This is a genomic window from Gemmatimonadota bacterium, from assembly GCA_041390105.1.
In the GTDB taxonomy this organism is placed as follows: Bacteria; Gemmatimonadota; Gemmatimonadetes; order Longimicrobiales; family Gaopeijiaceae; genus JAGQIF01.
This window is the reverse complement of sequence record JAWKQO010000001.1, coordinates 461,371-519,041: the sequence shown is the minus strand read 5'-3', so window position 1 is coordinate 519,041 and position 57,671 is coordinate 461,371. Positions and strand designations below refer to the sequence as shown.

Sequence of the window (57,671 nt, the reverse complement as noted above, 5' to 3'; positions counted from 1 at the left end):
ATCTCCAGCGTGATCGCCACGGCGCTGTCCTGGATCTCGAACGCGTGCACCCGGCCGATGTTCACGCCCTTCATCTGGACCGGGTCGCCCTTGCGGATCCCGCCGGCGTTGTCCACGAGCGTCATCACCATGTAGCGCCCCCGGAACGACGCGGGATCGGTCATCAGGAAAAGCACCAACATGAAGGAGATGAGTCCGATCAACACGAACACGCCGACGCGCAGCTCATGCGCACCTGCGGCCGGCGGGACGGCCGCCTTGATCTCCGCATCGGAGGGACCGCGTCGACTCTCTTCGGTTGCCACGCTTGAGCTCACTCCGCTGTCGTCAACTGACTTCCAGTGCATCGAGCGCGCGCTCGGCAGCACTGCGATCGATGAACGCCTGCACCACTGGGTCCGGAGACGCGCGGAACTCCGTGGGCGTCCCAATGAACCGTACGCGCCGCCCCTCCAACATGGCCACGCGGTCACACATATCCAGGCCACCTTCGATGTCGTGCGTGACGATGACGGACGTCACGTTGAGATGACCGGACAGCTGCGTGATCAGTCGCTCCACGGCGGCGGTGTTGATTGGATCGAGCCCGGTGGTCGGCTCATCCCACAACAGGATCTCCGGCCGGCCCACGATGGCTCGCGCGATCCCCACGCGCTTGCGCATGCCGCCGGACAGCTCGGAGGGCAGCTTCCCCAGCACTTCCGCTGGTTCCAGGTTGACCTGGTCGATGGCCTCCCAGCAACGACGCTGCGCCTCCGCGCGGGACAGCTCCCGCAGGCGGGCTTCGGGAATTCCCATGAGGACGTTCTCGAAGACATTGACGGAGTCGAAGAGCGCCGCATTCTGGAACACGTATCCGACCTTCTGCCGCACCCAATCCAAGGTGTCGGTGCCGCCGAAGTAGATCGAGCGGCCGTCGATGCGCACGTCGCCCCGGTCCGGGACGATCAGACCGATGGTGGTCTTCAGGAGTACGCTCTTCCCGGTCCCGGACGGACCGAAGATCCCGAACATCTCGCCCGTCTCGACGGTGAGGCTCACACCGTCCAGCACGGGAATATCAAAGGACTTCGAGACGGACCGGTACTCGATCATGGGCGCAGACGCTCTCCCCTACCCGTCACTGGAGGAACAACGGCGGGAAGAGGGCGTCCAGGATCAGGACCGTGAGGGTCATGAACATCACCGAGGCAGTGGTGGTGCGACCTACCCCGGAAGCGCCCCCGCCGGTGCGCAGCCCCATGTGCACGGCGATCAGCGGGATGGCGAAACCGAACGTGATGGCCTTCATGAAGGAGTAGAACAGATCCCACGAGTGCCAGAACAGTCGTGCGCCATACAGGAAGCCATCCCACCCCAGGCCCACGGTCAGGTCGGCGGCCACCATGCCGGCGAAGATGCCGATTGCATCCGCGATGCCCACCAGGGCCGGGACCACGATGATCCCCGCCACCAGGCGCGGAGCGGCCAGGATCGCCACGGGGTCCCGCCCCAGGGAGTGCAGCGCGTCGATCTGCTCGGTGACGACCATGGTGCCCAGCTCGGCCGTGATGCGGGCGCCCACGCGGCCCACCAGAACGATCGCGGTGAGGACCGGCCCCAGCTCCAGCACGATGCTGGCGGCCACCACCGAGCCCAGCACATAGAGCGGAATCGAGCCGGTGAACTGGTAGCCACCCTGCTGGCTGGTCACGATCCCCGACAGGACCGAGGTGACCAGCACGATGGGGATGCTCTGCACGCCCATCACGTAGATCTGGCGCACGATGGAGCGAAGGGAAACGCGCAGGGTGACGACGGCGCGCACGATCTCCACCAGGAGGAGCGCGAGCTGCCCCGCATGTTCTGCCGTGCCTTGGGCCACGCGGCCCACGGCCCGGAGGGGGCGGGCGATCGCGGGGGGAGGCAGGATCTGGGCGCGAGTGCTCACGGCGACCGGGTGACGGGACCGCCCGTGGAGGGCGCGGGTGCGAGGAGCTGGGTGAGCCGCGATCCGGCCCTGGGCGCAACCACCGGCTCCACCCTCCAACCCCTTGGACGACGTCAACAATCGAAGCGCACCCAGGCGAAATCAACCCATGGCGACCTGATTGATTCAGCTTGGGGGAGCCGCTACCGTCCGGATGCGTTCCTGACCCCCCATCTTCCCGGATTCTCCATGCCGATCCCGCGCCCCCTCGCCCTCGCCTGTCTGCTCGCTTTGCCTTTCATTCCGCGGCCCGCCCTGGCGCAGGCCGCCGGTGCGGAGCGGGAGATCCAGGCGCTGCTCTCCAATCCCGGGGTGCGGCGAGCCCTGGACCACGTGGAGGAGACCGACGCCCAGACGATGGAGGATCTGCTGGCCCTGACGCAGATCCCGGCGCCGCCCTTCATGGAGCAGGAGCGGGGGCGCGTCTTCCGTTCGATGCTGGAAGACCTGGGCGTCGATACCAGCTGGGTGGACCCCGAGGGGAACGTGGTGGGCGTGCGGCGTGGGAGCGGATCCGGGAAGACCATCGTGTTCTCCGGCCACCTGGACACGGTCTTTCCGGAGGGGACGGATGTCACGGTCCAGATCCGGGGGGACACGCTGGCCGCCCCAGGGATCGCGGACGATACACGGGGTCTGGCCACGGTCCTGGCCGTTCTCCGGGCCATGAACGCTGCGGGGCTCCGCACGGACGCGGACATCTGGTTCGTCGGGACCGTGGGTGAAGAGGGGCTGGGCGACTTGCGGGGGGTCAAGCACCTGTTCCGGGAGGGGATCCCACACCCGGACATCTTCATCTCGATCGATGGGACGGGCGCCGAGGGGATCACGCACGAGGGTCTCGGATCCCACCGCTACCGCATCACCTTCAAAGGACCGGGCGGGCACTCCTGGGGTGCCTTCGGCCTGGCCAACCCCGCGCACGCCCTGGGCCGGGCCATCCGCTATTTCCAGGACGGCGCCGATCCCTATACCCGCAGCGCCCCCCGGCGCACGAGCTACAACGTCGGCGTCCTGGGGGGTGGAACGTCCGTCAACTCGGTCCCGTTCGAAGCCTGGATGGAAGTCGACATGCGCTCCGAGGGTCAGGAGACCCTCGCCCACGTCGATTCGATCCTGCAGGCGGGCGTGCAGCGGGCCCTGGTCGAGGAGAACGAGCTGCGCCGCCGGGGCGAACCTCTGACCGTCGACGTCCAGTTGGTCGGTGACCGTCCCTCCGGGAGCGTCCCCGCGGAGACCCCGTTCCTGCAGAGGGCGATCGCCGCCACCAAGGCGCTGGGCCTGGAGCCCCGCCTGGGGATGTCGTCGACGGATTCCAACGTGCCCATCTCATTGGGCATCCCGTCCATCACCATCGGCGGGGGTGGCGTCGGCGTGAACGCCCACTCGCTGAACGAGTTCTTCATCAACGAGAACGGTGCCCTCGGCATCCAGCGCGCCCTCGTGATCCTCGTCGCGGAGGCCGGCCTGGCGAATGTCTCGTAGCCGGGGGCCCCTGGCAGGACGGGTCGCGATCGTCACCGGCGCCTCCAGCGGGATCGGGCGGGCCACCGCGTTACGCCTCGCCGCCGCCGGCGCCAAGGTGGTGGCGGCGGCACGCCGCGTGGACCGTCTGGAAGCGTTGCAAGCCCGGGCCCCCGAAGAAAACGCCTTCCTGGTGGTGCCCACCGACGTCACCTCGCGCCGCGCCATGGAAGCTCTGGCGGCCCTGACGCTGGATCGCTTCGGCACCATCGATATCCTGGTCAACAACGCGGGCGTGATGCACCTGGCGGAGCTCAGCCGCCTGGACGTCGCCGACTGGGAGTGGATGATCGACGTGAACGTCAAGGGTGTCCTCTACGGCATTGCGGCGGTTCTGCCCGCCATGCTGCAGGAGGGCCGCGGTCACATCGTCAACGTCGGTTCCTTGGCAGGCCGGCGGCCCTTCCCGGGCGGCACGGTCTACGCCGCCACCAAGCACGCGGTCCGCGCGCTTTCGCGCGGGATGCAGCTGGAGCTGTCGGCCGCGACCAAGATCCGCATCACCGATCTGGAGCCAGGCGTCGTTCGCAGCGAGCTGGCAGAGAACATCCGCGATCCCGAAGCGCGAGCCGCGTTTCTGGCCCGCTGGGAAGACAAGCGCCCCCTGGAGCCCGCCGACGTCGCGGAAGCGATCCTGTTCGCCGTCTCCGCCCCCGATCGCGTCAACGTCTCGGAGATCCTGGTGCGGCCCACCGACCAGGAGACCTGAGCGCCTCTGCCTTCCACGAAGGCTCCGCTGCCTCGAACAGGAAAGCGGGCCGGGACCCGGAGGTCCCGACCCGCGCCGCGCACCCGCCAGGCCGAGCTGGTCAGCGTAGCGTGGTCGCCTTGCCCTCCGGATACCAGATCCCGTTGAACAGCAACGGGAAGGTCCCGTGCGTCTGCCCGCGGAAGGCGACCTCCGGCCCGAACACGAACAGCTTCCCGCGTCCGACATCGGCTTCCAGGATCGCAGCACCGCCATTGAGGTGCTCCTGCCCCCATGCCCAACCGCTGCGCAGGGGCTGTGGTCCATAGCGGCCCACGGTCTTGAGTCCAGCGGCGCTGCCCACCTTGAAGACCGGGCTGGCGTCGAACATCACGTCGATCCGCTCGTCCAACCCGCGGGTGAGCGGTGAGGAACGGTCCAGCTCCACCGCGAGGATAGAGCCGGGGATGAAGTACTCTTCTTCGGCCAGGTGTTCGTTGGTTCCCGGCTTGACCATGTAGTCGCTGACCGGCAATCCCAGCATCGACGCCAGCTCTGTGGAGGAGCCGATCGTGATCACCGTCCCGCCCCGCTCCAGGAAGTCGCGAATCGCGGGCAGGCTGCTCTCGGAGCTGAACGATCCGAGATGCGACCGGTATTCCGCTGGAATCGACTCCGCATCGGGTCCCCGACCTCCGAAACCACCTCCGGAGCGGATGGCTCCGTCGGTGAAGATCAGAACGTCGAAGTTGCGGTCGAGGCGCCCGGCGTCGATCTCCTGCGGGAAGACCTGCCGGAACGAGAACTCGAAGCGCTCGAGGATGAAGCGGGTCCAACCGGAAGGCATGATCCCTCCGTACTGGTCGAAGAGTCCGACGCGAGCCCGCCCGAGCTCGAGCGCCGCACCTGCGGGCCGGGTGGACACACCCGTGAAGCTGACGCCCAGCTCACGCGCCGCCGTCTCGACGATCGGACGCACTCCGCCGCCGCTCGGAATGAAGAATGTTCCCGGCTCGAAGCCGTCCCCGGAGGCCTCCATCCAGTAGACCCGCTTCCCGGCGGCCCGCAGGCGGTTGACCACGGTGAAGGCATCCTTGAACCGATGGCTCATGAGATAGCCGGCCCGCGCATCGCCGCTGACGCTGCCCGCCGGGGGCGCGAGCAGTTGCTCCTGCACGACTTCGAACGGACCGTCGAAGCCGTCGACGAGACGGTCGAAGTCGACGTCCATGGTGTAGGCGAGCGTCCACCCGGTCAGGTCGTATGGCGGGACCGGCGGCCCGCCCGGGTAGGCGAAGTCGTTGGGGTGGTCCTGCGGCTCGAACATGTCGATCACATGGGGCCTGAACGCCTGGTCGGCTCGAACCACGTAGGAGCCCGCCGGATAGCGTTTGCCGCCGGCGCTGAAAGCGGCGGTCGCCCGCTGGACCTCGATGCCGTTCTTCAGCAGCGTATTGAGGAACTTCACCGCTGTGGGCAGGTCCGCCTGATCGGCCGACAGGATGTAACCCCGCGGGTCCCGATCCTCCGGACGTCGCAGCAAACGGTCGAAGTCCGCCGCATTCCCCCGAGCACGCGCACCGCCCCGTCCCGGACGAGACGGGAGCGCTTCCTCCGCCCGCGCGATCCACTTGGGCCGCACGGTCCAGGTGTCCTGGCTACCACGGGCGATGGAGTTGGTGCCCATCTTCCAGATGTTGTACAGCAACCGGTCGCGATTGCGCGACGCGTAGTCGAGCACGGCCCGGTTCGCGGTCAGGGAGTATTCGATCGACTGCCGGAAGTGCCAGGTCTGCGTCGGCTTCACCGGTAGCGGCAGGTCGCCGTGCGTGAGCTGCTGACTCGGCAGGAACGGAATCTCGATCGGGGTCGGGTTCCCCACCGTTTCGGTGAGCAACCCCACCATGTTCTTGAAGTAGGGTGTCGTGCGAAGTCCTCCGTTCCACCAGGTCGAATAGCTGGAGCCCGAGCGCATGGTGGTTCCACCCTTCCCTTCCATGACCATCCGCGAGTGCATTGCCGAGCCGACCTGATCCAACGCGGTGATGATCATCGGATCGAAGTGGTAGTTCGGCGGATCGCGGAAGGGCGGCGCGAACATGATGGTTCCTTCGGGCCCCGTCTGGTGGTGGTTGTACACGATCTGGGGATACCACTCCCGGTACATGACCCGGTTCATGTTGGTGGTTTCCGCCAGGTTGGACATGAAGAAGTCACGGTTGTTGTCGTGCCCCGCGTACTTCTCGTACAACACCGGGATGTTCGAGGTCGAGCGCTTCAGCGGGTCGTCCTCCCGCATGTACCAGGTGGACACCAGCTCGTGTCCATCGGGGTTGGCGTGCACGGCCAGGATGATCACGTCGTCCAGGAAGCGCAGCGTCTCGGGATCGGAGCGGCTGGTCATCTGGTACACCAGCTCCATCAGCTGCTGCGCGCCCAGCACCTCCGTGGCATGCAGGCCCCCGTCGATCCAGATCACCGTCTTCCCTTCCGCCGCCAACAGACGCGCCTCGTCTTCGCTGACGCCCTTGGCGCGCGCCAGACGTTCGGAGATGCTCCGGTAACGCTCCAGGTTCCGGTGGTTCTCAGGGGAGGTGATGATCGCCATGAGGTGCGGGCGACCCTCCTCCGTGGCGCCGATGGTGTCCAATACCATCCGGTCCGATTCGCGAGCCAGCGTCTGCCAGTAGTCGATCAGCTGGGTGTACGTGGCGAGGAAGTAGTCGGAGCCCAGAGCCTGTCCGAACGCTTGTTCGGGCGAGGTGACACGCTGGGCGACGAGCGGCAGCGGTGCGAGCGCGACGATCGCGGTCATTGCGATCAGCAGGCGCCCACCGCGCAAGCGGCGAGGAGACATCGGTTCCCTAGGGGCTGAGGTACGCGACCTGCACGCACGGGCGTGCTGAGGCAAGCTCTGCCGCGGCCGCCACCCGTGTCAACCCGAGCAAGGGAGCGGCTTCAGGGCCTCATTCGACCGACAGCAGCCGCTCGGAAGGGCGGAAGCGGCGGCCCACCTTGGCCAGGTCCCGTCCGCCCTCCTGGACCACGTCGGCAGTGTAGTCGTAGGAGCCGTGCATGAGGGCCGAGCCCACCCCGTAGGAGTCCACGGGCACACCGGCTTCCTCGAAAACCCGGATCCGGTCCGCGTTGAAGCCCCCCGAGGCGACGATGCGGACGTTGCGGAACCCCTCCCCGTCCAATGCCGAGCGGACCTTCTGCACCAGGCGAGCGTTGACCCCCCGGGGGTCGAAGTCGCCGAGCTCATCCATCAGCGAACGGTCCACCATGGTGGAGGCCGTATCGAGCCGCACCGCGTACAAACGAGCCCCCAACGCGCGCGCCACCGCCAACGAGGTGCTGACGCAATCGTTGTCGAAGTCGACCAGCGCGACGATCTGGACGTGCTCGTCGACGTGGGCAGCGAGCGCCCGCGTCGCACGCACGGTGTCTCCGCCATAGGCCGCGATGAGGGCATGGGGGACGGTTCCGATGCCCTCGGAACCCCACCAGGAGGCCTGGGCATCCGTCGACACACCGATGGCTCCCGCGATGTGCGCGGCCCATCCGTCACCCGTCTGCACCATCCAATGGTCATGGCGCGCCGGGAAGAACATGACCGACTTGGGCCAGGCAGCCTCGACCACGGCGCGGGTATTGGTGGCGATCTTGGTACGGCGGGAGAGGACGCCCACGTACAACGTCTCCAGGTGGGCGAAGGCGGCGTACGGCCCCTGGATCTGCAGCACCGGCTCCCAGGGTTCGGCCCGGTCTCCGTCGCAGAGCGCGCGTACGTCCAGGTCTCCGAAGGAGTAGCCGTCGGTGAGGCAGAGCTTGAGGATGGCGATGGCCTCGTCGGTGCCCGCGACCCAGGCCCTCTGCTTCTGGAAGACCTGGACGGTCACCTCGGGGTCGATGCCGTCGGCCTTGAGTACCTCCCGCGCACGCACGAAGTATTTGTCCGAGTAATATCCGCTCCGCATCTTCGCGACCGGCAGCTGGAAGATCTCCGGATCGAGGCGGCGGGCCAATCGTAGGGGAGGCGGCGGCCCCCCAGGACGGTACGGATTGTAGTCGGTCTCACGATCTGGCATCGGGTTCCTCGGGCACATCGGACTGCGAGGCGCGCGCCCTCGCTTCCACCCACCTGGGTCGGAACCTCGCCTCGACATCGCGGGCGGGAAAGGCCCGCGCCACCCGCCCGCCGGCTGGCGCAGAGGACCCCAGCGGATCATCTTCGCCACGGCCCCCGGTCACGCCCGGTCCGCGGGGGTCCGGACGTGGCGCCCGAGCCCCGGTGACCTCAACCCACAGCGGATGACCAGGCTCCTTTGGGTTCTCGGGATCTCCCTGGCGATCTCGTTCCTCTGCTCGATTCTCGAAGCTGTCCTGCTTTCGATCACGTATCCGTTCGTCCAGGTGCTGAAGGAGCAGAACCCCAGGGCCGGACGCTACCTCGAGACGTTGCGGGCGGAGGTCGAGGAGCCCATTGCGGCCATCCTCACCCTCAATACGATCGCCCATACGATCGGAGCGGCGCTGGCCGGAGCCATCGTCCAGGATCTGTACGGGGATCGCTGGCTCACGGCGTTCTCGGTCTTGCTGACGCTGGCCGTCCTGGTGCTCTCGGAGATCATCCCCAAGACGGTGGGCGCCTCGTTCTGGAAGGGACTGTCGGTCCCGGCCGCCTACGTGCTCTGGGGGCTCGTCTTCATCATGAAGCCGGTGGTCTGGACGCTCTCCATCGTGCAGAACCTCATCAAACCCCGCACCGCCCACCCGACGATCAGTCGCGCGGAGATCGAGGTGTTGGCTGAGATCGGCCGCAGGGAAGGCACGTTGGACGAAGCGGAGTGGCAGGTCATGACCAATGTCATGAACTTGGACGAGGTCTCCGCCGGCCAGGTCATGACCCCTCGCACCGAGATCGTGGCTGTGCCCAGCGACGCCACGGTCGAGGAGGCGAAGTCCGTCATGCTCGATCAGGGACACCTTCGCCTCCCGGTCTTCGAGGGGAGCTTGGACCGCGTCGTGGGGGTTCTCCTGGCGCGGGACCTCTGGCAGGCCGATCGCGCCGGAGCGACGGAGATCCGTGGCATCATGCGCCCCATCCAGTTCGCTCCCGCATCCAAGCCGGTCGAAGAGCTCATCCCGGAGATGCGCCAGAAGCGCACCAAGATGATGATCGTCGTCGACGAGTTCGGGGGCACCGCGGGCCTCGTCACTCTAGAGGATCTGATCGAAGAGATCGTCGGCGAGATCCAGGACGAACACGAGGTCGACGAGCCGATCGACTTCGTGGACCTCGAGGACGGCCGCGTCCGGGTCTGGGGTGGGGCCCTGCTGGACGCGGTGAACGAACACCTGGGGCTTTCGCTCGAGGACCCGTTGAACGACACTTTGGCCGGTCATCTCTTCGGACGGCTAGCGCGGGTGCCCCGTCCGGGAGACGAGATCCAGGTCGCGGGGGGTAGGTTCCGGGTGGTGGAAATGGTGGGTCGGCGCATCGAATCCGTCGAATTCGAGCCTGCTCCGCGGCACGAGACGGACTGACGGACGGACAAGGCCGGCCATGCCCCAACATCGGTACCTGATTATCGGCGGGGGAATCACCGCAGATGCAGCCGCCCGTGGCATCCGCTCCGTGGACGCCGACGCCAGCATCGGAATCCTCTCCGAGGAGGCAGACGCGCCCTACGACCGCCCCGCCCTCTCCAAAGGCCTCTGGAAGGGCTGGGCCAACGACCGCATCCTCCGCGGCACGGACGCGCTCGAAGGTGTACAGCTCCACCTGGGCCGCCGCGCGCAGCGCATCGACCCGGATCCCCGGACGGTCCTGGACGAGCAAGGCACCATCTACAGTTACGACCGTCTCCTGATCGCGACCGGCCTGTCCGCCAACACCCTGCCCGACGCCGTCCCCCAGGTGATCCACTTCCGGACCTTGGATGACTACCGCAAGCTGCGGGCGGCCGTCGCTACAGGTTCGCGCGTTGTAGTGGTCGGTGGCGGGTTCGTGGGCACCGAGCTGGCCGCCGTGCTGACCGAGGCGGGCAAGCAGGTCACCCTGCTGTTCCCCGAAGACCGCGTTCTCGCGCCGATCACCACTCCGGGCGTCGGCGACGAGCTCGCGGCCCTGTACCGGGCGCGCGGGGTCGACGTGCGGCCCGGGTGCACGGTGGCGGCGGTGCGCCGGAGCGGACCTCGCTTCCTCGTCGCGGTTTCGGGAGCGACTTCGGAGACGCTGCGCGCCGATGTGGTGGTCGCCGGCATCGGGGCTTCGCCTAACCTACAACTAGCCGCGGGCGCTCGACTCGAGATCGACGACGGCATCGTCGTGGACGCCTCGTTCCGGAGCTCGGACCCCAACATCTTCGCGGCCGGCGACGTCGCTGCGTTCTGGAGCCCCACCCTGGGCCGCACGTTGCGGGTCGAGCACGAGGATCACGCAAACCACTCCGGGTTCCTCGCCGGCCAGGCCATGGCCGGCCTGGACGTGACCTACGAGCACCTGCCCTTCTTCTACTCGGACATCTTCGACCAGCACTACGACTGCGTGGGCGAGGTGGGTCCGGGCATGGAGATCTACGAAGACTGGGCGGAGCCCAACCGGCGCGGGGTGGTCTACTATCTGCGTTCCGGTCGCGTACGGGGCGTGTGTCTCTGGAACCTACCCGGCCGGATCGACGCCTCCCGGGAGCTTATCCGCGGAAATCGTCCCCACGTTCATCTGGATCCGACCGCCCGCCTCCCCCTGCCCTGAGCCGATCCGCCACAGGCTCGAGCCCCCGCAGGAAGACCGTCCGTGACGGGAAGGCGAACTCGATGCCCTCCCGCTCGAACACCTCGTGCACGACCAGGTTGATGGCCTGCTGCACATCCATGTAGAGCGCGTAGTTCGGTTCGAGCACGTAGTAGACGACCTCGAACTCGATCGCCGAGTCACCGAAGGACCGCAGATGGGCGCGATCGAAGCGCGTCTGCTTCTGCGCCTCCACAGCTTGACGCAGCCAGCCTGGAATGGCCTTGAGCTTCTCGCGCGGCGTGGCGTACTCGACGCCGATCGTGAAGACGATGCGCCGTTCCCGCAGTCGCCCGTAGTTGCGGATCGAGGTGCCGAGCAGGTTGGCGTTGCCGAAGATGAGCTGCTCCCCCGACAGGGAACGCACACGCGTGGTCTTCACACCGACGTGCTCGACGGTGCCGTTCATCCCGTCGACGGCGATGAAGTCCCCCACCACGAAGGGCTTGTCCAGGACGATGGCAAGGGAGGCGAACAGGTCCCCGAGCACGTTCTGGACGGCGAGGGCGATGGCGATGCCCCCGATCCCGAGGCCGGTGATGAGGGCGGTGACGTCGAAGCCCAGGTTGGCCACCACCAGCAGGAAGACGATGGCCCAGACCGAGGTGCGCGCCAGAAAGGCCACCGCCCCCAGGGCCGTCGCCGACGTCGGATCCTCCTCCAGCTGATGACGCCGATAGCGGGTCAGCAGGTGGTTGACGACCCCGTTCGCCCAGAGGCCGCCCTGCAGGAAGAGACCGACCACCAGCAAGCCCCTCAGCGCTCCGTTCAAAGCGGGAGGGAGGTCGACGGTGCGAGAGCCGAGCCACACCGCCACCAGAAACACGAAGAGGCGTCTCGTCCGACTGAGGAGTTGCACCGCCAGGTCGTCGAACTCGGTCCGCGTGCGCTGCGCGAGCCGCTCGAAGCGCCGGATCAAAACGCGCAACACGAACGAGAGGCCCAACCCCACGGCCACTGCGGTGGAAACCGCGAGCAGCCACCCGGTGGGCGAGATCTGGGTCAGATCGGACCAGACCGCTTGCGAAGCATCCAGCGCCGAGCGGGTCTGAGCCGCAGCCACCGAGTCTTGGGAGAGGAGCGCCGAGAAGGTCGTAGCTGCCCTCAACGCTCTTCGACGGCTGGCATCGCAGCGACGTCGACGCGCTGGCTCGCGGCCTGGAGCTGGCGCTCTTCCAGCCAGAACGAAATGGCCAGGAGCACCGCCCCGCAGGAGATCCCCATGTCAGCGACGTTGAAGATCGGGAAGTCTGCGAACCCCAGGTTGGCGGGACCGATGAAATCGACCACTCCACGGTCCCAACGAAGGCGGTCGTAGAGGTTTCCGAGCGCGCCCGCGATGACGAGCGCCAGCGAGACCACCCGCAGCCAGTCGCCGGGCTTGGCTCGGACATAGAGGGTGGAGAGGAGAACCAGGGCCAGGATCGTGATCGGCACGAAGACCCACCTCGGGTCCGATCCGATCTCGAGGCCGAAGGCTGCCCCCCGATTGTAGGCCAGCGTGAAGGGCAGGAAGCCGGGGATGACGTGGATCTGGCGCCCCCCGGCGAGCGCGTCCAAAGCCCATCGCTTGGTGACCCAGTCCAGGGCGATCCAAAGGGGAACGATCGCGAGGAATGTGAACAGCTTCTGTCTGGAGCCTTGCACTACCCGAACCCTTGGAAAGCGTGTCCAGACCCCGCGGGGCCCTGATCCGGGGGAATACCGCAGAGGCAGCGTCAGGATCCCTGTGGATGGTTCGTTTGCTCGCCCAGGAAGGCCGATCCTACGTTGCCCCCCAGCACGGAACGAGCAACGCCGAGGAGGGGAGCCCCAGCCATGGACCTCCATCCACGCCCCATCGCTTCAGCTCTGGTCCTCCTTTCCTTCACCGGCGCCTGCGGACGCTCAGCCGAGGCGGGACCGCCGCGGAACGACCGGGCGGCTGAGTGGCCCACGCGGGGCTGGACCCCCTCGACCCCCGAGGCGGAGGGCCTGGACCCCGCCCCGCTGGCCCGAGTCGATGAGGGCATCCGGGACGGCCGCTACGGCTACGTGGACCGCTTGGTGGTGATCCGGAACGCACGGCTGGTGCGAAGCGAGCGCTACGGAAACGACTATGTCGAGATCTCGCGAGGCCAGCGCGGGCCGTTGGGCTGCGGAACCGACGCTTGCTCTGGCGCCGGAGAGGTGCACGACTACAACTACCTGCACCCCGACATCCATCCCTGGTACCGGGGCCGCGATGTGCATTCGCTGCAGTCGGTGACCAAGTCGGTTTCGGCCACCGTGCTCGCGACGGCGATCCAGCAGGGCGCCCTCTCCGGGGTGGAGGCGCCGCTGCTTTCCTTCTTCGAGGACCACGACCTCTCGAACGTGGACTCTCGCCTCAGAGAGGCCACCCTCGCGGATCTGCTCACGATGCGCTCGGGCATCGAGTGGCATGAGCAAGACCGACCCCTGGACGAGACCAACACCACCCTGCTCCTCGAGCGCAGCCAGGACTGGATCCAGTTCACACTCGATCAACCGATGGATGCAGCGCCCGGCGAGAAGTGGGCGTACAGCTCCGGCGGCTCGCATCTGATGTCGGGAGTCGTGCGCCAGGCCACGGGGCGCTTCATCGACGACTACGCCGAGGAGTACCTGTTCGGGCCACTCGGCATCGAGGACTACCACTGGAAGAAGACCCCCACGGGGTACCCGGATACCGAGGGAGGTCTCTATCTCGAAGCCGAACAGCTCGCCAAGATCGGGCTGCTCTATCTGCGGGACGGCATCTGGGAGGACCAGCGCCTGCTGCCCGAGGGCTGGGTGGCGGCGGCAACGGGACGCCAGGCGGAGACCGGGAACGCGCCAGGCTGGGGCTACGGCTACCAGTGGTGGCGGCTGGACACGGAGGACGTGGAGGTGTGGGCCGGCCTGGGGTTCGGAGAGCAGTATCTGCTCGTGCTGCCCGACTACGACCTGATCGGGGTCGTCAACAGTTGGAACCTCTTCCCGGCCCCGCGCGCGAGCGCAAGCATCCTGCTGGAGTTCCGGAGCGCGTTGGTCGAGGCTGCGCGTTCCGGCGACCCCGCGGCGGGAGGCTGACGCGTCGCGCGACGGCGCGCCGGGTCCGAGCGGAGAGCCTCACCCGGCCTCACACGTATGCGCCACCACCACTCCGTCCTCGGTGCGGACGACGAACCCACGCCAGTTCGTAGACGTTCCCCAGCGTTCGGCTCTTCCTCATTGTGGCTGCCGGGGACCCGTCGCGAAAGCTGAAGGCACGGCTGGATGGGATGCGGTCGGGCCGCAGGCGCCCTGTCGGGGGGGTGTCCCCTCGACCTATTCTCGCCGTTCAAATCCGCTGGGCTCCTTCATCCTCGCCGCGGCTCCAACCCCGGAGGCCCCATGCTCCGCACCTTGTCCCTCCTCGTAGCCCTCCTGGTGCTTCCCGCCTTCGCAGCTGCCCAGGAGCGCCGCGACCTGGACAACCTCCCGTTCCTGCGCAACTACACGTCGGCGAAGGTGTCGAGCACGGATCCCACAGGCGCCAACGACGACGGCAACTGGGGCAATCCCATCCACGGAGGTGAGACCCGCACGCTGGCAGCGCTCGACGGACCTGGTGTCATCAGTCACATCTGGTTCACCATCGCCACCAGCGACCGGTGGCACCTGAAGAACCTGGTTCTGCGCATGTACTGGGACGGCGAGGACACGCCGAGCGTGGAATCACCGGTGGGGGACTTTTTCGGCCTGGGGTTGGGGCGGTACTTCCTCTACGAGTCGGGGCCGCTCTCGGTAGGTTCGCAAAAGGCCCTCAACGCGTACTTCCCCATGCCCTTCCAGCGATCGGCGCGAATCACCGTGACCAACGAAGGGGAGATCGACGTCGGTGCGTTCTACTTCAACATCGACTATGAGAAGCACGCTTCGCTCCCCGCGGATCTCGGCTACTTCCACGCCCAGTACCGCCAGGCGACGCCCAACCAAGCCTGGACGTCGGAGTGGGAGCGCAACGGTCAGAGCGAGGTGAACGACCGGCCCAATCTCGACGGAAGAGACAACTACGTCATCCTGGAGGCCAAGGGTCACGGGCACTACGTGGGAGTCACCCACAGCATCCTCCAGAACCAGGCCGATTGGTGGGGCGAAGGCGACGACATGTTCTTCATCGACGGCGCCAGCGCCCCCCAGATCGTGGGAACGGGCTCGGAGGACTACTACCTGGGTGCCTGGTGCTACGGGGGCTGCGGGATCAACCCGTTCGGCAACGAGCACCCCACCTTCGCCTATCAGCGGTACGGCAATCCCATGAACGGCGGTGACGACCGTGGGTCCACCTGGATGGTGTACCGCTTCCATACCGACTCCCCCGTGGTCTTCCAGAAGGACATCAAAGTCACCATCGAGAGCGGCCACGCGAACCACCGGGCCGACAACTTCTACACGGTGGCGTACTGGTATCAGGACGAACCCCACGCCCCCTTCCCCGCGCTCCCGCCGGCGGCGGACCGGATCCCCACGCAGCACGACGTGGGTGGTCCCACCATGGGCCGCTGAAGCCTCCGGCCGGACCTGCCGTGAACCCCGACTCGCCCCTCGTGTCGCTGCAGGGCGCCCGCAAATCCTTCGGGCCCGTGGAGGTGCTGCACGGCGTCGACTTCGATCTCCGCGCCGGGGAGGTGCACGTCCTGGCCGGAGAGAACGGCGCCGGAAAGAGCACCCTGGTCAACATCCTCTCAGGCGTGCACACGGAGTTCGAGGGCACCCTGTCCGTCCAGGGTCGACCCCGTCGCTTCTCCGGGCCGGCGGACGCCACCCGCTCCGGGATCGCGACCATCCACCAGGAGCTTTCGCTGGTCGCCTCCCTCTCTATAGCGGATAACCTGTTCCTGGGCTCTGAGCTCGTGGACCGCTGGGGCCGGGTGGACTTCCGGACCCAGGAGGCTGAGGCCGCGCGTCTGCTGGCCGCCGCCGGCCTCGAGGCCTCCCCGCGTCAGGTCGTCGCCGGACTCCCGGTCTCCGCGCAGCAGATGCTGGAGATCGTCCGGGCCCTGGCCCGGGAGGCCGCTGTGATCATCCTCGACGAGCCCACCAGCGCCCTCAGTGAGAGGGAGGCGGAGACCCTCTTCTCCCGCCTGGCGGCGCTACGCGCGCAGGGAAAGGGAATCCTCTACATCACCCACCGCATGGACGAGATCTACCGCCTGGCCGACCGCATCACCGTGCTCCGGGACGGAAAAGCGGTAGTGACCGCCCCCGCCGCCCATCTCCCCCCGGCAGAGTTGGTTTCCAAGTTGGTGGGGAGGGACCTCACCGTTGCCGAAGTGCGGGCGACAGACTCCGCCGCCGCCCCGCCGGCTCGCGCAGCTCGGGAGGTGCTTCGCGTCGAAGCGCTCACGCTCTCCGACCCTCAGGTGGCAGGGCGCCAGCTGGTGGACGGCGTCTCTCTGACCCTACGGCAGGGGGAGATCCTGGGACTGGCTGGATTGCAGGGGTCGGGCGCGTCCCATCTCCTTCACGCGCTCTTCGCAGACGCCGCCGGTCCCGTGACCGGATCGTTCACGCTGGAGGGATCTCCCTTCACTCCCCGGACCCCGGCCGAAGCCCTGAGTGCGGGGCTGGCCCTCCTCACTGCCGACCGGAAGGCGCTGGGGTTGGCCCCCGCCCAGAGCGTGGTGCACAGCGTCAGCCTCTCCAGCCTGGCCGCCTACACGGGCCCGCTTGGGTGGGTACGTCGGGGGTCGGAGCGCAGCGCCGTCGCCCAGGCCACCGAGCGCCTTCGGCTGAGGGCGCCTTCCCTCGATGCGCCGGTGGGCACCCTTTCCGGTGGCAACCAGCAAAAGGCCTACCTCGCGCGCTGCATGCTGACCGCGCCGCGCATCCTCCTCCTGGACGAGCCGACCCGGGGGATCGACATCGGTGCCAAGTCGGACATCTACGAGTTGCTGCGCGGGTGGGCAGCCCAGGGGATCTCCATCCTCCTCACGACGTCCGAGCTCGACGAACTTCTATCGCTGTCGCACCGGATCCTCGTCATGCACCGCGGGCGGCTGGTTTCCGAGATGACGAGCGCGTCCGCCACGAAGGAGGGGATCCTGGCCGCAGCCATGGGTCACGGTGGAGCGGCCCGGGAGGCCGTCGCGTGAAGAGAGCGGGACAGGTTCGCAGCTTCCTGGCCACACCCTTCGCGCGGGCCCTCCTCGCGCTCCTCTTCATGGTGGCCCTCGGTGCGGTGTTCAACGCCGACGGAGCCTTCTTCCGCTGGAGCGTCCACAGGGACATGCTCCGCCAGGTCTCGGTCTACGGGATCCTGGCCTGCGGCATGACGGTGGTCATCGTGAGCGCCGGAATCGACCTCTCGGTGAGCTCGCTCCTGGCTCTGGCCGCAGTGAGCTTCGCGACCCTCACGATGCCCATGGGCTGGGGCGCGACCACGGCGATCCTGGCGGTGTTGGCTGCCGGTGCCGCTCTGGGGTCCCTGTCAGGGTTCCTGGTCGCGCGCATGCGCATCCAACCCTTCATCGTCACGCTGGCCATGATGGCCTTTGCCCGCGGCCTGGCCAAGGTCGTATCGGGAGGAAAGAAGGTCACCAACTATGTGGTGGCGGCCGACGGCACCTCCGAGGTGGTGGACCTGCCGCGGATCTTCCAGCTCATCGACTCCCGCATCCTGGGCGGCTCCCTGTCCATCGTCACCGTGGTCTTCCTCTTGTGCGTTGCGGTGACGTGGGTGGTGTTGGAGCGCCTGCGCTTGGGACGGCATATCTACGCGGTAGGCGGAAACGAGGAGGCGGCACGCCTCTCGGGCGTCCCCGTGGGACGCACACTCGTCGCGGCCTACGCTCTGTCCGGACTGTTCGCAGCGGTTGCAGGGATTTGCCAGGCGGCCCAAGAGACCCAAGGCGACCCTGAGACCGGGATGGCCTACGAGCTCGACGCCATCGCCATGGTGGTCATCGGGGGCACCCCGCTCACCGGTGGCAGGGGGAGCGTGGCGCTTACCTTCGTGGGGGTCCTCACCATCGGGTATCTGCAGAAGATCCTTTCGCTGAACGCGGCTCCGGAGGCGACTCGCCTCATGCTCACGGGCGCGATCATCGTGTGCGCCGTACTATTCCAGCGCGCCAGGAAGTGACGGCCGCCGGCCCCCACCCGATCCGGATCTCACCCGCATGCGCCACCGTACCGCTCTGATCGCCTGCTTCTCTCTCGTCCTGTTCGCGTGCGGCGGGGACGGTGCGCGGCGCCACGCCGGGACGCCCGACGATCCGTTCGTGATCGGGATGAGCCAGTCCAACCTGGGCGAGCCATGGCGCGTTCAGATGGACGCCGACATCCGTGCTGCGGCCGAGGCCCACGACAACCTGCGGGTGATCTTCAAGGACGCCCAGAACAACGCGCTCACCCAACGGGCCCAGGTCGAGGAGTTCGTGGAGCAGGGAGTGGACCTGATCATCATCAGCCCCAAGGAGGCCGCTCCCCTGACCGCTCCGGTGGCAGCGGCCTACCATGCGGGGATCCCGGTCATCGTGCTGGACCGTGAGGTGCAGGGCGAGGAGTACACTGCGTTCATCGGAGCTGACAATGTCCGCATCGGCCGCGAAGCCGGCCGCTGGATCCGCGATGTCCTGGGCGGAACCGGCAAGATCGTGGAGTTGAAGGGCCTCATGACCTCCACGCCCGGGCGCGACCGCAACCAGGGCTTCCTGGACGGCCTGGATCTCCCCAACAATCCCGGCCTCGAGATCGTCTTCTCGGGTGAGATGGAGTGGTTGGAGCCCAACGCCCGCACGGAGATGGAATCGGCGCTGGCCACCAACGAGCACATCGACGTGGTCTACGCCCACAACGATCCTGGAGCCCATGGCGCCTGGCTGGCAGCCCGGGCCGCGGGACGGGAGCACGAGGCGCGTTTCGTGGGCATCGACGCGCTCCCCCACGAGGGCCAGCAATACGTGGCTCAGGGCATTCTGGACGCCACCTTCCTCTACCCCACGGGTGGCGCGGAGGCCATCGCACTGGCGTTGCGCATCCTCGCCGGTGAGGAGGTACCCAAGCGCATCACGCTGGGCACACGGATCTTCACCGCCGATAACCTCGCGCGCGGCGGTGATCCCATCGAGTGAATCCCCAGGCGGGAGAACGCGGCAGCGCCCTGGCGCCAGGTCGACCACCGAGCCACGCACCCAGCAGGAGAACCGCATCGTGAAGCAGCGCATTGCCGTCTTCTGGCCCGGCGATGGCCGGGACGTGCCCAACCAACTGGCCCTTCCGAGCATCCGCGAGGCCACCGCCCAACTGGAGGCCGCCCTCCGGAAGCTGGGTCGCGAGCCCTACCAGGTGGAGGGCTTCCTGACGAAACCGCACCACGCCATCGAGAGGCTGGGCCCGGTTCAGGACCCCATGATCGGTGTGTGCGTGCACTGGTTCTACGGGCCCCACACCACCGAAGGGGTGGTCGGAAAAGACAACCCGCTTCTGCTGGCCTCCAACTTCTCCGGGCAGTGGCCGGGCCTGGTGGGCCTTCTCAACACCGGTGCGTGCCTGGAGAGCCTGGGGCGGAAGTTCTCCCGCGTCTGGACCGACGCACCCGACTGGACCGCCGACGAGGCTTTCATGGCCCGTCTGGAGGAATGGTGCGCGACCGGGTCCATCGCCTACGGCGAGGAACAGCTCTCTTACGACGCTCCCGTTTCGCGCGAGGCCGCCGCCGTGGCGGCGGCGGTCGCGCAACAGTTCCGGGACCGACGCGCTCTCCTCCTCATGCTGGGCGACACCTCCATGGGGATGATCAACGGGTACTTCGGCCCTCGCCTGCTCAACCGCCACGGGTTCAGCGAGCACAAGATCGACCAGGCCTGGATCATCGACCGAGGCCGCAGCATCGACGAGAGGCGCATGGACGACGCGCTCGCCTTCGTGAAGGCCAAGGGCGTGACCTTCCACTGGCGTGAAGCCGGCGCTGAAGACTTCACCGAGGACGCCACCCGGGAGCAGCTGCGCGACTACCTGGCCGTTCTGGACCTGGCGCGGGAGTACAAGGCCGACTGCATCGGCTGGCAATACCAGCTGGGCCTCCTGCCTCTGAGGCCCCCTTCCGACTTCGCTGAGGGCCTCTTCAACTCGGCGTGCCGCCCCGAATCCGACGGCGACGTGATCATCACGTCCACCGAAGCCGACCAGGGGAACGCCGTCCCCATGGAGATGATGAAGCGCCTCTGCCAGGCGAAGGGACTGCACGGATCGGTGGCGTTTCACGACGTGCGTTGGGGGGGCGAGCACGAAGGCCGCTTCGTGTGGGTCCTCCTCAACTCCGGCTCGGCGGGCGCCTACGCCTTCAACCACGATCCCGACACCCTGGAGGGCGTGCACAGTTACCGGCAGCCCGCCGGCTATTTCCCTGTTCCAGGAGGCACCTTCGCGGGCGAGAGCCTTCGCGGCGGAATGACCTGGGCACGCTGCTACATCAAGGACGACGTGCTCTGGATGGACGTGGGTCGCGGGGAGGTGGTCGCGCTTCCAGCGGCCAAGCGCGATGCCTGGTGGGAGGGTACGACGCGCCAGTGGCCGTTCATGGCGGCCGACCTCGGAGTGACGCGGGACACCATCATGGCGCACTACCTCTCCAACCACATCGCGGTGGCCTACGGCGACATCTTCCAGGAGATGGTGGCCCTGTCGCAGGAGATGGGGTTCGAGGTCCGCATTCTGAGCGGAGGGAGCTGAGGGTCGTGGTGGGCGGCTTCTACGTAGGCATCGACGTCGGAACGGGCAGCGCTCGCGCGGGGATCTTCGATGCCGCCGGGCTTCGAGTGGGGATGGGCGTGGAGCCCATTCGCACCTGGCGTCCCCAAGAGGACTTCGTGGAGCAGTCTTCCGAGGACATCTGGCGGGCGTGCGGCGTCGCAGTGCGAGCCGCGCTGGTCGAGGCGGGGCTCGCGGGCGACGCGGTACGGGGGATGGGGATGGACGCCACCTGTTCGCTGGTGGCCCTGGACGCCGACGACGCGCCAGTGACGGTGAGTCCCACCGGGAAGGACGAGCAGAACGTGATGGTCTGGATGGACCACCGCGCCGTGCCCCAGGCCGAGCGCATCAACGCCGGCGGGCACGCTGTCCTACGCTACGTGGGGGGCGTCATCTCACCGGAGATGGAGACACCCAAGCTCGCGTGGCTCAAGGAACACCTCCCCGAGACCTGGCTCCGGGCGGCGCGGTTCTTCGACCTCCCCGACTTCCTGGTCTACCGCGCCACCGGAGTGGATGTGCGCTCGCTGTGCACCACGGTCTGCAAGTGGACGTACCTGGGGCACGAGCAGGGGGACGAAGGAAGCGTTGGCCACTGGGACCCGGAGTACTTCCGAGCCGTCGGGCTGGGAGATCTGGCCGACGAAGGCTTCATGCGCATCGGAAGAACCGTGCGTCCGATCGGCGAACGGGCTGGAACCTTGACGCCCAAGGCCGCTGCCGAGTTGGGTCTGGTGCCCGGGATCCCGGTCGCCGTCTCGATCATCGACGCGCACGCGGGCGGTCTGGGGATGGTGGGCACTGCGGTGGACGGCCCCCTGTCGGGAGAGGCCGATCTGGAGGAGCGGCTCGCCCTGATCGGTGGCACGTCCTCCTGTCACATGGCCGTCTCCCGGGAGCCCATGTTCATCCCTGGGATCTGGGGTCCCTACTATTCCGCCATGGTCCCGGGGATGTGGCTCACGGAGGGTGGACAGTCGGCCACCGGTGCCCTCCTGGATCACGTCGTGCACAGCCACGCCCGGGGACCGGAACTCCAGGCCCAGGCCGAGCGGCGCGGACTCAGCGTCTATGCTGTCCTGAACGAGCGCCTGGACGCACTGGCGCAACACGCACCCTTCCCCGCCGCCCTCACGCGTGAGTTCCACGTCCTTCCCTACTTCCACGGGAACCGCAGTCCACGCGCCAACCCTCGGCTGCGCGGAATGATCTCCGGGCTCAAGCTCACCGATTCAGCCGACGCGCTCGCACTCCTGTATCTGGCGACCGTCCAGGCCGTTGCCCTGGGTACGCGTCACATCATCGAGGAGATGAACGCCAAAGGATACCGGATCCGGACTCTGATCGCCTGCGGCGGCGACACCAAGAACCCGGTGTTCGTGCGGGAGCACGCCGACGCCACCGGATGCCGGGTGGCGCTGCCCAGGGAGCCGGAGGCGGTCCTCCTGGGGTCGGCCATGATGGGCGCGGTAGCAGCTGGGACCTATGCCTCCATCCTGGACGCCATGAACGCCATGAGCGCCGCCGATCGACTCGTGGAGCCATCCGGAGGGGAAGTAGCGACGTACTTCGACGCCAAGTACCGGGTCTTCCACCGCATGTACGAAGACCAGCAGGCGTACGCTGCCCTCATGGACGAGACGAGCGGATCATGATCTCGGTGCTCACGGGGAGGCCTCGCGGAGTCTCCGTAGGTGCGCGAGCTCGCGTCTTCGAAGCCGCCCTCCTTGCTGGCCTCGTCGGCATCGCGGCGCACGGCCCCCTGACCGCGCAGGAGCCCCAGGCCGGGATGGTGGCGGAGCTCCGAGCCCTCTACCGAGCGGATCTCCTGCCCCGGTACCGCGCCGCGTCGCTGGTGGCCCAGATCTCCAGCTACGACACCACCGGCGGAAACGACGACGGCTTTCAGGGGACCTACTCGTACGTACGGAAGGAGGGTGACTTCAGAGTCCTCGCGGACCTGGCGGGTCCTGGCGTGGTCAACCGGATCTGGACGCCCACTCCCACCGATCGGATGGTGGCCTTCTACTTCGATGGGGAAGACGAAGCCCGGCTCCGCCTCCCGTTCAGCGAGCTCTTTTCGGGCAACACACCGCCCTTCGTGAAGCCCGTCGTGGGAAACGAAGTGGGGGGATACTTCAGCTACCTTCCCCTCCCGTATGCCCGCTCGTTGAAGATCGTGTACGAGGGTGACGACATCCGCTTCCACCAGATCCAGTATCGCTCCTACCCCGAGCACACGGACGTCGCGTCGTTCCGCACGCCGCTCGGCGGCGAGGCCGCCGTCGAACTGGAGCGTGTGGTGGACGCATGGAACCACCCCGGACGGCGGCCATGGGGGGAGGCAGACGTGCATGTGGAGGAGCGCGCCTTCGCCGTGGATCCCGGCAACGACTTCGAGCTGTTTCGCGTCGAGCGCGGGGGGCGGATCCTGGGCATTGAGATGGAGCGCGCACCGGGGACGCCGCCCCGGGGGCCTGGAGTGGCGCTGCAGGCTTGGTGGGACGGCGGCAGCCCGGGGATTGCGGCTCCCGTCAACGACTTCTTCGGCTATGCGTTCGGTGCGCCGGCCGCCGCCGGCCTCATCGTAGGATCCCGAGCGGGGATCGACTACGCGTATTTCCCCATGCCGTTCGACCGATCGGCCACACTGGCCCTCCAGGTCCTTCCCAGCGAGCCAGCCACGGTGCGAGGCACTGCACGGATCTTCTGGTCCGAAGTACCGCGCGACCCGACCCGCGAGGGGCGCTTCTACGCGACGTGGCGGCGCGAGCGAGAGCCAGCGCGGGGGGCGCCCTATCTCCTCCTGGACGCCGAAGGCCCCGGACATCAGGTGGGAGTCCTGCTGCAGGCCCAGGGGCTCACCCCGGGAATGACCGAGTTCTTCGAAGGCGACGACGTCACCACCATCGATGGAGCCCTGGCGCTCCACGGCACCGGCTCGGAGGACTTCTTCAACGGTGGGTGGTACGCCATCCTGGACCGCTGGGACCGGGGAATGAGCTTGCCCACCCACGGCGCGCTGGACTACTCCCTGCCGCTGTCGCGCACCGGCGCCTATCGGTTCTATTTGGCGGATAAACTATCCTTCGTCGAACACCTGCGACAGACCATCGAGCACGGCCCCGAAGGGAACGCCGTGCCGGTCGACTACACGTCGGTGGCCTTTCACTACGGTGAGCGATCCTCAGCGGCCGGGATGACCCCGCAAGGGGAGCCCGTGGCACAGGCGCCCCCCGAGCACCATTTCTATCCCCAGCTCATGGAGATGTCTGTCTGGTTCGGCACATCGGTGGCCTTCGCGGACGGGGCGCTGGAGCTGAAAGGCGACCCCACGGCGCTGGTGCGCTTCGACGTTTCCGCACTCCCCCCTGGACGCTACCGGGTGAAGCTGTCGTATCGCAGGAGCCCTGACGGCGCGGAGTTCTCCGTCTGGCGTCGGCAGACCCAGCTGTCGGACTGGCTCGACGCCTTCGCTCCTGAAACCACCCGCGTGGAGGCCGCCGACATGGGGGAAGTGGAGCTGACCGAGCAGACGCGCTCCATCACGGTGCGCACCCGCGCTGTTGAGGGCCGCGCCGCGCTCCGTATCGACCGGTTGATCCTGGAAGAGGTGCGTTGATGGCGCACCCCGCCTCATACCCACCCCACCGGGGGATGTCATGATTCGCTCGCACCCTCGCTTCCTGGCTCTCACGCTCGCTGTCGCCCTCGCGCAGGGAGGGCCACGGGACGTCCAGGCCCAGGCCCGTTCCCTGGCGCCTCCGGATACGGCGTGGGTGGAGCGCACGCTCGCCTCCCTTTCGTTGGAACGGAAGGTGGCTCAACTGGTCACTCCCGACCTGAGCTCGGCGGGATACATCTCCGAGGAGGACCCGCGCCTGCAGCAGTGGGTCACGCTGGCCCGCGCCGGTGTGGGCACCTTCGTGCTCTACGGCGGCACGCCCCGAGACGTGGCCTGGCTCACCAATCGCCTGCAACGCGAAGCGGAGATCCCCCTGCTCATCTCCGCTGACTTCGAGGGCGGCCCGGGCCAACAGGTGGTAGGAGCCAGCGAGTATCCTCCCAACATGGCGCTGGCAGCAGCGGGAGACACCGTCCTCATGTATCGGGCCGCCTCCGCTGCCGCGGACGAAGGACGCGCCATGGGGATCCATCTCACCTACACGCCCGTGGTGGACATCGCGGTACGGCCGGAAAACCCGCAGGAGTCGTCCCGCTCCTTCGGAGGCGACCTGGATCTCTTGGGGCGCATGGTCCGCGCCTATGTGCGCGGGTATCACGACCACGGGATGCTGACCACGGCCAAGCACTTCCCCGGGCGCGGCGATCAGGTGCCGATGCCGGGAAATCCGCCGTGGATGTGGAATCCCAAGACCGAGGCCCAGCTCGAGACCCAGGAGTTCACCGCGTTCCGCCACGGCGTCGCGGCCGGCGTGGATTTCATGATGAGCGAACACATCGCCGTGCCAGCGGTTGCGGGCGGTTCCGACCTCCCGGCCAGCGTGGAGCCTCGCCTCGCCACAGGAGTGGTTCGAGGGAGGCTGGGGTTCCGAGGGATGCTCACCACCGACGATCTCTGGTACGACCACGTGGTGGCCCGCTTCGGCGCCGAGGAGGTGGCGCTGCGCGCGTTCGAGGCGGGGCACGACATCCTCCTCAAGCCCCGAGATCCGGTGGCCGTGATCGCGGCGCTCACAGGCGCTGTTCGGTCCGGCCGCATTGCAGAGGCGCGCGTGGACGATGCCGTTCGCCGGCTCCTTCTGCTCAAGACCCGGCTGGGTCTCCATCGCGAGCGCATGGTGGATGAGGGCGCCGTCGGAGACATGGTCTTCACGCCCGCCCACCATGCACTGGTACAGGAGATCGCCGACCGGTCTCTCACCCTCCTGCGCAACGAAGGCGTCCTGCCGGTGACCGCGCCGCGTCGCCTGGTGAACGTCAGCATCCAGAAGACCGACATCGATCCCGGGCCGCCCCTCCTGGAAGCGAAGCTCGCCTCGGCGTTTCCGGGGACCCGCTCGTTCACGGTGCGGCCGGGTCAAAGCTCGGAAGCCCGCGCGGCCATCGTGACGGCCGCGGCGGATGCCGACCTGGTGGTGGTCTCCCTCTTTGTACAGCGGGACCGCAGCGGAGATGCTGCACCGCTGCGTGACAGCGACGGGGAGTTGATCCGCACCCTGATGGCCGCACACCCGGGACGAGTGGTGGCCATGGTCTACGGCAACCCCCACCTCGCGCGTGCGCTCCCCGATACGCCGACGCTCCTGGTGGGGTACGGCGAGCGCACCTGGTACGGAAACCAGGACGCCTACTTCGACGCCTTCGTGCGCACCCTCACCGGAAAGCTCCTCCCGACCGGGCGGTTGCCGGTGCATGTGAGTGACCGCTATCCGCTGGGATCCGGGATCGTCCACCACTGAGCGGAGGGCCCATTGAACCCACCCCGCGCTACCCGATGTACTGGATCGAGTAACCCCGCTCCTGGGCTCGATTCACGGCAACGATGCCCGCCGGCACGATATGCGCGTTCCCGATGGTGTTCGCGGCAAACTCCGCGCGGACGGCCTCGCTCTCCTGGCCAGTGGCACGGGCGATGCCGCCGGCGAAGGCGGTGGTGGCCATGCCACACACTGCGAAGTGGGTGCCTCGCGCGATCATGTCGTCCAGCTTGATGCGTCGGTTGGTCATCCCCTCCCCCCCCGACCCGTCGTTATAGCGGTTCCGCATCGAAGCGCCGCCCGTCTCCGGGTCGACCCACCCCACACGTTCGGAAAGCTGCTCGCCGTACTTCGCCCAGATGGCGTCGTTGAGGGCGAAGACCGTCGCGTAGTGCCGCAGGCAGATGACGACCGCGAGGTCGGCGTCGGCCAGGTCGTATCCCGTACGATTGGCCACGTAGTAGTTCGTCGCGAACACCATGGCTTCGCCCGCCCCGCCGGGTGACGTGGCATCGAAGAAGAATCGATGTTGACCCGGCAGAGCGTCGAACCAATCGTCCTGCGCATGCCGGGTGGGCTGCCATTCCGTGCGCCGGGGAGTTTCGGCCCCAAGGGAGCCCGGAGCCATCGTGAAACCAGCGGTGAACGCGCCCATGGCCGCCGAAAGACGAGACAGGAAGGGGCGGCGCTCGAGTGGGTTGCCGTGGACATTTTTCATCACGATCTCCGGGTTCGGGGCCGTTCCAAGCTAGGGCGGTGGCGCCCACCGGGGGAAGATGTCGACCCGTTGCCGAGGCGACCACCCGGGGGGTCCACCCTCGGTCTCAGCCGCGGACCACCTCGAGGCCACCCCCGCGACGCTCGCGCTCTAGCCGAATGGACTCAATCATCTCGAGCGCCGACGAGTCGCAGTAGGGCACCCGCGTCAGGTCGAGCCGCGTGCGGCCGCCGGGGTGACCGGCAAGATGTAGCTTGAGCGCGTCGAGGGTGGCAAAGAAGAGGTTGCCCTTCACCGCGATGATCTCGGTGTCGCCTTGGGTCGTGAACGAAAACGTCAGTCTCGACGCACCAACCACGAAGAAGAGGAGCGACGAGGCAGCCGCGACCAAGATGCCCGCCTCGAGCCCGATGAGCGTGATCGTGAGGACAGTGAGCGCGAATACCGCTGCGTCGATGGGCATCTTGGCGAAGCGGCGCGCATGCTTCACTTCGATCATGCCGATGCCGACCAGGGCGATGATGCCGGCGATCGTGGACATGGGGACGTAGGTCAGGACCGGGCCGAGGGTCTTGGCGATGACCCCGACCGACAGGGCTGCGACGAGACCCGTCAACGTGCTGCGCCCGCCCATCTCGACAGCGATCGCGGTTCGGTTGAAGCTGCCCGAGCCCGCGAAGCCCGAGAAGAGCGGACCGACCAGGTTGCCCACGCCCTGGGCGAAGACCTCGCGCCCGAGGCTGACGCGCGATCCGATGTCGCTCTTGAGGTCCTGGGCGATGACCAGGGACTGTGAGAGGCCCAGCACCGCCAACGCAATCGCGCTCGGGACCATCTCCTGCATGACGAGCACGTCCTCGTGGGTCACGGAAGGGAGGCGGAACGGGAACAAACCCATCGGGATCCGGCCGAGCAGCTCGAGATCGGTGCGCACAGGTCCCAGGAAACCCACGAGCAACGCACCCGTAGCTCCGCCGATCAGCACCGCCCCGACGATGTACGTCCGTCGCCAGCGGCGTCGCATCACCAGGCCCGAGCCGATCGTCAGCGAGCTCACCAGGGCGGCGTATGGGTTGACCAGCTCATCCCACGAAGCGAACGCGATGTAGAACTTCTCGTAGAAGAACTGCGTCTTCATCGTGGTCATCCCGAACGCCCCCTCGACGGCCGAGGCGATGAGCAGGACACCGACGCCGGTCTTGATCCCCGAGATGGCCGCCGGACTGAAGTAGCGAAACAGCTCCGCGCCGCGCAGAAGCCAGATCAGGAGTTGGACGACTCCGACCATGATAGACAGGAGGAGCGCGTACTCGATGTACAGCGGGCTGCCTCGGCCGGCGAAGGGGAGAATCGTGCTCCCGAGGAGGATGGACATCGCCGTGTTCGGACCGGCGAGCATGGGCGTCGTACCAAAGAAGCTCGTCAGGAAGGCGACGAAGACGGCGCAGTAGAGACCGAATTCAGGCGGCAAGCCCGCGAGGTACGCGAACGTGATCGCCTGCGGGATCACCAACACGCCGCACACCGCCCCCGCGATGACCTCGGAGCGCGTGTCGGTGTCGCTCCAGGAAGAGAACTCGGGGAAGGCTTCGCGGCGCAGCTCCCTGGCGTAGCCGCGAAGAGTCACGCGGCATCTCCGCCGAACCAGCCGGCGACGCGACGGATCACCTTCTCGAAGAGCTTGCGCAGGCGCCCGTCCCGCGGATCGGAGGGGCGAAGCTGGAGGTTCAGATACGCCGCGACGTCGAAGGCCTGCTGGTGGCTGAGGGTCCGGCCCATCTGGTACGGCATGTTCGCCCAGATGAAGCCCGCGGCCTTTTCGATCCGGCTCATGCCCGCACCCGCGTTGTACGACTCGGGGCCCCACAGCGGCGGCGCCAGCTCCGTGCCCCGGCCGTCGCTGCCGTGACAGGCCACGCATGTCTGCTCGAAGACGACCTCGCCGCGGGCCGGGTTCGGGTCGAGGCCGGTCTCCGGCAGCGTCGGAACGCCCGCGCCTTCCGGTCGCTCACCGATGACCTCGCCCTCCGAGAGGAAGTGGATGTAGGCCGCGACAGCGAGGACCTCAGGGGCATCCTCCGGGGGCATGATGCCGTCGAGGCTGTAGAGGAAGCACTCACGGATGCGCAGGCCGATCCCGTTGCGCACGCCGTTCTTCGAGCGCCACTGCGGGTACATCCCCGCGATGTTGAGCGGCATCCCGTCCGGTTGGGTGCCACCGTTCAGGTGGCAGTTCGTGCAGCGGAGCCGGTTTCCCGAATACCGAGACGCGTAGCGCTCGGTCTCCGTCACGATCCGGTACCCATAGACCACATTGCTCTCGTAGTCGTCCAGGAAGTCCCGCCTCATGAGCTCCTGTAGGCGTGGGCTCGGCTGGGTGACGTACGGGATGAACGGAAGATCCTGGCCGGCGCTCGCCCCGGGGAGGGGGCCGCTCCCAGCCGTGTCCGGCTGATCGGCGAGCTGAGTGACCGACGGGGCCGTCCCGACTTCCGACCCGGCGCCGGAGGCGGCGCCGAGCGACCAGCCCCCCAGCGCGAGCGCGAAGCAGGCGAAGCCGAATCGGGCACCCGAGCCCGTCAGTGGCAGGGGTCCGCCGGAGCGGGTACTCACAGGCTTCCTGAGCCCCTGTCCGTGACGCGACGCTTCGTCGTCATGCCAGCCTCCTTCTTCCTCGAGCTGTGACCGTGTGCAGGCCCTCACATTCCGAATCCAAGGCCGTGCGCGCTCCACGCTCGGAATAGGAACCTTGGGCGAAGCCGCTTGGCAATGGGCAAAGGGTGGCGGGACAACGGGTTCGCCTCCCGCCGATCAGAAAAGAAAGGCCCGGGGCGCTTGCCCCGGGCCAGAAAGTGGAGGCGGCGGGAGTGAGCTGCGGTCGGCGCTCCGCGCCGATCCTCGCTCTGTCGCGGAAGACCAGCTCGGCTCCTTCGCGCTGCAGCCCGATCCGCTCCGTGCAAACCCACTCACGGTCCTTGCCTGCGGCAAGTCCCGGCGGGTTCGCCTCCCGCGGGTCTCGAAAGCAAGAGCGCTCCCGCAACCCGATCGGCTGCGAGAGCGCTCTGGTTAGTGGAGGCGGCGGGAGTCGAACCCGCGTCCGCGAAAGGATCCTCCGAAGCCCCTACGTGCGTAGCTCGCTGTTGTCTTCGCTAGGAGATGGTCAGCGAACCACCACCTTCCCGGCTAGCCATCCTGTGTCTTGAGCGTGCGCCGGACGGCAAAACGCACGCAGCAGCCCGAATTGTCGACGTCTCAAGCGCTGCCTCGGGCAAGCGGCTCAGGAGACGCGCTGCAACTAACCGAAGTTAGGCAGCGAGCGCCAGTTCAGAGTTGGCAACTAATCATTTCCCAGGTGTTTTACGAGGCCTCCCGGGCACCTCGGCACGCGACTCAGGACTCTCCAGACACGTCGAAGCCGTGACGCCCCCGGTGGTCCATCCGCACGGACGCAAGGTCCGTGCACGCTCAAGATACCCGGGGGCGGCGCTCAGGGATCCCCGCCGAGCGGGTCGGCCCCATCCGGGGTGCCGACCAGGGAGGCGTGCACGTACTCATCGAGGAGCGCACCGACCTCGGCCAAGGACTCCGCTTCGAACAGCCGTACCCGAAGGGCCCGTCCGTCCGGCAGGCCCTTGGTATACCAGGCCAGGTGCTTTCTGAACTCCAGCAGGGCACGCTCCGGGTCGCCCCCGTACACCAGCGCTTTGCGCGCGTGGGCCAGGCAGATCCGGAAGCGTTCCGCCACGTCCGGTGGCTCCGGCAGCGGCTGCCCCGACAGGGCCGCCCGGGCTTCACGAAACACCCAGGGGGCGCCATGGGAGCCCCGAGCGAGCATGATGCCGTGGCAGCCGGTCTCCTCTCGCATCCGCGCGGCGTCCGCTCCTGACCGCACGTCACCGTTGCCGATCACCGGAATACTCAGCGCCTCGGTCACCGAGCGGATCTCCTCCCAGCGGGCTCGCCCCGAGTACATGTCGGCACGAGTGCGCGGATGCAGCGTGAGCATCCTCGCGCCGGCGGCCTCGCAGCGGGTCGCGATCCCGACGGGATCGCGCGTCGCTTCATCGAACCCACTTCGGATCTTCACGGTGACCGGCACGGTGGTGGCCCCTGCCACGGCCCGCACGATGTCTTCGACCAGGTCGAGGTCACGCAAGCATCCGGACCCCCCGTTGCGCCGCACGACCTTCTTGACCGGACACCCGAAGTTGATGTCCACGAAGTCGGGCGCGAACACGTCATCGACGTGGCGGGCTGCCTGGGCCATCGTCTCGGGGTCGGCCCCGAAGATCTGCACTCCGATCGGTCGCTCGCCGGGGTCGAAGCGTAGATAGCGAGCGCTGCGCGCGCTTTGGCGCACGATTCCGTCCGCCGAAACGAACTCGCTGACCACCACGTCGGCGCCAAAGTCTCTACAGAGACGCCGGAACGGGGATTCGCTCACACCGGCCTGGGGCGCCAGGAACAAAGGCGCGTCCATCGCCACCAACCAATCGATGAAATCCAACGGCATGCTCCAAGCTAGGTCCGAGGCGCGCCGCGCCGTAGGTACCTTCCCTCCCTTTACACCCCGGGCCGCTCCCGGTAACCTTCGCGGCTCCACGGACCCCGCCCAGCCGGCCCAGGAATCGCCGTATGAGGCTCAGAGACCTCTTCACTGCCGAATGCGTTTCCCTCGAGCTCGAGGCCGAAGGGAAGGACGAGGCCCTCGAGGAGCTGATCCATCTCCTCCGCCTCGACGAGAAGTCCGAGTCGACGCTGCTCAAGACCCTGCGCCGACGTGAGAAGCTCGGATCCACGGGAATTGGCAAGGGAATCGCCATCCCGCACTGTCGCTCGCTGGTGGTCAGCCGGCTCCGTCTCGCCTACGGCCGCAAGCCGTCCGGCCTGGATTTCAAAGCCATCGATGGGCAACCCGTCCAGCACTTCTTCCTGATCGTAGCCCCTCCTCTGGAGGTCTCGAACCAATATCTTCCCGTGCTGGGGAAGATCGCGCAGTTCGCCAAGGATCCCCAGGTACCGGAGCTGCTTCTCAAGGCGCAGACTCCCGATGACTTCCTGACGCTGCTTGCGAACCGCGCTCCCTGACCGACCGCAGGGCAAAAAAAAAGCCGCGCCCTCCGCGCCGGCCGTTCCTCGCGGGCGACGCCCAGTCCGCTACTTCGCGACCAGCATCCGCTTGATCTGGGACCGACCGTTCACGGTGATCTGAACGAAATACACGCCGGACGCCACCTGGGCACCACTGCGATCGTGGCCGTCCCAGTAGGCTTCGTAGCGCCCCGGAGATCCGTACTCGAGGTTGTCCACCGCCACACCCTCCCCCTCCACATGACCCAGGGCGGTGGGCGATGCGACCAACTGCGACAGGATGTTGTAGATGCGGATCGTGACCCGGACCGGCTGCCCGCTCTGGAACAGCCCCTCACCCAGCACGAACGGAACCCGTGTCTCGGGATTGAAGGGGTTGGGGTAGTTCTGTTCCAACTCGAAATCGGTCGACGGTCGTGGGGGTTGGCCCGCCTGTTGGGCCGATGCGACCGAAACCGTCGCAGCCATGAGGAAGGTCACGAACGCTAGGCTCAAGAGCCTGAACCGTGCCTTCACGTCTGCCTCTGGTTCTGTAGCTGTGGACCCGATAGGCCTCCAAGGGTTCATCCAGCCGCACACGCGGCCCTTCGGGGAGGATACGCTGCCCTGAGCGAGGCGGTCAAGAGCCAGACTCCCGTCCAGCCAGGTCCCGGTGAACAGCCCGCCCGTCGGTTTCACGCGTCGTCACCCCCTCTCTGTCCAGATAACCCAGGATCGGCAGGAGGTGCCGGCGCGATACTGGGATCACCCCGCGGAAGTCCATGGGACCCAATCCGGTGCGGCCCGCCAGTTCCTCCTGGACCCGGCGCCGGACCTCTGCCAGGACCGGAGCCCAGATGAACAGATCCGTATCCAGGCGAACGAGTTGCCCGACCCGCTCGAGGTGGCGCACGAGCGGCCACGGATCCGGCTCCCCAGCCGTCTGCGCCGCCAGCCCGACGGCGGGGGGCTCCAATCCGGCCGCCTCGTACACCCGGGCCACAACCGCGAGGCGGGCGCTCTCTCGCTCGCCCGGTTGCACGGTGTAGCCGGGCGGTCGGAGGAGCCCGTCCGCAAGCTCCAACTGCCGTCCGGTCAGCAGTGCCTCCAGAGCCAGCTCGGCCACCGGCCCTCCGCCGGCAGCGACCCGGGCCGGGTCGGGGGGTGCCCCCGGGGCCAGGGGGTCCTTGCTGAGTTGTTCGTCGACCCAGCCGAGCAGCGCGGCCTGGGCAGAGGCGACCGCACCGCGGGGGAAGACCTGGCGACCCCGCTCGACAGCCCCCTCGAGGCGCACCGCCTCATCACAGGCGCTTGGGGTGCATCCGGTCAGGACGGGCAGGAGCGTCCGGAGCACGCCGTCCCTCCCGGCCCGTTCGAGAACAACACGCACGCGCTCGGCCTCGCTTCCGCCTGACAGTGCCTCCAGGGCCCCAACGGGGAGCGGTCGCTTCCTGGCCCGCCGCGGCGGGTGCGGCTCCAGCACCCGGGCACCGCCCACTGTCCGCACCGGACTCAAGCTCCGCAGCACGATCCGGTCCCCGGTGCGAGCCGGAAGGGGAGTCTTCAGGCGAATCTCCAGCCACCCCCCCTGCCCGGGCTCCAGCACGGGGCCCCCCAGAGGAAGCACACGTCCCACGACCTCGGCGGTGCCCAGATGAACGCGGAGCCGGTCGCCCCGGGTCCAGGGCGAAGCACCGTCCAGCACCTCGCCCCAGACCGTGAGGCGACGGGAGGCCTGCCACTCACCCAGGTCGCAGAGGATCTGGCCACGGGCCACGCTCTCCGCCCCGGGGCCGGTCAACGCCAGCGCCGTGCGCTGGCCCGCGTCGGCACGCTCCACAGCGCGACCATGAGCCTCGACCCCCCGGACGCGCACCTCCCCGCCGCCCGGCCTCACATGAAGCCGGTCTCCGACGGCGATCTTCCCGCTCCACAGCGTGCCCGTGACAACCCGTCCCGTCCCACGCACCAAGAAGCTCCGGTCGACGGGCAGGCGCACGATGTCGTCTCCGCTCCGCCGCACTCGACCCTCGAGAGCCTGCCGGATGGCGACCCGCAATTCGTCGAGGCCTTCCCCGCTCCGCACGGAGGTCGCGATCACGTGGGAAGCGGCGTACGGCGTCCCGTCGAGGAGCTCCGCCACCTCGCCCTGAACCAGCTCCAGCCAATCGGTCTCGACCAGGTCGCTCTTGGTGAGTACGACCAGGATTCGCGGAACACCCAGGAGCTCCAGCACCGCGAGATGCTCGGTCGTCTGCGGCATCACGCCCTCATCGGAAGCCACGACCAGCAGCCCCAGGTCCATCCCGCTCGCGCCCGCCACCATGGTGCGCACGAAGCTCTCATGACCCGGGACGTCGACCAGGCCTGCAGACGCATCCTCCCCGAGGTGCAGTTCGGCAAAGCCCAGCTCGATGGTGATCCCCCGCGCCTTCTCCTCTGCCAACCGATCCGGATCCACGCCGGTGAGCGCCAACACGAGGGCGCTCTTCCCGTGGTCGATATGCCCGGCCGTACCGACGATCCCGAGGTGCACCGTCATCCGATCAAGCCCAACAAGAGGTCGAGCGACCGCAAGGCGCGCCCCTCCGCCACGTGATACGTAACGAAGTCACCAAGCAGCTTGAGGTGTGCCCCCAGGTGACTCGGATCGGTACCTCCCGGCTCCACCGTGCTGAGGAACGCTCGCAATTCGGCGCGCGCCCCCGGACCCACGCGTGGTCCGGAAGCCGAGGCTCCGCAGTCTGCGCAAAGCACTCCACCGCGCGCGAAGTCGAAGCGCCCCACCTCTTCTTCGACGAGGACCTCACCGCAGCGTACACACTCATCGAGGGAGGGCTCGAACCCGAGTGCGGCCACGAGTTGCCAGAGGGAGGTCAACACTTGCTGCGCCACATCGGAGGGGGCGCACGACTCCAAGGCATCGAGGCCCTGCTCCACCGACTCCAAGAGAGCGGCCTGAGGCGCCTCAGGCGCGGCCCGCAGCAAGAGCTCCACGAGCGCGGACGCTCCCGCGAAGCGGGTGGCCGGAGACGCCAATGCCAGGCGGGCGCGCTCCACGTGGAAGCTCCCGAGGGTCTGCAGCTCCCGCCCATCGCGGTAGTGGAGCGTAAGCTCTCCGGTGGTGAAGGGCTCGAGATGCGTGGAGGAACGCGTTCCAGTGCGGCGGGCACCACGCGCCACCACAGACACCACGCCCCAGCGCTCCGTGAGCAGCCGAGCAATCTGGCTCGTCTCTCCGTAGGGTGTGGCCCTCAGGACAACGGCCCGTGTGCTGGTGGCGCTCACTGGTCGGCGCCCGCCCGGTGGAGTGCGCGGAGGAGCTCGGCTCGTGTTCGTTCATAGCGCGCCCGCTGTACTCCATTTGCAGGGGCCTGCCGTTCGAACTCCTCGTCCAGGCGCGCGATCTCCGCGACGATCTCCGATCGGTCACGCCCGTCCCTGGGGGCTCGACCCCGCGAATAGCCCCACAGTCCCAACACCCCCAGCGACAGCCCCAGCACCACCATCAGGGGGGCGAGAGGCAGCCGGCGATCGGGACCGCCGGGATCGATGCGAACGGCCGAGTCTACGAGGTCCTCTCCGACATACCGCCGAAAGGTCGTGCCAGGCTCCAACTCGGCAGGCGGGCCCCCCTCCAGTCCCCATACCGAGAGCGCGGGTGCGGGTTCTCGCACCAGCACCTCCATGCGTTCAGTTACGCCCACTAGAGGCAGCGTGAATCCGACCGACGGAATCCGGTAACGGAAGAGGAACAGGCGTGGGCCGGGAGGCACCGCCGCCGTGGTCCGCGCCACATCTCCGTCGAACACGGCTCCCGCCGGAGGGAGGTCGCTCTCCCCCACCTGATGATCGGTGCTTCCGCTCGGAAAGGCGACACTCCACACGGCGTCGCCCAGCGGGCCCGCCACCCAGGTGCGGGTATCCTCGTTCCTCACTTCGATCAAGTCCGTTGCCTGCCAGCCCTCGTCGAGCGGCTCCAGCACCAGGTTGCGCACCGCGACCACCAGGGGGGCGCCACCCACTGGGGCAGTGACGGTGTCGTAGACCTCGATGATGTAGAGGCTGTCGAGATCCGCAGGCGACGTCAGCGTGGGACCGAAGTAGAGGATGCCGTCATGGCGCACCGAAGCGAAGAAGACCTCGTCCAGACGGTCGGGGTCGGGCACATACGGGAAGAGGAAGTGGAAGCCTCCGTCGGATTCACTGGAGGTGCGCGCCAACTCCCCGGCGGAGTCAGGAGAGACCCGGTGGAGCACCACCTCGGCGTCGCTCATCGGCGTCCCTGCGCGCATCACGGTCCCACGCAACTCCGCCGACGCTTCTTGTTGAGCCGCGAGAGGGCGGAAGCCCAGCAGCGCAGCGGGCAACACGAGGAGGCTCCACGCGCATGCAAAGGAACGACGGAGGGGCAGCACCAGGGCGCCGATCGCCTACGGACGGAACCGTCCGAAATCCTCGGGGTCGAGGCGACGCAGATACGCCTGCAACTCGTCGGCGTCCATCTGTCGCACCTCACCTGCCTCCGCTGGAGACCCTTCGGCTTCCGGCTCGGTGCTCAACACCTCGATCGTCCGCTCTTCCAGAAGAGAATCGTCCGCGAAGATGTGCGCGTCGGTTCGCAGCGCCACGGCGATGGAGTCGGACGGGCGCGCGTCGATGGAGAGCACCTCCCCATCCCGGTGCACGACCAGCTCGGCGTAGTACGTGTTCTGATGGACCCGAGCGATCACTGCCCTGGTGACGGTGCCCCCCATGCCCTTCAACGCCGAAACCAGCAGATCGTGCGTGAGCGGGCGGGGCGGCTGCAGGCCGGCCAGATGGGTGGCGATGGCGTTGGCTTCGTTGGGGCCGATCCAGATGGGCAGGACCCGGCGGCCATCCTTTTCTTTCAGGATCACCACGGGCTGGTTGGCCACCCGATCCATGCCAAGACTGTGTACGCGAACCTCGACCAGCACCCGATGACCCCCGTTGGCGGCCCACTCCGACCGTGCCACGTGCCTCGGGGCTAGTACTCCGCTCCCGGCCGGGGGTTCGGTCCCGGCCGGGGCACCCTGGGTTGTCCTCGCCTCAGAGCCCGAGCGCGGCTTTGAGGTCTCCGACCCGGTCCAACCGCTCCCAGGTGAACAGGTCCACCACACGCCCGTCCGAGAGCGTGCGCTGACCTGGCTCACGGCCGAAATGCCCGTACGCGGCAGTGGGTCGGAACATCGGATTGCGCAACTTCAAGGCCTCGATGATCCCGGCAGGGCTGAAATCGAAAACCTCCCGCAGAGCATCCACGATCCGCTCCTCCGGGACGGTCCCCGTGCCGAACGTGTCGACGAAGATCGAAACGGGCTGGACCACGCCGATGGCATACGCAAGCTGGATCTCACAGCGCTCCGCGACTCCGGCGGCCACCAGGTTGTTGGCAGCCCACCGCGCCGCGTAGGCGCCGGACCGGTCCACCTTCGTCGGGTCCTTCCCGCTGAAGGCACCACCACCGTGCCGCCCCATACCCCCGTAGGTGTCGACGATGATCTTCCGTCCGGTCAGCCCGGCATCCCCGTGCGGTCCGCCGATCTCGAAGCGTCCGGTAGGGTTGATGTGATGGACGCAGCTCGAGGAGTCGTACAGGTCGGCCGGAAGCACGGGCTTGACCACCCGCTCGAGGATTTCCGTGCGCAGGTGCTCCTGGCTGACATCGGGCTCGTGCTGGGCGCTGACCACCACCGTGTGCACCCGCACCGGTTTCCCGGCCTCGTATTCCACGGTGACCTGGGACTTGCCATCCGGGCGCAACCAGGCCAGCTCGCCGCTCTTGCGCACCTCCGCCAAGCGTTGGGTAAGGCGATGCGCGAACATGATGGGCGCCGGCATCCCCTGCTCCGTCTCGTTCGACGCATACCCGAACATCATGCCCTGATCGCCGGCTCCCCCGGTATCGACCCCCATCGAGATGTCAGGGGACTGACGATCGATGCTGGTCAACACGGCGCAGGTACGACCGTCGATTCCGTACTCGGCCCGGTCATAGCCGATCCCGAGCAGCGTCTGGCGAACGATCTCGGGCACATCGACGTAGGTCGAGGTGGTGATTTCTCCCGACACCATGGCGACTCCGGTCGTCACCAACGTCTCGCAGGCTACGCGTGCAACGGGATCATCCGTGAGGATCGCATCGAGAACGGCGTCGGAGATCTGATCGGCGATCTTGTCGGGATGTCCCTCCGTCACCGACTCCGACGTATACAGTCGAGAACCCACGCGGGTGTCTCCTTCGTTCGCTGTGAATGAACAGGGTTCAAGGCCGAACCAAGCTACCGACGACCCTGGGGGGCGCCAACCGTCACCCGAACATCGACAGGTCGACCGCCGGCCCAATGCTCCGGACCAACTCCTCGACCACGCTTCGGCTGTCCGGCGCCACCAGGGCCCGCCGGGCGGACCGACGGGCTTCCGCCAGGTCGATGGCTCGAATGGCGGAGCGCAGCTCCGGCACGGCGGGCCAGGCGACCGACAGGGCCGTGAAGCCAAGCCCGAGCAAGAGGAATGCCCCCACCGGATTCCCGGCCATCTCACCGCATACCGACACGTCCCGCCCCCCCAATCGTCCCACCCGTGCCACGCGATGTAGCTGCCGCACCACGGCCGGGTGGAAGGGGTCGTACAGCTTCTGCAGCCGGGCGTTGGTCCGATCGACCGCCAGCGTGTACTGGACCAGGTCATTGGTGCCCACGGACAGGAAGGCGGCATCCCTGGCCAGAGCCCCTGAGTGCAGGGCCGCAGCCGGAGTCTCCACCAAGGCGCCCACCGGACACGGGCCACAACGAACCCCGGCCGCTTCCAGCGCGAGCCGCTCCTCCTCGAAGAACCGGCTCGCCTCGCGTAGCTCCGCGGCGGTGTTGACCAGGGGGATCATCACGCGCACCTCGCCGAAGGCCGCCGCGCGCAGGATGGCCCGCACCTGAGGACGGAAGATATCGGGGCGGTCGAGCATGACCCGAACCGAGCGCCATCCCAGAAAGGGGTTCTCCTCTGCCGGCATCTTGAGGAACAAGGGGAACTTGTCTCCGCCAAGATCGAAGGTGCGAATCAGGACGGGACGATCCGTAAACGCCTCGACCACGGAGCGATAGGCCTCGAATTGCTCCTCTTCGTCAGGCATGGCGCTGCGGCCGACGACCAGGAACTCGGTGCGAAACAGTCCGACGCCGTCGGCGCCCTGGCGCCGAGCCAGGTGTGCCTCGCCCGGCAGGTCGAGATTCGCCCAGAGCGAGACGCGCACCCCGTCCGCGGTTCGGCTCTCCCGGTCCCTCTCGGACGAGACCTCGCGTTCCCAGCGAGCCAGCCGGCCGCGGCGATCAGCGAAAGCACGGCGATCCGGGTCGCCCGGCGAGAGCACCACGCGGCCGGTGCGCCCGTCCAGGAGGATCGGGGTACCGGGCTCCGCCGCCGCGAGGACCCCGCGCGCGCCCACCACGGCGGGAATTCCGAGCGAGCGAGCCAGGATGGCCCAGTGGGACGTGCGCGTGCCCTTCTCCGTAACGATACCCACGACGTGACGAGTATCGAGGCGCATCGTCAACGAGGGCGTGAGGTCGTCCGCCACCAGAACGGTTGGTTCGTGCAGCGTGTGCGTCTCGTCCGGGTCAGGGAGGTCGAGCAGCAGGTGCAGGAGATGGACCTGGAGATCCTGCAGATCGTTCAGGCGATCCAAGACCATGGGGTGCTGCGTGCGATTCCACATCGCCAGCACCTCGAGCGAACGAAGATCGAAGGCACGGGCCGCCGACAGCCGATTCTCCCGCACGTAGCGGATCGTGCCGTCGACGAGCAACTCGTCCTGCAACATCAGGAGTTGTGGCTCGAAGATCCGTGCCTCCACGGGGCCCAACCGCTGCTCCGTGTTGGTGCGTAGCGCCTGCAAGCGCTCCCGCATGGCTTCGAGGGCGCCTCGGAAGCGGTCGACCTCGGTTTCGATCGCGTCTTCCCCCACCGTGCAGTGGGGCACCTCGGGGACGCGCCAGACCAGCCGGCGCGCCATGCCCTCTGCGATGCCCTCGGACGCCGGCGAGCCCTGCAACGTGAGCGTCACTCGTCCTCCCCGAGATCGAAGCCACGCTGTACCAATCCCGTCAACGCGGGGATCGCGTCCCGTGCGTCGGGGCCGGTGGCGCTGAAGTGGAGCTCGCTCCCCACCTCGGCGGCGAGCATCAGCACTCCCATGATGCTCTTGGCATTCACTTCCAGACCGTCTTTGGCAACACGGATGTCCGACGTGAAGCTGCTGGCCAGCGACACCAACGCGGAGGCGGGCCTCGCGTGCATGCCCAGCGGATTGACGATCCGAACTCGGCCAGTGATCGCGTCCATGCTCATGACAACCATCCCACGAGAGACAGCATCAGGATGACCAGGGCGGCCAGGCGGGCTCCCGTCCTGGCGCCACGTTCTCCGACGAACACACCGAGGGCGAACAGCGCGGCTACCGCCACGCCCGGGAACCAGAGGGTCGCGGCGCCGCCCAGGGCCAGTCCCAGGATCGCACCCAACAGGACCCCGCTCGCGACCGCGGTCGGAAGTCCCAGCCGGCCCGACCACCGACTCAGGTCGGCGGCCCGCAGCCGCGTGCCCACGTCCTTGCCAGCCTGCCAGCCCGTTCGTGCCGCCCAGATCCTGAGCGCGAGGTGCCCGGCATTGTAGAGCACCAGGAACCCGGCCGCGACCGCCCACCAGGGCGCCCCACGAAGTGCGGCCGCAGACGCGCAGAGCAACGACAGCGGAAGCCAACGCGCCCAGATCAGGCGGTCGCCCAGCGCCCCGAGCGGCCCCCGCAGCGCGGTTTTGAAGCGCTCGATGCGTTCACTGGGCTCACCTTCCTCCTCCATGCGAGCGACGGCGGCCAAGGCCAGCGCGGCGAGGTAGGGGTGGGCGTTGAACGGCGCCGCATGGCGTGTGACCGCCGCTTCCAGCGCGTCAGGGTTCTGAGCGTACACACGCCGTAGAACCGGCGCGAGAGCCCAGGCGAATCCATTGCCGATCTGGGTGCGGGTATTCCACGAGCCCTGGATCAGCAACGAGCGCAGGACGGTGCGCACCACGGTCAAGCCGCCGCCGCTCACCCCAGCACTCCCGTCAGGAACAGTCCCACTGCGAGGCCCGCGAGGAGCGCACCCACGGAGCGGGCGCCGGTCCCCAGGTTGTGGAAGAACGCACCCAGAGAGAAGCTGCCTGCTGCCAGGAGCACCAGCCGGGTGTGAGGCGCATCCAGCAACCATCCCTCCGCCGCGGGTCCACCCAGCAGGCGCGCCAGCAGCAGTCCGAACGCGCCCACCACCGCGCCGCGCGCCGCGTCGCGCGCCAGGGAGCGCCAGTGGAAGGCCGTCACCTCCGCGGGATTCAGGCGCCCGTCGTGGTCGCGCGGGGCCGCAACCCCTTGGAAACGGTGCAACCACTCGACGGTCCAGCCGCCCACGTTGGCCATCACCAACCCCAGAAGCACCCCGAGGGCCACGCCGCCGGGTCCCGCGTTCGACGAGAGGACCGCGGCTCCCACCACCGCACCCAAACCGCCTTCGGAGACCCGCGCGCCACCGATCTGAAAGAACGGCAGCTGCAAGAGCTCGAGGATCAGCCCGATGGTGAGCCCGCCTTCGGGGCTCCCGACGATCCACCCTGCCAGGCTGCCCGCCACCAGCGGGCGCGAGATCATGAACTGCCCGACCGAGGCGCCGTCCAGCGCGACCACGACCACCAGACCGAGCAGGATCAGCGCGTCCACGCGGCCTTTCCTTTGCGAAGGAGCGCATCTCCACGCACACGGCTTCCCCCGGGCACGTCCTGGGCGTAGACGTCCACTCCGTGTTCGAGCAACCAAGCGAGATCACTCACCTGGGTTTCCGAGAGGTGGAGGTAGGGCAAGACGGTGCGTCGGCCTGGGGCCGCGTGCAGTCCGCCCAGATTCACCGCCTCGCCGGCCAGATCTCCGCGCTCCACCAAGGCACGCACCGTGCTCAGGTCCCGCGTCAGAACAACCGCCGGCTCGGGCTGACCGCTCCACTCGGCCAGCAACGGTCCGGCATGGTCACGGTCCACGAACGCCAGCGTCGTCTCTTCCGGGAGAGCGAGCTCGTAGAGCTCCTGTTCCCAGCGACTCCCGGCGAGGTCGTCGTCGACGACCGCATAGCGCTGGGCCCCCAGGAACCCTCCCCAGCCGACCACCACCTGGCCGTGGATGAGGCGCTCGTCAACGCGGATCAGTACGATCGCCACGAGCCTCGGGCTCCAGGACAGCCATGACCCCTTCCTTGCCCCGTTCAACGAGGCGTGACACCAACTCCTCCAGACCGAGCTCGCGATGAAAGACGAAATCGAGGAGCATCGGCAGGTTGGCGCCGCAGACGATCGCCCAGCGCCCGCTGGCCGTGGCCACACGACGGGCCACGACGGAGCAGCTCGAGCTGCGCAGGTCGGTGAAGATGATCGTCGGGCCCTCGCCCGCAGCCGCCAGCAGACGCTCCCCCATCACCTCCGGTGCGATCTGCTCGTTGCTCAAGGGCGACAGGGCGCCGCGAATCCCCGTGATGTCCTCCACCGCGCGCACGAGCGCCTCGGCCACGCGGCCGTGGGCGAAGACGACGCCGTGCACCTGGGCACCGGTCTCACTCATCGTCTTCTTCCAGGTATTCCCGCGCGGGTGCCATGGCTTCCCGCAATCGCCGGTCGAAGTCCTGGGCCGAATCGACACCGGAGTAGCGCAGCAGGTGGTTCATGGCCACGACCTCGCTGACCACGGTGATGTTCTTGCCCGGATTGAGAGGGATGGTGATCTCGGGGATGGATACCCCCAGGATGGTGCGCTCCCCCCGTTGCAGTCCGGTGCGGTCGAAGGTGTGGGTTGCGTCCCAGGTGACGAGATTCACGATCAGCTCGATGCGCTTCTGGAGGCGGATCGCACGGATCCCGAAAAGGGCACGCACGTCGATGATGCCGACTCCGCGAATCTCCATGTGGTGGCGTTGGCGTTCGTGCCCCCTGCCGAGCACGACGTTCCTGGCACGACGCGTGGCCAGGACCACGTCGTCCGCCACCAGTCGGTGCCCGCGCTCGACGAGATCCAACACGCATTCCGATTTGCCGATCCCCGATTCTCCCGTGAAGAGCACGCCGACGCCATACACGTCGGCCAGAGAGCCGTGTAGCGCCTCGGTGGGAGCCAGCCGATCTTCGACAAAGGGAGCCAGCACCCGAAAGACGTCCCGCGTGGGGCGCGTCGAGCCCAGTACCGGGACCCCGCAGCGCGTCGCGGCATCGAGGAAGGGTTGCGGGAACTGCAACCCCTTGCTGACGAATGCGGCCGGAACGCCCAGGCGGAACAACTCGGCCACACGCTCGGTGGCGAGGTCCGTCGGGAGAGTCTCCAGATAGGTCATCTCGGTCTCGCCGAAGACCTGAAGACGCTCGGCCGGAAAGCGGTCGACGAATCCCGCCAGTGCCAGTCCCGGCCCTCCTACGTCGGGGTCCGTGACGGGACGCTCCAGAGACACGCCCGGATTCAACTGCTGCAGCTCGAGGCTGGCCTGCTTGACCCGCACCAGCTCCTGGACGGTCAACCCGGTGGTCACCCCTGTCCGTCTCCCCGTGATCGATGCTCGGTCTTGGCACCGCGGCGTCTGCGCAGCGTGCGGTTCAGACGCTCGCTCAGTCGATCCACGGCGTCGACGAACTCCGTAGCCTCTCCCTTGGCGATCACCGGCTCGGCCCCATCCACGCTCAGCACCGCCTCCACCCGGCGCACGTGCCGCTCCTCAGTGAACACCAGCTCTCCGGAACTGAGGCGGGGCTCGAAGCGCTGGAGCTTCAGCAATCGGCTCTCCGCACGCTGCTTGGCCTCCTCGGGCACTTCGCACTGACGAGCCGTCATCCGTACCTGCATCTGTCCTCCGATTCTAGACTGTGAGCCGCCCGGCAGCGCCGAGGAGCGCCTGCTCCATCTCCGCCGCCGTACGCTCCCAGGTGAATTGCGCAGCAAATTCGGTGGCACGCGCCCCAGCCCGCGCCAGCTCCAGCGGGTCCTGCAGCGCACTCACACATGCGTCGGCCAAGGCCTCGACGTCACCGTGTGGAACCAGCCACCCGGTGCGCCCGTCCAGCACCGACTCGCGCAAGCCCGGCGAGTCACTGGCGATCGACGGTGTCCCGCAGGCTGCCGCCTCGAGGTTGGTGAGCCCCCACCCCTCCTTCGGCGACGTAAAGACGTGCACCCAGCTTCGTTGCAGGAGCTCCACCTTCCGTGCCTCGGAGACAAACCCGAGGAACTCGACAGCGTTCCCCAACCCCAGTCCGATCGCGTGCTTCCGCAGGGCTGGCTCGTGGTCGCCCGTGCCGGCCACCAGCAATCTCGCGTCCGGGACACGCTCCCGCACGCGGACCAGTGCCTCCAGGGTCAGCTCGATGCGTTTGTAGCGCTTGACGCGGCCGAGACTGAGCAGGGTGGGCTGGGCATAGCGTTGCTCGGGAGCCGCCGGACGATAGAGCGCATGGTCCAGCCCGTTGGGCACGACGCGCATACGCGTTGCGCTCATCCCCCGAGCCAGCAGGTCTGAGCGCGTGCTTTCCGACACCACCACCGTGGGGACCTTCCGGTAGACCGTCGGGATCGGACGCTCGAACAACCAGGTCATCAAAGCCAGGGGAAGGCTCGCCTCCGCGAACGCCGTACCGCCGAACAGGTGGTGGACCAGAAGGAGCACCGGGACGCTGCTCCACAGGGGAGCGAACAACGGGATCTTGTTGAGGTCCTCGACGATGATGTCGGGTCGGTGCTTGCGCAGCAGCGCCCGCGCAACGCGCGGAGCTTGCACCGCGTGCGAGTACCGACCACCCACTCGATGAACCTGTATGCCGTCGAGCTCGGCGTGCTGCGGCGCTCCTTGCCAACCCGAACACAGCAGATCCACGGCGTGCCCACTCCGCACGATCCTGCCGAACGTCTCGTGCAGATGGAGCTCTGCCCCTCCCGCCTGCGGGTTCTCTCGATCCAGCCAGTTGAGGACCAGGATCCTCAAGGGACCCGCGCGCTTCCTCGGGGCGGTACCCGCTCCAGTGCCTCGAGTACGCCGTTGACGAACGGGGGTGAGTCCGCACCGCCATAGCGCTCGGCAAGCAAGACCGCCTCATGGATCGCAACGGTGCGAGGCACCTCCTCGATGAGCAGGACCTCGGTGGCCGCCACGCGGAGGATGGATCGATCGAGTGCGGCGAGGCGCTCGAGCCGCCAGTTCTTGAGGGCTCCCGTGATGGCGGCGTCAACCTCCGCCCGGTGGGCCCCATACGTCTCGATCAGGCGACGCAGGTAGGGAATCCGGGTGACCCCCACCAGACGCTTGCCCAACGTCTGTCGGAGCATGGTCTCGGGTGAGCCCTCGCCCGACATCTCCCACTGGTAGAGCACCTGCACCGCCCACGCCCGGGCTCGGCTCCGTTCCAGATGGATGGTGCGCTCAACTCCGCTCACGTGTCGCTCGCGAGCGCGTCGTACACGCCGACCATCTCCAAGGCGGCCAGGGCGGCGTCCCACCCCTTGTTCCCGGCCTTGCTTCCGGCTCGCTCCAAGGCCTGCTCCAAAGTGTTGGTGGTCAGCACGCCGAACAGGACCGGCACGGCAGACTCGCGCGCCAGCGTCCCCAAGCCCCGCGAAGCCTCTCCGGCGACGTAGTCGAAGTGGGGTGTCGCCCCGCGAATCACGCAACCGAGCGCGATGACCGCAGCGTAACCGCCTCGCTCCAACACCCGCGCAACCGCTCCGGGCAACTCCCAGGCCCCCGGTACCCGAATCAGGTCGATGGCGTCCGCAGCGGTGCCGTGTCGCGTGAGCGCGTCGCGGGCCCCTTCCACCAGCGAGTCCGTGATGAGGCTGTTGAAGCGCGAGGCCACAATGGCGAAGCGCCTCCCCTTACCGTCCAGATTCCCGACGAACTCCACAGGTCGTCCTTGTCTCAAAGAAGGTGGCCGAGCTTGGACCGCTTGACCTCCAGGTACCCGCGATTGAAGGCACCAGGAGGCACGCGGAGTGGCTCGCGTCCGGACACGTGCAGACCATAGCCTTCGAGCCCGACGATCTTCTTGGGGTTGTTGGTCAGGATCCGGATCGAGCTGAGCCCCAGGTCCAGCAGGATCTGGGCACCGATTCCGTAGTCCCGCAGATCGGGCGCGAACCCCAACTCCTCATTCGCCTCCACGGTATCGCGCCCCCGATCCTGCAGATGGTAGGCCCGGAGCTTGTTTCCCAGTCCGATCCCCCGGCCTTCCTGACGCAGGTACACGATGGCGCCGGCACCGGCCTCGGCGATCTGGGCCATGGCGGCGTCGAGCTGCTGACCGCAGTCACAACGCAGCGACCCGAACACATCCCCCGTCAAACACTCGGAATGCATACGCACCAGGACATCGGGCTTGCCCTCGATGTCCCCACGCACGAGGGCCACGTGCTCCCGTTCGTCGATCACGTTCGTGTACCCGATGATCCGGAAGGACCCGTGCGGGGTCGGCAGCTCAGCCTCCGCAATCCTGCGGACCAGGCGCTCCTTCCCCAAGCGATACGCGACGAGCTGGGCCACCGTGATGAAGGGCAGGCCGTGCTCCCTGGCGACAACCTCGAGCTGGGGTCGGCGCGCCATCGTCCCGTCGATGTTGAGGATCTCGCAGATCACCCCTACGGGGCGAAGGCCGGCCAGGCGCGCCAGATCCACGGCAGCCTCCGTTTGACCCACGCGACGCAGAACGCCACCAGGCTGAGCACGCAGGGGAAACACGTGCCCGGGTCGACGGAAGTCCTCGGGCCGGGCTACCGGGTCCGCCAGCAGTCGGATGGTCTGCGCGCGGTCCTGGGCGCTGATCCCGGTCGTGACACCGAAGCGCAGATGTGCATCCACCGACACCGTGAAGGCGGTCCGTTGCGGGTCCGTGTTCGTGTCCGTCATCAACGGAAGAGACAGCTCGTCGGCTCGCTCGGGGGACATCGCCACGCAGATGAGCCCGCGCCCGTGCTGGGCCATGAAGTTCACGGACTCGGCCGTGACCAGCTCCGCGGCGACAACCAGGTCGCCCTCGTTCTCGCGACTCTCGTCGTCGGCGACGATCACCATGCGGCCTTCGGCAAACGCCGCGACCGCGTCCTCGACCGTGCTGAAGGGAGTGCTCACCGTTCTCCTTCTCCGGAGCCGCCCGCGCGCTGGGGGCTGGGAACCGTCGCGTTCGCGGCCCCCCCAAGGTGCGGGGCGAGCATCCTACCCACGTACTTCGCGATCAGGTCCCCCTCCACATTGACCGCATCCCCCGGCTCCAGACGTCCGAGGTTGGTGTGGTCCCAGGTGTAGGGGATGATCGCGATGGCGACCCCATCGGGCTCCTGCATGGCCTGGACGGTCAAGCTCACGCCGTTGATGGCGATCGACCCCTGAGGCACCGTCTGGCTCCACACCGTCGCCGGAATCTGGAACCGCAGAAGCCGATCGGAGACGCCGCCGCTACTGGACACCAGGACGCCGGTGCCGTCCACGTGCCCCTGTACGAGATGGCCATCCAGGCGGTCCCCGACACGGGCGGCCCGCTCCAGGTTCACCGTGCTGCCCACTCGGTAGACGCCTGCCACGGTGCGCGCCAGCGTCGCTGCGACCGCCGTGACCACGAACGCGCCAGGCTGCAGGTCCTCTACGGTCAGGCACGTCCCATCGACCGCCACCGAGTCCCCTTGGGACAGTGCCTGCGTCAGGTCCGGTGCCTCAATGGTGAAGCTGAGGCCCTCGCCACGCGCTCGTGCGTCACGGATGATACCCTGTGTCTCGACGATGCCGGTGAACATCAGCCCTCGGGTTCAAGGATCGTCAGCAGGTCCTCCACGAAGAGGCGGGCCGGTCCCACTCGACGCCAGGTCCCCACCGGTCCGCCACCCGGAAAGGCCTCCGGTGCATCCGGTCCCAGGAAGCGAGGCGCTGTGAACAGATAGAGCCGGTGGACCCTCCGGTCACGGAGCAAGGAGGACGCCAACCGCGCGCCCCCCTCCACCAGGAGCGACGTGAACCCGAGGCCGACACAGCGGTCGAGCACCGCATCCAGGTCCAGACCGGAAGAGCCGGCCGCCACCCGGTGCACGATCGCCCCTCGTTCAAGAAGCGCCCCTTCACGGCCTGGGTCGGCGGTCGGCGAAGTGAACAGGTGTAGCGGCGCGTGGCCCACGTCTTCGAACAGCCGCGCCTGCAGCGGAAGCCGCAAGGTCGTATCCAACACCACGCGCGCGGGGGGGACCCGGGCGTGAATGCCCCCCTGACGCACCGTCAGGCGCGGATCGTCGATCAAGGCAGTCTCGCTCCCCACGACGATGGCGTCGTGGCCAGCCCGAAGCCGGTGGACCTCTTCGTGGGACGCGGGTCCGGTCACGACCGAGGACTGCCCCGTCCGCGCAGAGATTCGCCCGTCGAGGCTGACGGCCAGCTTCAGCGCCAGGTAGGGACCCTGGCCCCGGTGGCGATGAAAGAAGGCGGGGTTCTCCTGTCGCGCCTGGGATTCCGAGAGAAGCGGACCCACGACCTCGATCCCCGCTTCGGCGAGCCGACGGGCGCCGCCGCCGGAGTCTCGCCCTGGATCGGCTGCCCCGTACACCACGCGCGTCACCCCCGCAGCGACCAACGCATCGGCACAGGGCGGCGTCTTCCCCGTGTGCGCGCACGGTTCCAGGCTGACGTAGGCGACCGACCCCGCCGCCGCCGCGCCGGCCTGGTCGAGCGCCACCCGCTCGGCGTGCGGCCCGCCGTACTCGGCATGCCACCCCTCAGCGACCACCACGCCGTCCCGGACCAGGACACAGCCGACCATCGGATTCGGCTGCACCCGCCCCCAGCCCCGTCTCCCGAGCTCGAGGGACCGGGCAAGGAAGCGCCGGTCCAGGGGGGTCAGGAGGTCCACCACACCCGCGCTAGTAGATCAGGCGAACCGCGAACGAACCGAAGAGACGCTCGCGCGAGGGATTGATGATCGTGGAGGGCACCCCGGGGGGGTTGATCCCACCCGCCCAACCCACCTCCGCCGAGAGCTGCGCCACCAGGTAGTTGAGCGTGGCGCCCAGAAAGGCGACGTCCCGTGACGTGTCGATGGAGCCTTGTGCCGGCTGCGCCCCGGGCAGCTGCAACTCGACGTCCATGCGCGACCAGTCGCGCCCGACGCCGCCGACCGCACCCACTCCGAGCAAGTCCTTGCCCACGGAGACCCGAAGCGAGTGGGCGCGCACGCCGACAGTGACCGGATCGGTGGCCCCCGACTGCAGCCTCAGCTTCCCCGTGCGCGAGGTTGCCAGATCCACCGCCACTCCCGGCGTGGTGAACGACTCCCGCAGCAATCCCAGGCGGGCCCCACCACCCCAGGCCCACCCTCCTTCCCGAACCGCCGCGGACGCCACACCCAGGTGGTCGACCGTGGCGAAGAGGTCGAGCGAGAAGAGGCCTCCGACGCTCGGAATGGGCCGCAGCCCGTCGAAGACGCCGGCGGCCACAGCAGCGCGGAACCCCCAACCGGTCTCCTCGAGGGGCGCGGCTGGTTGGGCTCCCTCCCCCATCCTCACCGTCGAGACCGTGGCGGCCAGGAGGCGCAGGGAGAGCGACGCGCGAGGGCCCCCCTGGGGCACCCGCCGGCCCAGCGTGTTGGGGGGGACCGGAACCACGGCGCCCCCGCTCATCAGGAGGCTGCTTCCCAGGCCCAGTCCCATGGCTCCGAGCACCGCATCTCCGCACGCCGGCGCCAGGCCGGCATCGCCTCCGCTGCAGCGGGCGACCAGAGCCGGTGCGCCCGATTGCGCGACCAGCGGAGCAGGCGCGCCACCCACGACCAGCCACAGCGCCAGAGCACCCGGGGCCGCCCGGTGCCAGACGGCGCGGATCATGGGACGATCTCTACGCCCGAGCCCTCCACCACCGATCCGCAGACCCAGACGTCCTCCCCCGCAGCCCGCAGGCGCTCCGACACGGCTTCCACATCGTCTTGTCCCACGACGGCGATCATCCCGACGCCCATGTTGAAGACCCGGAACATCTCGGCCCGATCGATGCCGCCCTCGGCCTCCAGCCACTCGAACAGGTGGGGAACCCGCCAGGTGGTCGAATCGACCTGTGCGCCGAGACCCGCCGGCAGGACCCGCGGCAGGTTGCCGGGGATGCCGCCACCCGTGATGTGGGCCAACCCCTTCAGCGTGCCGCGCTCCACCTCCGGAAGCAGCGCGACGCGGTAGCTGCGATGCACGCGCAACAGGGCCGCTCCCACCGTTTCCTCCGTCCCGGGCAGCAGGTCGTCGACGGAGAGGCCCGCCCGCTCGAAAGCCACGTGGCGAGCCAGGGAATAGCCGTTGGTGTGCAGCCCTGCGGAAGCCAGACCCAGCAACTGGTCCCCGGCCTGGATGCGACCGCCGTCGATCAACTGAGCGCGCGGAACGATCCCCACGATGAAGCCAGCGAGGTCGTACTCACCCGCCGAGTAGAAATCCGGCATCTGCGCCGTCTCGCCACCCAGCAGAGCGCAGGAGTTCTCCTGGCAGGCCTGTGCCACTCCTCGCACTACGTCTTGCACCACACGCGCATCCAAGCGGCCGGTGGCCAGGTAGTCCAGGAAGAACAACGGCCGCGCACCCTGTACCAGGATGTCGTTGACGCAGTGGTTGACCAGGTCCTGACCGATGCTGTCGTGGCGTCCGGTCGCGAAGGCGACCTTCAGCTTGGTGCCCACGCCGTCCGCGCTCGAGACGAGCACCGGCGCTTCGATGTTCTCGGGTACCGCGTAGAGCCCACCGAAACTCCCGAGCTCCGACAGCGTGTGCACGTCCCGGGTGCGAGCGATCAACTCGCGCAACCCCTCTTTGGCGCGCTCCGCCTCGTCGAGGTCGACCCCCGTCTGCCGATAGTCGACTCCGCCGGTGCGCCGCTCAGACTGCATCCGCCACCTCGAACTCCACTGCCGTGAGTCGCCGGAAGAGGCGGGCGCGCTCGGCGACCTGGTCTCGGGTCAGGGAGCGGAAGCGTTCGATCGAGAAATCGGCGACGGCGAACGATCCCGTCACCGACCCATACACCATCGCGCGCCTCCAGGCCCCCGCGTCCCAATGGCCGATCGACGCCAGATAGCCCAGGAAGCCGCCCGCGAAGGAGTCCCCGGCGCCCGTCGGGTCGCGAACGTCCTCGAGCGGGTAACCGGGAACGAAGAAGATCTCGTCGTCATGGAAGAGCATGGCCCCGTGCTCGCCCTTCTTCACCACGACCGCACGCGGTCCCCGTTCCTGGATCCAGCGGACCGCGCGCACCAGGTTGGGTTCGTCCGCGAGCTGTCGGGTTTCTTCGTCGTTGACCATGAGCAGGTCCACGCGGGCCAGCAGCGCTTCGAGATCATCCCGCGCACCCGTGATCCAGAAATTCATCGTATCACACGCCACGAGCTCGGGGCGCTCCACCTGGTCCAGCACGCTGGCTTGCAGGGACGGGTGGATATTGCCCAGGAACACGATGCGCGGAGAGCAGAAGGCCTCCGGGATGCGGGGCTGGAAGTCGGCGAACACGCCCAGGCGGGTGTCGAGCGTCTCACGCGAATTCAGGTCATAGCTGTATTCGCCCGCCCACCGGAAGCTCTCGCCCTCCGTGATCTCGATTCCGTCGAGGTCCACACCTCGCTCCGCGAGGAAACCGAGGTCGTCTCGAGGATAGTCCGGCCCGACGACACCGACGACCTGTACCGGAGTGAAGAGCGAAGCCGCCGCCGAGAAGAACACAGCGGAACCGCCGACCACCTCGTCCGCGGATCCGAACGGCGTGCGTACAGAATCCAGAGCGACACTACCCACGACCAACACCGACACGAAGCGACCTCGTTCGTCTTGAGGATCAGGATGGACCGGACTCGGCGTCTTCGCGCTCCATGCGCTCCGGAGCACTCAGGCCCAGGATCCAGAGTCCGTTGCGCAGCACGACCTGCACTGCCCTCGTCAGGGCCAGGCGCGCTCCTCGCAAAGCGGGATCGTCGACAAGGACCGCGAGCTCCGGGTTCCGGGAGGGATTCCCGGAGTGGTACCAGGAGTTCACGGCTCCGGCCGTCTTTTCCAGATAGTCGCAGAGCACGTGCGGCGCGCGCTGCTCGGCGGCCCGGGCCACGACCTCCGGGAACTCCCCCAGCTGACGCACGAGCTCACGCTCGGACTGTGCCTTGAGCCGTCCGAGGTCGACGGCCTCTCCTGTGACGGTCTGAGGGTCGACCTCGGCTTTCGCGAAGACGGAGCACATGCGGGCGTGCGCGTACTGGACCTTGAAGAGCGGGTTCTTCTCGGACCGATCGAGCGCGGTGTCGAGGTCGAAGACCAGATGCGCATCGGGCTTTCGCATCTGGAAGAAGTAGCGCGTGACGTCGGCTCCCACCTCGTCGATCAACGCACGCAGCGTCGTGTAGGAGCCCGCGCGCTTGGACAGCTTCACTTCCTCGCCTTCGCGCTCGACCGTAACCATCTGGTGCAGCACGTACTCCGGGTATCCCGCAGGGAGTCCCAAGGCCTGAAGCCCTGCGTGGACGCGGGCCACGGTTCCGTGATGATCGGACCCCTGCACGTTGATGGCGTGTTTGAAACCACGCTCCCACTTGGCCAGATGGTACGCCACGTCCGGAAGGAAATAGGTGGGGGAGCCGTCGCTCTTCACCATCACCCTGTCCTTCTGATCCCCGAACTCCGTCGTCTTCAGCCAGACCGCGCCGCCCTCCTCGTAGACCAGGCCCGTGTCTCGCAGACGGCGGATGGTCTCCTTGACTCTTCCGTCCGTGTAGAGGGAAGACTCCAGGTAGTACTCGTCGAAGAGGACGCCGAACTCCTGGAGGTCTTCGTCCTGTTCCTTGCGGATCACTTCGACGGCGAAGCGCCGCATGGCATTGAGCGCCTCGGAGGAGGCGATGCCCTCATAGAGGTCACCCACCTGCTTGTGGAACGCCTGGGCGATGTCCATGACATACTGCCCGTGGTACCCGTCCTCACGGACGGGCTCCGGACGCCCCAGCACCTGGTGGTAGCGCGCCCACACCGAGTGGGCGAGTCGGTCCATCTGCAGTCCGGCGTCGTTGTAGTAGAACTCGCGCTGGACCTTCCAGCCGTTCCACTCCAGGAGAGAGGCGATCGCATCACCCAACGCCGCCTGGCGCCCGTGACCCAGATGGAGTGGGCCCGTCGGATTGGCGGAGACGAACTCCACCATCACGCGCTCGCCCTTTCCGGTGGTCGCGCGGCCGAACTGCTTGTCTCCGTCCAGGATCTCCTTGAGCTCCTGGGCCAGCTCGGCGCTCCCGAAGCGGAAGTTCAGGAACCCCGGCCCCGCGATCTCCACGGACTCGATCGTGTCCGCCGGCAGATCGATCCGTTCGATGAGCTCCTGGGCGATCACCCGAGGCGGCCGGCCCAGACGGCCAGCCAGGGTCAGGGCGACGTTGGTCGCGAGATCCCCGTGCGTGGGGTCCCGTGGGCGTTCGAAGCGCAGCTCCTGGTCGGGCACGCCCATTTCGGCCAGCGCCCGCTCGAGGGCCGTTCGGAGAAGTTCCTGGGACATCGGTCAGTCGGTGCCGCCGGACGAGCCCTTGGAGGCATCGGTCGTCTTGCCGGTCCCGGACGAGCTCGAGTCGGTGGAGGAGCCCCCCTCTTTGCGGGCCTTGTCCTTGTAGTCCTTGTCCCGATGGTCCGTGATGTAGAAGCCCGAGCCTTTGAACAGCAGGCCCGCCCCACCGGACAGCTGGCGCTCGGCCGGCCGCCCGCATTCAGGGCAGGTGGCGGTGGGGTCATCGCTCATGCGCTGGAACACCTCGAACGCATGGCCCTCGGGGCAGCGGTACTCGTAGGTCGGCATCGTCTCTTGGTGGGGCGAACACGGGTCCCGGACAAACAGTCAATGCTAACCGCAGGACCTCCGAGCGACCAGCAGGAACCGGGCCCGCAGGCCAGGTCAGCGACCGTCGTAGGTGCCCCAGACCGCCCGTAGCACGTCACTGACCTCACCCAGGGTCGCTCCGGCCCGCACCGCCGGCACGATGGCTCCCATGAGGTTCTCGCGCCCAGCGGCGGCGGCCCGAACCCCGGCGAGGGTCGCCGCGATCGCGGTCGCATCGCGCTGCGCCTTGAATTCGCGGAGCGCCGCCCGTTGGCGAGCCTCGAGCACCGAGTAGTCCGGTTGGGCCACGGGCTGGGCGGGCTCCCCTTCCTGGAACCGATTGACGCCCACCACCACTCGGTCGCCCGCCTCCACCGCCATCTGGTGGGCATAGGCCGCGCGGTGGATCTCCTCCTGCATCATCTCCAGTGAGCGCGCGGCGCCCCCCATCTCCTCGATACGAGCGAGATAGGTGCGCGCCGCCTCCTCGAGGCGATCGGTGAGCGACTCGACGTAGTAGCTGCCAGCGAGTGGATCCACCGTGCGGGTCACGCCCGACTCGTGCGCCAGGATCTGCTGGGTGCGCAACGCGAGGCGAGCGGACTCCTCGGTCGGTAGGGCCAGCGCCTCATCGAATCCGTTGGTGTGCAGCGACTGGGTGCCGCCCAGGACCGCCGCCAGCGCCTGCAATCCCACGCGCACCACGTTGTTGAGCGGCTGTTGCGCGGTCAGCGTGGACCCTCCGGTCTGCGTGTGGAAACGCAGACGGCTCGATGCGTCCGAGGCGCCGTGCCGCTCGCGCATGAGGCGGGCCCACAGCCTCCGGGCTGCGCGGAACTTGGCCACCTCCTCCAGGAGGTCGTTGTGCGCTGCGAAGAAGAACGAGAGCCTCGGCGCGAAGTCCTCGAGAGGGATGCCTGCCGCCAGCGCCCGTTCCACGTACTCCAGGCCATTGGCCAGCGTGAAGGCGATCTCCTGCGGCGCGGTCGCGCCGGCTTCGCGGATATGGTATCCGGAGATGGAGATCGGATTCCAGCGCGGAACCTCGCGCGCGCAGAAGCTGATCACATCGGCAACCAAGCGAAGGCTGGGCTCGACCGGGAAGATATAGGTGCCGCGCGCCACGTACTCCTTCAGAATGTCGTTCTGTACCGTCCCTGCCAGACGCGCGCGCGGCACGCCACGTTCGTCCGCCACGGCGACGTAGAAGGCCAACAGGATGGACGCGGTGGAGTTGATGGTCATCGACGTGGACACTTTCCCCAGGTCGATGCCGTCGAAGAGGAGGCGCATGTCGGCGATCGTGTCGATGGCCACACCGACGCGCCCTACCTCGCCCGCGGCCATCGCGTGATCGGAGTCGTACCCCATCTGGGTCGGGAGATCGAAGGCCACGGAGAGCCCCGTCGTGCCCTGGTCCAGCAGGTAGCGGTAGCGCTGATTCGTCTCTTCCGCGGTCCCGAACCCGGCATACTGGCGCATCGTCCACAGGCGCCCCCGGTACATGCTCGGGTAGACCCCGCGCGTGAACGGGAAGTCCCCGGGCAATTCTCCCACCGGTGTGGCGGAACCGGGCCCGTAGACCTCGTCGATCTCCAGCCCCGAATCGGTCCGGAAGTCCTGCCCCTCGCTCACGGAACCTCCGGCGTCTTCCACTCGATCATCACCTGGTCCTTCTCGACGGTCTCGCCCGCTTGCACCAACACGCGGTCCACTACCCCGTCGGCCTCCGCCTTCAGCTCGTTCTCCATCTTCATGGCCTCGACGATGGCCACGCCCTCACCACGGCGTACCGCCTGCCCAACGGAGACTTCGACCCGTATCACCAGCCCCGGCATCGGAGCCCGCACCGGACGCGGGCCGGTCGCACGCCCACTGGCCCCCGATACCTGGCGAGCCAGGAGGGTCCGATCATCGAGGACCTCCGCACGGAAGGACTCGCCGTTCACGGAAAGAGCCCAGAAGCCGTCACTCTGGCGGCGACCGCCGACGCTGTGGGCCCGCCCGTCGAGGGAGAGCAGCGCATTCGCTCCCGGCGGGGCGGCCAGCCAGTCCACCTCGACGATCTCACCGTCGACCCGCACGCTTTCCTCGTCGATCTCGACCTCGAAGGCCGCCTCGCCGATCACGACCTGATAGTTCATTCGCCGGTGGGTTGGGGAAGCTCCGTTGCGCCCGGGGCAACGGCTGGAAGATCCGTGGTCGGGCGCCGCCGGTCCAGCGACACCACACATTCGACGTGGGCCGTCTGGGGGAACATGTCCAGCGTGCGGACCCACTCTACCGCGTAGCTACGGAGTGCGCGCAGGTCGCGCGCGAGGGTTGCGGGATCACAGCTGACATACGCCATCCGGGGAGGGCCGGCCCGCTCCAACTGGGCGCTGACGCCTGCGTCCAGGCCGCTACGGGGCGGATTGAGCACCGCGAACCCCACCGGCAACGCCTCGGAGAGTCGGTCCTCGACCTTGCCCTCCAGCACGGTCAATCCCGCGACCCGCGCCGCGGCCGCAGCGTGGCCGTCAGCTTCGATGGCGAGGACGTGCGCCCCTCGCGCTTTCAGCGCCCGGCCGAACGCCCCGGCACCGGCATAGGCGTCCAGGACGTCTACACCCGCGATCGCAGCGCCCGCGCACTCACCCACCCAGTCCACCAGGAAACGCGCCGCCGCCGGGTTGACTTGGGTGAACGCCCCGGGTCCGAGGGGGCCGACCCCGCCGGCCTCCGCCGGGCGCGCCTCCCCCGCCAGCCGAGTGGTCCCGCCGTCCTCGCGGACCGCCCAAACGGCCTTCAGGCTCGGAGCCCGCTCGACAAGGCTCCCTGCATCCCCGGCCCCGTGCCCACCCGCCACCGTAAGGACCACGCCCTGCTCGACCTCCCTCAAGGTCAGGCGCAGCTCGCGGCCGGCAGGCAGGCGCCGAGCTCCAACCCCCCACGCCTGCCTGAGCTCCGTCCAACCCGCCGCCAGCGCCGGGGAGAGCACGAGGCAGCCCGTACCGACGTCGAGAATGCGCCCGGGACGCCCCACCTCGTTGAAGCCCGCGACGATCCGGTCGGCCGGCAGACGGCGGAGGTGGAAGGTCGCGCGCGTGCGGTAGTGCAGCTGGCTCGGAGAGGGCTCCGGACCCTCGACCAGGGCCTCCACCTGGCCGATACGCCGGAGCGCCTCGGTGACGATGCGCCCTTTGGCGCGAAGCTGGGCGGCGTAGGCCAGGTGCTGCAGCGAACACCCTCCGCAGCGTAGGTAGTGGCCGCAGGGGGGGGCGACGCGGTCGGGGCCGGGCGTCAAAACGCGAAGCGGCAACCCACTGGCCCACCGTTTCTTGGAGGCGATCACCTCGACCTCCACCTCGTCTCCGGGAGCGGTCCTGGGCACGAACACCACCCGGCCGTCAGGAAGACGGCCGACCCCGGACCCGCCAGCGGCGATGTCGTCGATCGTGACGCGAGCGATCAGGTCCCGCCTGCTCCCGGAAGGCCGGCTCGGCGCCAGGCCGAGAAGGTCGCCTCCGCGCTGCCGCCCAGGCGGGGACGCTCTTCACGCCGCCGCTGGTGCTCCAGCAAGGCCGCCGCCACCGCCGCTGCCCGGACGTCCGAGGGGGCCGCCTCCGCCTGAAGCAGGTCGGGGTGCTCGTCCAGGTAGCGGATGCTCAGCTTTCCCGCCTTGAAGTCGGGCTCGGCCACGATTCGCCGCAGGAGGGGCGTACAGGTTTCCACGCCGTCGATCGTCAGCTCCGAAAGGGCCCGCGCCATGCGCTGGATGGCGGCCTCTCGGGTGGCTCCGTGGACGATGAGCTTGGCCAACAGCGGGTCGTAGAACAGCCCGACCTC

General features: G+C 68.0%; 54 protein-coding genes and 1 other RNA gene (2 of these 55 only partly in view). 14 read left to right on the top strand and 41 right to left on the bottom strand.

The annotated features are described in order from the left end of the window. The 3 genes in view from R3E10_02295 to R3E10_02285 are tightly spaced (at most 25 nt apart) and all read right to left on the bottom strand, a layout consistent with a single transcriptional unit that may run on beyond the window. Positions 1-305: the 5' end (the start) of an MlaD family protein gene (locus R3E10_02295; GenBank protein ID MEZ4414562.1), read on the bottom strand. It extends 631 nt beyond the left edge of the window; 305 of the gene's 936 nt are visible here — the first part of the coding sequence; it begins with the start codon at positions 303-305; the stop codon falls past the left edge of the window. A gap of 22 nt (positions 306-327) precedes the next feature. Next, positions 328-1,095: an ATP-binding cassette domain-containing protein gene (locus tag R3E10_02290; GenBank protein ID MEZ4414561.1), complete on the bottom strand. Its 768-nt coding sequence runs from the start codon at positions 1,093-1,095 to the stop codon at positions 328-330. Positions 1,096-1,120: 25 nt separating this feature from the next. Next, positions 1,121-1,930 (bottom strand): ABC transporter permease, encoded by an 810-nt coding sequence (locus R3E10_02285; GenBank protein ID MEZ4414560.1) that lies wholly within the window; start codon positions 1,928-1,930, stop codon positions 1,121-1,123. Between the two features lie 228 nt (positions 1,931-2,158). Here R3E10_02285 and R3E10_02280 point away from each other — a divergent pair, with 228 nt between their 5' ends. Beyond that, positions 2,159-3,454 carry a M20/M25/M40 family metallo-hydrolase gene (locus tag R3E10_02280; GenBank protein MEZ4414559.1) on the top strand — a complete coding sequence of 432 codons (1,296 nt, stop codon included), beginning with the start codon at positions 2,159-2,161 and terminating at the stop codon, positions 3,452-3,454. Continuing rightward, a complete protein-coding gene (locus tag R3E10_02275; protein ID MEZ4414558.1) occupies positions 3,444-4,202 on the top strand; it encodes an SDR family oxidoreductase in 759 nt (252 codons plus the stop codon). The genes R3E10_02280 and R3E10_02275 overlap by 11 nt, the downstream gene beginning before the upstream one ends. Before the next feature lie 100 nt (positions 4,203-4,302). Here the strand turns inward: R3E10_02275 and R3E10_02270 are convergent, their stop codons facing one another. Beyond that, on the bottom strand, positions 4,303-7,038 hold the full coding sequence (locus R3E10_02270) for a M14 family metallopeptidase (GenBank protein ID MEZ4414557.1): 2,736 nt from the start codon (positions 7,036-7,038) through the stop codon (positions 4,303-4,305). 109 nt (positions 7,039-7,147) lie between these two features. Further along, a complete protein-coding gene (locus tag R3E10_02265) occupies positions 7,148-8,272 on the bottom strand; it encodes a quinolinate phosphoribosyl transferase (protein MEZ4414556.1) in 1,125 nt (374 codons plus the stop codon). 223 nt (positions 8,273-8,495) lie between these two features. On the opposite strand from R3E10_02265, the gene R3E10_02260 reads away from it, so the two are divergent. Both R3E10_02260 and R3E10_02255 read left to right on the top strand, forming a co-directional pair. Beyond that, complete coding sequence (locus R3E10_02260) at positions 8,496-9,731, top strand: hemolysin family protein (GenBank protein MEZ4414555.1); 1,236 nt, start codon at positions 8,496-8,498, stop codon at positions 9,729-9,731. 19 nt (positions 9,732-9,750) lie between these two features. Next, positions 9,751-10,941, top strand: a complete 1,191-nt coding sequence (locus R3E10_02255; GenBank protein MEZ4414554.1) for an FAD/NAD(P)-binding oxidoreductase — start codon at positions 9,751-9,753, stop codon at positions 10,939-10,941. Here R3E10_02255 and R3E10_02250 read toward each other — a convergent pair. Further along, positions 10,880-12,088 (bottom strand): mechanosensitive ion channel family protein, encoded by a 1,209-nt coding sequence (locus R3E10_02250; protein ID MEZ4414553.1) that lies wholly within the window; start codon positions 12,086-12,088, stop codon positions 10,880-10,882. The two genes, R3E10_02255 and R3E10_02250, sit on opposite strands and share 62 nt — an antisense overlap. After that, on the bottom strand, positions 12,085-12,627 hold the full coding sequence (gene lspA, locus R3E10_02245; protein MEZ4414552.1) for a signal peptidase II: 543 nt from the start codon (positions 12,625-12,627) through the stop codon (positions 12,085-12,087). The genes R3E10_02250 and lspA overlap by 4 nt, the downstream gene beginning before the upstream one ends. A gap of 171 nt (positions 12,628-12,798) precedes the next feature. Between lspA and R3E10_02240 the strand changes: the two genes are divergently transcribed. From R3E10_02240 to R3E10_02200, 9 genes are all read left to right on the top strand, one after another. After that, positions 12,799-14,052 (top strand): serine hydrolase, encoded by a 1,254-nt coding sequence (locus tag R3E10_02240; GenBank protein MEZ4414551.1) that lies wholly within the window; start codon positions 12,799-12,801, stop codon positions 14,050-14,052. Positions 14,053-14,355: 303 nt separating this feature from the next. Then, positions 14,356-15,510 carry a glycoside hydrolase family 172 protein gene (locus tag R3E10_02235; GenBank protein ID MEZ4414550.1) on the top strand — a complete coding sequence of 385 codons (1,155 nt, stop codon included), beginning with the start codon at positions 14,356-14,358 and terminating at the stop codon, positions 15,508-15,510. Between the two features lie 20 nt (positions 15,511-15,530). Further along, positions 15,531-17,099: a sugar ABC transporter ATP-binding protein gene (locus R3E10_02230; GenBank protein ID MEZ4414549.1), complete on the top strand. Its 1,569-nt coding sequence runs from the start codon at positions 15,531-15,533 to the stop codon at positions 17,097-17,099. Then, a complete protein-coding gene (locus R3E10_02225) occupies positions 17,096-18,088 on the top strand; it encodes an ABC transporter permease (protein MEZ4414548.1) in 993 nt (330 codons plus the stop codon). The genes R3E10_02230 and R3E10_02225 overlap by 4 nt, the downstream gene beginning before the upstream one ends. A gap of 37 nt (positions 18,089-18,125) precedes the next feature. Further along, a complete protein-coding gene (locus R3E10_02220) occupies positions 18,126-19,079 on the top strand; it encodes a substrate-binding domain-containing protein (GenBank protein MEZ4414547.1) in 954 nt (317 codons plus the stop codon). A 79-nt stretch (positions 19,080-19,158) separates the two neighbouring features. Further along, positions 19,159-20,679 carry a fucose isomerase gene (locus tag R3E10_02215; GenBank protein ID MEZ4414546.1) on the top strand — a complete coding sequence of 507 codons (1,521 nt, stop codon included), beginning with the start codon at positions 19,159-19,161 and terminating at the stop codon, positions 20,677-20,679. Positions 20,680-20,687: 8 nt separating this feature from the next. Beyond that, a complete protein-coding gene (locus R3E10_02210) occupies positions 20,688-22,355 on the top strand; it encodes an FGGY-family carbohydrate kinase (protein MEZ4414545.1) in 1,668 nt (555 codons plus the stop codon). After that, a complete protein-coding gene (locus R3E10_02205; GenBank protein MEZ4414544.1) occupies positions 22,352-24,322 on the top strand; it encodes a glycoside hydrolase family 172 protein in 1,971 nt (656 codons plus the stop codon). The genes R3E10_02210 and R3E10_02205 overlap by 4 nt, the downstream gene beginning before the upstream one ends. A 40-nt stretch (positions 24,323-24,362) precedes the next feature. Further along, on the top strand, positions 24,363-26,123 hold the full coding sequence (locus tag R3E10_02200) for a glycoside hydrolase family 3 N-terminal domain-containing protein (GenBank protein MEZ4414543.1): 1,761 nt from the start codon (positions 24,363-24,365) through the stop codon (positions 26,121-26,123). Positions 26,124-26,151: 28 nt separating this feature from the next. Here R3E10_02200 and R3E10_02195 read toward each other — a convergent pair whose 3' ends face one another. The 5 genes from R3E10_02195 to dusB all read right to left on the bottom strand — a co-directional run bounded on the left by R3E10_02195 (position 26,152) and on the right by dusB (position 31,366). Next, on the bottom strand, positions 26,152-26,859 hold the full coding sequence (locus tag R3E10_02195) for a hypothetical protein (GenBank protein MEZ4414542.1): 708 nt from the start codon (positions 26,857-26,859) through the stop codon (positions 26,152-26,154). A 106-nt stretch (positions 26,860-26,965) separates the two neighbouring features. After that, complete coding sequence (locus tag R3E10_02190) at positions 26,966-28,486, bottom strand: SulP family inorganic anion transporter (protein ID MEZ4414541.1); 1,521 nt, start codon at positions 28,484-28,486, stop codon at positions 26,966-26,968. Continuing rightward, a complete protein-coding gene (locus R3E10_02185) occupies positions 28,483-29,472 on the bottom strand; it encodes a c-type cytochrome (GenBank protein MEZ4414540.1) in 990 nt (329 codons plus the stop codon). Before R3E10_02185 ends, R3E10_02190 begins: the two co-directional genes overlap by 4 nt. Before the next feature lie 454 nt (positions 29,473-29,926). Beyond that, positions 29,927-30,287, bottom strand: a transfer-messenger RNA (tmRNA) gene (gene ssrA / locus R3E10_02180). Positions 30,288-30,346: 59 nt separating this feature from the next. Then, on the bottom strand, positions 30,347-31,366 hold the full coding sequence (gene dusB / locus R3E10_02175) for a tRNA dihydrouridine synthase DusB (protein ID MEZ4414539.1): 1,020 nt from the start codon (positions 31,364-31,366) through the stop codon (positions 30,347-30,349). 128 nt (positions 31,367-31,494) lie between these two features. On the opposite strand from dusB, the gene R3E10_02170 reads away from it, so the two are divergent. Then, on the top strand, positions 31,495-31,947 hold the full coding sequence (locus R3E10_02170; GenBank protein ID MEZ4414538.1) for a PTS sugar transporter subunit IIA: 453 nt from the start codon (positions 31,495-31,497) through the stop codon (positions 31,945-31,947). Between the two features lie 69 nt (positions 31,948-32,016). Here the strand turns inward: R3E10_02170 and R3E10_02165 are convergent, their stop codons facing one another. From R3E10_02165 to R3E10_02025, 29 genes are all read right to left on the bottom strand, one after another. Then, entirely contained in the window at positions 32,017-32,445 is a 429-nt protein-coding gene (locus R3E10_02165) for a hypothetical protein (GenBank protein MEZ4414537.1), read from the bottom strand. 124 nt (positions 32,446-32,569) lie between these two features. Continuing rightward, a complete protein-coding gene (gene selB / locus R3E10_02160; GenBank protein ID MEZ4414536.1) occupies positions 32,570-34,471 on the bottom strand; it encodes a selenocysteine-specific translation elongation factor in 1,902 nt (633 codons plus the stop codon). Then, entirely contained in the window at positions 34,468-35,217 is a 750-nt protein-coding gene (gene recO, locus R3E10_02155) for a DNA repair protein RecO (GenBank protein ID MEZ4414535.1), read from the bottom strand. The genes selB and recO overlap by 4 nt, the downstream gene beginning before the upstream one ends. After that, the gene (locus R3E10_02150; GenBank protein MEZ4414534.1) at positions 35,214-36,302 is read right to left on the bottom strand and encodes a hypothetical protein; all 1,089 of its coding nucleotides are present in this window, start codon (positions 36,300-36,302) and stop codon (positions 35,214-35,216) included. Before R3E10_02150 ends, recO begins: the two co-directional genes overlap by 4 nt. Positions 36,303-36,362: 60 nt before the next feature. Then, the gene (locus R3E10_02145) at positions 36,363-36,929 is read right to left on the bottom strand and encodes a bifunctional nuclease family protein (GenBank protein ID MEZ4414533.1); all 567 of its coding nucleotides are present in this window, start codon (positions 36,927-36,929) and stop codon (positions 36,363-36,365) included. A gap of 73 nt (positions 36,930-37,002) precedes the next feature. Next, positions 37,003-38,181: a methionine adenosyltransferase gene (gene metK / locus R3E10_02140; protein ID MEZ4414532.1), complete on the bottom strand. Its 1,179-nt coding sequence runs from the start codon at positions 38,179-38,181 to the stop codon at positions 37,003-37,005. An 82-nt stretch (positions 38,182-38,263) separates the two neighbouring features. Next, positions 38,264-40,012, bottom strand: coding sequence for a phosphoenolpyruvate--protein phosphotransferase (gene ptsP / locus R3E10_02135; protein ID MEZ4414531.1), 1,749 nt, complete (start codon positions 40,010-40,012; stop codon positions 38,264-38,266). Beyond that, entirely contained in the window at positions 40,009-40,296 is a 288-nt protein-coding gene (locus tag R3E10_02130) for an HPr family phosphocarrier protein (GenBank protein MEZ4414530.1), read from the bottom strand. Before R3E10_02130 ends, ptsP begins: the two co-directional genes overlap by 4 nt. Continuing rightward, a complete protein-coding gene (locus tag R3E10_02125) occupies positions 40,293-41,039 on the bottom strand; it encodes a PTS system mannose/fructose/sorbose family transporter subunit IID (protein MEZ4414529.1) in 747 nt (248 codons plus the stop codon). The genes R3E10_02130 and R3E10_02125 overlap by 4 nt, the downstream gene beginning before the upstream one ends. Further along, the gene (locus R3E10_02120) at positions 41,036-41,698 is read right to left on the bottom strand and encodes a PTS sugar transporter subunit IIC (protein MEZ4414528.1); all 663 of its coding nucleotides are present in this window, start codon (positions 41,696-41,698) and stop codon (positions 41,036-41,038) included. The genes R3E10_02125 and R3E10_02120 overlap by 4 nt, the downstream gene beginning before the upstream one ends. Continuing rightward, positions 41,686-42,189: a PTS sugar transporter subunit IIB gene (locus tag R3E10_02115; protein MEZ4414527.1), complete on the bottom strand. Its 504-nt coding sequence runs from the start codon at positions 42,187-42,189 to the stop codon at positions 41,686-41,688. The genes R3E10_02120 and R3E10_02115 overlap by 13 nt, the downstream gene beginning before the upstream one ends. After that, positions 42,164-42,586 (bottom strand): hypothetical protein, encoded by a 423-nt coding sequence (locus R3E10_02110; protein MEZ4414526.1) that lies wholly within the window; start codon positions 42,584-42,586, stop codon positions 42,164-42,166. The genes R3E10_02115 and R3E10_02110 overlap by 26 nt, the downstream gene beginning before the upstream one ends. After that, entirely contained in the window at positions 42,579-43,541 is a 963-nt protein-coding gene (hprK, locus tag R3E10_02105; protein MEZ4414525.1) for an HPr(Ser) kinase/phosphatase, read from the bottom strand. The genes R3E10_02110 and hprK overlap by 8 nt, the downstream gene beginning before the upstream one ends. After that, positions 43,538-43,852: an HPF/RaiA family ribosome-associated protein gene (locus R3E10_02100; protein ID MEZ4414524.1), complete on the bottom strand. Its 315-nt coding sequence runs from the start codon at positions 43,850-43,852 to the stop codon at positions 43,538-43,540. The genes hprK and R3E10_02100 overlap by 4 nt, the downstream gene beginning before the upstream one ends. A 13-nt stretch (positions 43,853-43,865) precedes the next feature. Beyond that, positions 43,866-44,984: a glycosyltransferase family 4 protein gene (locus R3E10_02095; protein ID MEZ4414523.1), complete on the bottom strand. Its 1,119-nt coding sequence runs from the start codon at positions 44,982-44,984 to the stop codon at positions 43,866-43,868. Next, on the bottom strand, positions 44,981-45,433 hold the full coding sequence (gene nusB / locus R3E10_02090; GenBank protein MEZ4414522.1) for a transcription antitermination factor NusB: 453 nt from the start codon (positions 45,431-45,433) through the stop codon (positions 44,981-44,983). Before nusB ends, R3E10_02095 begins: the two co-directional genes overlap by 4 nt. Further along, entirely contained in the window at positions 45,430-45,900 is a 471-nt protein-coding gene (gene ribH, locus R3E10_02085; protein MEZ4414521.1) for a 6,7-dimethyl-8-ribityllumazine synthase, read from the bottom strand. Before ribH ends, nusB begins: the two co-directional genes overlap by 4 nt. Before the next feature lie 14 nt (positions 45,901-45,914). Then, complete coding sequence (locus tag R3E10_02080) at positions 45,915-47,120, bottom strand: bifunctional 3,4-dihydroxy-2-butanone-4-phosphate synthase/GTP cyclohydrolase II (protein MEZ4414520.1); 1,206 nt, start codon at positions 47,118-47,120, stop codon at positions 45,915-45,917. Beyond that, positions 47,117-47,779, bottom strand: a complete 663-nt coding sequence (locus tag R3E10_02075) for a riboflavin synthase (GenBank protein ID MEZ4414519.1) — start codon at positions 47,777-47,779, stop codon at positions 47,117-47,119. Before R3E10_02075 ends, R3E10_02080 begins: the two co-directional genes overlap by 4 nt. Further along, entirely contained in the window at positions 47,779-48,879 is a 1,101-nt protein-coding gene (gene ribD, locus R3E10_02070; protein MEZ4414518.1) for a bifunctional diaminohydroxyphosphoribosylaminopyrimidine deaminase/5-amino-6-(5-phosphoribosylamino)uracil reductase RibD, read from the bottom strand. The genes R3E10_02075 and ribD overlap by 1 nt, the downstream gene beginning before the upstream one ends. Positions 48,880-48,889: 10 nt before the next feature. Then, a complete protein-coding gene (locus R3E10_02065; protein ID MEZ4414517.1) occupies positions 48,890-49,849 on the bottom strand; it encodes a hypothetical protein in 960 nt (319 codons plus the stop codon). After that, on the bottom strand, positions 49,846-50,892 hold the full coding sequence (gene purM, locus R3E10_02060; protein ID MEZ4414516.1) for a phosphoribosylformylglycinamidine cyclo-ligase: 1,047 nt from the start codon (positions 50,890-50,892) through the stop codon (positions 49,846-49,848). The genes R3E10_02065 and purM overlap by 4 nt, the downstream gene beginning before the upstream one ends. Continuing rightward, positions 50,882-51,805, bottom strand: coding sequence for a PfkB family carbohydrate kinase (locus R3E10_02055; protein MEZ4414515.1), 924 nt, complete (start codon positions 51,803-51,805; stop codon positions 50,882-50,884). Before R3E10_02055 ends, purM begins: the two co-directional genes overlap by 11 nt. A 25-nt stretch (positions 51,806-51,830) precedes the next feature. Continuing rightward, complete coding sequence (argS, locus tag R3E10_02050) at positions 51,831-53,528, bottom strand: arginine--tRNA ligase (protein MEZ4414514.1); 1,698 nt, start codon at positions 53,526-53,528, stop codon at positions 51,831-51,833. 3 nt (positions 53,529-53,531) lie between these two features. Continuing rightward, on the bottom strand, positions 53,532-53,822 hold the full coding sequence (locus R3E10_02045; GenBank protein ID MEZ4414513.1) for a zinc ribbon domain-containing protein: 291 nt from the start codon (positions 53,820-53,822) through the stop codon (positions 53,532-53,534). Positions 53,823-53,918: 96 nt separating this feature from the next. Further along, the gene (locus R3E10_02040; protein ID MEZ4414512.1) at positions 53,919-55,478 is read right to left on the bottom strand and encodes a methylmalonyl-CoA mutase family protein; all 1,560 of its coding nucleotides are present in this window, start codon (positions 55,476-55,478) and stop codon (positions 53,919-53,921) included. Further along, positions 55,475-55,987 carry a biotin/lipoyl-containing protein gene (locus R3E10_02035; GenBank protein ID MEZ4414511.1) on the bottom strand — a complete coding sequence of 171 codons (513 nt, stop codon included), beginning with the start codon at positions 55,985-55,987 and terminating at the stop codon, positions 55,475-55,477. The genes R3E10_02040 and R3E10_02035 overlap by 4 nt, the downstream gene beginning before the upstream one ends. After that, positions 55,984-57,279, bottom strand: coding sequence for a class I SAM-dependent RNA methyltransferase (locus tag R3E10_02030; protein ID MEZ4414510.1), 1,296 nt, complete (start codon positions 57,277-57,279; stop codon positions 55,984-55,986). Before R3E10_02030 ends, R3E10_02035 begins: the two co-directional genes overlap by 4 nt. A 14-nt stretch (positions 57,280-57,293) precedes the next feature. After that, positions 57,294-57,671, bottom strand: partial view of an acetyl-CoA carboxylase biotin carboxylase subunit gene (locus tag R3E10_02025; GenBank protein ID MEZ4414509.1) — the end only. It continues 1,125 nt past the right edge of the window; 378 of the gene's 1,503 nt are visible here — the last part of the coding sequence; its start codon lies beyond the right edge, outside the window; it ends in the stop codon at positions 57,294-57,296.

Coding starts and splice junctions, on each gene's coding strand:
- R3E10_02045 (MEZ4414513.1), bottom strand. CDS start 53,822: ATGCCGACCTACGAGTACCGCTGCCCCGAGGGCCATGCGTTCGAGGTG.
- R3E10_02290 (MEZ4414561.1), bottom strand. CDS start 1,095: ATGATCGAGTACCGGTCCGTCTCGAAGTCCTTTGATATTCCCGTGCTG.
- R3E10_02280 (MEZ4414559.1), top strand. CDS start 2,159: ATGCCGATCCCGCGCCCCCTCGCCCTCGCCTGTCTGCTCGCTTTGCCT.
- R3E10_02075 (MEZ4414519.1), bottom strand. CDS start 47,779: ATGTTCACCGGCATCGTCGAGACACAGGGTATCATCCGTGACGCACGA.
- R3E10_02270 (MEZ4414557.1), bottom strand. CDS start 7,038: ATGTCTCCTCGCCGCTTGCGCGGTGGGCGCCTGCTGATCGCAATGACC.
- R3E10_02200 (MEZ4414543.1), top strand. CDS start 24,363: ATGATTCGCTCGCACCCTCGCTTCCTGGCTCTCACGCTCGCTGTCGCC.
- R3E10_02100 (MEZ4414524.1), bottom strand. CDS start 43,852: ATGCAGGTACGGATGACGGCTCGTCAGTGCGAAGTGCCCGAGGAGGCC.
- R3E10_02065 (MEZ4414517.1), bottom strand. CDS start 49,849: ATGATCCGCGCCGTCTGGCACCGGGCGGCCCCGGGTGCTCTGGCGCTG.
- R3E10_02110 (MEZ4414526.1), bottom strand. CDS start 42,586: ATGAGTGAGACCGGTGCCCAGGTGCACGGCGTCGTCTTCGCCCACGGC.
- R3E10_02035 (MEZ4414511.1), bottom strand. CDS start 55,987: ATGAACTATCAGGTCGTGATCGGCGAGGCGGCCTTCGAGGTCGAGATC.
- R3E10_02170 (MEZ4414538.1), top strand. CDS start 31,495: ATGAGGCTCAGAGACCTCTTCACTGCCGAATGCGTTTCCCTCGAGCTC.
- R3E10_02260 (MEZ4414555.1), top strand. CDS start 8,496: ATGACCAGGCTCCTTTGGGTTCTCGGGATCTCCCTGGCGATCTCGTTC.
- R3E10_02240 (MEZ4414551.1), top strand. CDS start 12,799: ATGGACCTCCATCCACGCCCCATCGCTTCAGCTCTGGTCCTCCTTTCC.
- R3E10_02275 (MEZ4414558.1), top strand. CDS start 3,444: ATGTCTCGTAGCCGGGGGCCCCTGGCAGGACGGGTCGCGATCGTCACC.
- purM (MEZ4414516.1), bottom strand. CDS start 50,892: ATGCAGTCTGAGCGGCGCACCGGCGGAGTCGACTATCGGCAGACGGGG.
- R3E10_02220 (MEZ4414547.1), top strand. CDS start 18,126: ATGCGCCACCGTACCGCTCTGATCGCCTGCTTCTCTCTCGTCCTGTTC.
- R3E10_02205 (MEZ4414544.1), top strand. CDS start 22,352: ATGATCTCGGTGCTCACGGGGAGGCCTCGCGGAGTCTCCGTAGGTGCG.
- R3E10_02235 (MEZ4414550.1), top strand. CDS start 14,356: ATGCTCCGCACCTTGTCCCTCCTCGTAGCCCTCCTGGTGCTTCCCGCC.
- selB (MEZ4414536.1), bottom strand. CDS start 34,471: ATGACGGTGCACCTCGGGATCGTCGGTACGGCCGGGCATATCGACCAC.
- R3E10_02195 (MEZ4414542.1), bottom strand. CDS start 26,859: ATGAAAAATGTCCACGGCAACCCACTCGAGCGCCGCCCCTTCCTGTCT.
- argS (MEZ4414514.1), bottom strand. CDS start 53,528: ATGTCCCAGGAACTTCTCCGAACGGCCCTCGAGCGGGCGCTGGCCGAA.
- R3E10_02130 (MEZ4414530.1), bottom strand. CDS start 40,296: ATGAGCATGGACGCGATCACTGGCCGAGTTCGGATCGTCAATCCGCTG.
- R3E10_02265 (MEZ4414556.1), bottom strand. CDS start 8,272: ATGCCAGATCGTGAGACCGACTACAATCCGTACCGTCCTGGGGGGCCG.
- R3E10_02255 (MEZ4414554.1), top strand. CDS start 9,751: ATGCCCCAACATCGGTACCTGATTATCGGCGGGGGAATCACCGCAGAT.